This window comes from Nostoc sp. (assembly GCF_036917535.1).
Classification (GTDB): domain Bacteria; phylum Cyanobacteriota; class Cyanobacteriia; order Cyanobacteriales; family Nostocaceae; genus Nostoc.
Window position 1 is genome coordinate 1 of record NZ_JBALDA010000026.1, and the last position, 57,671, is coordinate 57,671.

At 42.2% G+C, this 57,671-nt stretch carries 50 protein-coding genes and 3 pseudogenes (1 of these 53 running past the window's edge); 22 read left to right on the forward strand and 31 right to left on the reverse strand.

The features are described from left to right. Nucleotides 1-125 precede the first annotated feature (125 nt). A pseudogene (locus tag V7K56_RS08505) lies at nt 126-802 on the reverse strand (transposase). A gap of 363 nt (nt 803-1,165) precedes the next feature. Between V7K56_RS08505 and V7K56_RS08510 the strand changes: the two are divergent. The 6 genes from V7K56_RS08510 to V7K56_RS08535 all read left to right on the forward strand — a co-directional run bounded on the left by V7K56_RS08510 (nt 1,166) and on the right by V7K56_RS08535 (nt 6,107). Further along, on the forward strand, nt 1,166-1,492 hold the full coding sequence (locus tag V7K56_RS08510) for a hypothetical protein (RefSeq protein ID WP_334909456.1): 327 nt from the start codon (nt 1,166-1,168) through the stop codon (nt 1,490-1,492). A gap of 67 nt (nt 1,493-1,559) precedes the next feature. Beyond that, nucleotides 1,560-2,108 carry a GIY-YIG nuclease family protein gene (locus V7K56_RS08515; protein ID WP_334909458.1) on the forward strand — a complete coding sequence of 183 codons (549 nt, stop codon included), beginning with the start codon at nt 1,560-1,562 and terminating at the stop codon, nt 2,106-2,108. Nucleotides 2,109-2,156: 48 nt separating this feature from the next. Then, nucleotides 2,157-3,617 (forward strand): protein kinase domain-containing protein, encoded by a 1,461-nt coding sequence (locus tag V7K56_RS08520; RefSeq protein ID WP_334909460.1) that lies wholly within the window; start codon nt 2,157-2,159, stop codon nt 3,615-3,617. A 693-nt stretch (nt 3,618-4,310) separates the two neighbouring features. Continuing rightward, a complete protein-coding gene (locus V7K56_RS08525) occupies nt 4,311-4,670 on the forward strand; it encodes a Mo-dependent nitrogenase C-terminal domain-containing protein (protein ID WP_334909462.1) in 360 nt (119 codons plus the stop codon). Between the two features lie 21 nt (nt 4,671-4,691). After that, on the forward strand, nt 4,692-4,964 hold the full coding sequence (locus V7K56_RS08530) for a cupin domain-containing protein (protein WP_334909464.1): 273 nt from the start codon (nt 4,692-4,694) through the stop codon (nt 4,962-4,964). Between the two features lie 396 nt (nt 4,965-5,360). After that, nucleotides 5,361-6,107 carry a creatininase family protein gene (locus tag V7K56_RS08535; RefSeq protein ID WP_334909466.1) on the forward strand — a complete coding sequence of 249 codons (747 nt, stop codon included), beginning with the start codon at nt 5,361-5,363 and terminating at the stop codon, nt 6,105-6,107. 212 nt (nt 6,108-6,319) lie between these two features. Here the strand turns inward: V7K56_RS08535 and V7K56_RS08540 are convergent, their stop codons facing one another. The 3 genes from V7K56_RS08540 to V7K56_RS37010 are packed head-to-tail and all read right to left on the reverse strand — an operon-like array spanning nt 6,320 to nt 7,228. Beyond that, nucleotides 6,320-6,826 carry a Uma2 family endonuclease gene (locus tag V7K56_RS08540; protein WP_334909468.1) on the reverse strand — a complete coding sequence of 169 codons (507 nt, stop codon included), beginning with the start codon at nt 6,824-6,826 and terminating at the stop codon, nt 6,320-6,322. 23 nt (nt 6,827-6,849) lie between these two features. Beyond that, on the reverse strand, nt 6,850-7,035 hold the full coding sequence (locus V7K56_RS08545) for a hypothetical protein (RefSeq protein WP_334909470.1): 186 nt from the start codon (nt 7,033-7,035) through the stop codon (nt 6,850-6,852). Between the two features lie 31 nt (nt 7,036-7,066). Next, a complete protein-coding gene (locus V7K56_RS37010) occupies nt 7,067-7,228 on the reverse strand; it encodes a DUF6972 family protein (RefSeq protein ID WP_442939955.1) in 162 nt (53 codons plus the stop codon). A gap of 283 nt (nt 7,229-7,511) precedes the next feature. Between V7K56_RS37010 and V7K56_RS08550 the strand changes: the two genes are divergently transcribed. Together V7K56_RS08550 and V7K56_RS08555 are read left to right on the forward strand one after the other, a co-directional pair. Next, complete coding sequence (locus V7K56_RS08550; RefSeq protein ID WP_334909472.1) at nt 7,512-7,706, forward strand: hypothetical protein; 195 nt, start codon at nt 7,512-7,514, stop codon at nt 7,704-7,706. 134 nt (nt 7,707-7,840) lie between these two features. After that, complete coding sequence (locus V7K56_RS08555) at nt 7,841-8,107, forward strand: hypothetical protein (RefSeq protein WP_334909474.1); 267 nt, start codon at nt 7,841-7,843, stop codon at nt 8,105-8,107. A 62-nt stretch (nt 8,108-8,169) separates the two neighbouring features. Here V7K56_RS08555 and V7K56_RS37015 read toward each other — a convergent pair whose 3' ends face one another. From V7K56_RS37015 to rimI, 4 genes are all read right to left on the reverse strand, one after another. Continuing rightward, a complete protein-coding gene (locus tag V7K56_RS37015) occupies nt 8,170-8,316 on the reverse strand; it encodes a peptidoglycan-binding domain-containing protein (RefSeq protein WP_442939956.1) in 147 nt (48 codons plus the stop codon). Nucleotides 8,317-8,319: 3 nt separating this feature from the next. Next, a complete protein-coding gene (locus tag V7K56_RS08560; RefSeq protein ID WP_334909476.1) occupies nt 8,320-8,598 on the reverse strand; it encodes a hypothetical protein in 279 nt (92 codons plus the stop codon). A 267-nt stretch (nt 8,599-8,865) separates the two neighbouring features. Then, nucleotides 8,866-11,334 carry an ATP-dependent Clp protease ATP-binding subunit gene (locus V7K56_RS08565; RefSeq protein ID WP_334909478.1) on the reverse strand — a complete coding sequence of 823 codons (2,469 nt, stop codon included), beginning with the start codon at nt 11,332-11,334 and terminating at the stop codon, nt 8,866-8,868. 482 nt (nt 11,335-11,816) lie between these two features. Beyond that, a complete protein-coding gene (rimI, locus tag V7K56_RS08570; protein WP_334909480.1) occupies nt 11,817-12,368 on the reverse strand; it encodes a ribosomal protein S18-alanine N-acetyltransferase in 552 nt (183 codons plus the stop codon). Between the two features lie 92 nt (nt 12,369-12,460). Here rimI and lysA point away from each other — a divergent pair, with 92 nt between their 5' ends. The 4 genes from lysA to V7K56_RS08590 all read left to right on the forward strand — a co-directional run bounded on the left by lysA (nt 12,461) and on the right by V7K56_RS08590 (nt 15,976). Beyond that, nucleotides 12,461-13,858, forward strand: coding sequence for a diaminopimelate decarboxylase (lysA, locus tag V7K56_RS08575; RefSeq protein ID WP_334909482.1), 1,398 nt, complete (start codon nt 12,461-12,463; stop codon nt 13,856-13,858). A 212-nt stretch (nt 13,859-14,070) separates the two neighbouring features. Further along, nucleotides 14,071-14,994 carry a diadenylate cyclase CdaA gene (gene cdaA, locus V7K56_RS08580; protein WP_334909484.1) on the forward strand — a complete coding sequence of 308 codons (924 nt, stop codon included), beginning with the start codon at nt 14,071-14,073 and terminating at the stop codon, nt 14,992-14,994. Next, nucleotides 14,991-15,740, forward strand: a complete 750-nt coding sequence (locus V7K56_RS08585) for an isoprenyl transferase (protein ID WP_334909486.1) — start codon at nt 14,991-14,993, stop codon at nt 15,738-15,740. The genes cdaA and V7K56_RS08585 overlap by 4 nt, the downstream gene beginning before the upstream one ends. A 110-nt stretch (nt 15,741-15,850) precedes the next feature. After that, entirely contained in the window at nt 15,851-15,976 is a 126-nt protein-coding gene (locus tag V7K56_RS08590; RefSeq protein WP_334909488.1) for a hypothetical protein, read from the forward strand. Between the two features lie 163 nt (nt 15,977-16,139). On the opposite strand, the gene V7K56_RS08595 is transcribed toward V7K56_RS08590, so the two are convergent. From V7K56_RS08595 to V7K56_RS08605, 3 genes are all read right to left on the reverse strand, one after another. Continuing rightward, nucleotides 16,140-16,652: a hypothetical protein gene (locus V7K56_RS08595; RefSeq protein ID WP_334909490.1), complete on the reverse strand. Its 513-nt coding sequence runs from the start codon at nt 16,650-16,652 to the stop codon at nt 16,140-16,142. Then, entirely contained in the window at nt 16,652-18,916 is a 2,265-nt protein-coding gene (locus tag V7K56_RS08600) for an eCIS core domain-containing protein (RefSeq protein WP_334909492.1), read from the reverse strand. Before V7K56_RS08600 ends, V7K56_RS08595 begins: the two co-directional genes overlap by 1 nt. 251 nt (nt 18,917-19,167) lie before the next feature. Beyond that, a complete protein-coding gene (locus V7K56_RS08605) occupies nt 19,168-20,184 on the reverse strand; it encodes a potassium channel family protein (RefSeq protein WP_334909493.1) in 1,017 nt (338 codons plus the stop codon). Between the two features lie 633 nt (nt 20,185-20,817). Here V7K56_RS08605 and V7K56_RS08610 point away from each other — a divergent pair. From V7K56_RS08610 to V7K56_RS08620, 3 genes are all read left to right on the forward strand, one after another. Then, entirely contained in the window at nt 20,818-21,123 is a 306-nt protein-coding gene (locus V7K56_RS08610) for an ABC transporter substrate-binding protein (RefSeq protein ID WP_334909495.1), read from the forward strand. Then, nucleotides 21,056-21,754, forward strand: coding sequence for an ABC transporter substrate-binding protein (locus V7K56_RS08615; RefSeq protein WP_334909497.1), 699 nt, complete (start codon nt 21,056-21,058; stop codon nt 21,752-21,754). The genes V7K56_RS08610 and V7K56_RS08615 overlap by 68 nt, the downstream gene beginning before the upstream one ends. Before the next feature lie 624 nt (nt 21,755-22,378). Next, nucleotides 22,379-23,662, forward strand: coding sequence for an aspartate aminotransferase family protein (locus V7K56_RS08620; protein WP_334909499.1), 1,284 nt, complete (start codon nt 22,379-22,381; stop codon nt 23,660-23,662). Nucleotides 23,663-23,857: 195 nt separating this feature from the next. Here the strand turns inward: V7K56_RS08620 and V7K56_RS08625 are convergent, their stop codons facing one another. The 11 genes and pseudogenes from V7K56_RS08625 to V7K56_RS08675 all read right to left on the reverse strand — a co-directional run bounded on the left by V7K56_RS08625 (nt 23,858) and on the right by V7K56_RS08675 (nt 36,725). Then, nucleotides 23,858-24,844, reverse strand: coding sequence for an alpha/beta fold hydrolase (locus tag V7K56_RS08625; protein ID WP_334909501.1), 987 nt, complete (start codon nt 24,842-24,844; stop codon nt 23,858-23,860). A 399-nt stretch (nt 24,845-25,243) separates the two neighbouring features. Beyond that, the gene (locus V7K56_RS08630; protein WP_334909502.1) at nt 25,244-25,852 is read right to left on the reverse strand and encodes a DUF4129 domain-containing protein; all 609 of its coding nucleotides are present in this window, start codon (nt 25,850-25,852) and stop codon (nt 25,244-25,246) included. A 116-nt stretch (nt 25,853-25,968) separates the two neighbouring features. After that, nucleotides 25,969-26,457 (reverse strand): DUF2243 domain-containing protein, encoded by a 489-nt coding sequence (locus tag V7K56_RS08635; RefSeq protein ID WP_334909630.1) that lies wholly within the window; start codon nt 26,455-26,457, stop codon nt 25,969-25,971. Between the two features lie 94 nt (nt 26,458-26,551). Then, complete coding sequence (locus tag V7K56_RS08640) at nt 26,552-26,947, reverse strand: pentapeptide repeat-containing protein (RefSeq protein ID WP_334909504.1); 396 nt, start codon at nt 26,945-26,947, stop codon at nt 26,552-26,554. A 71-nt stretch (nt 26,948-27,018) separates the two neighbouring features. Further along, complete coding sequence (locus tag V7K56_RS08645; protein ID WP_334909506.1) at nt 27,019-27,456, reverse strand: RrF2 family transcriptional regulator; 438 nt, start codon at nt 27,454-27,456, stop codon at nt 27,019-27,021. Between the two features lie 650 nt (nt 27,457-28,106). Further along, nucleotides 28,107-29,456: a PAS domain-containing sensor histidine kinase gene (locus V7K56_RS08650; RefSeq protein WP_334909508.1), complete on the reverse strand. Its 1,350-nt coding sequence runs from the start codon at nt 29,454-29,456 to the stop codon at nt 28,107-28,109. Between the two features lie 253 nt (nt 29,457-29,709). Next, entirely contained in the window at nt 29,710-32,697 is a 2,988-nt protein-coding gene (gene pgmB / locus V7K56_RS08655) for a beta-phosphoglucomutase (protein ID WP_334909510.1), read from the reverse strand. A gap of 170 nt (nt 32,698-32,867) precedes the next feature. Beyond that, nucleotides 32,868-35,267 carry a sucrose synthase gene (locus V7K56_RS08660; protein ID WP_334909512.1) on the reverse strand — a complete coding sequence of 800 codons (2,400 nt, stop codon included), beginning with the start codon at nt 35,265-35,267 and terminating at the stop codon, nt 32,868-32,870. Between the two features lie 519 nt (nt 35,268-35,786). Next, nucleotides 35,787-35,993 (reverse strand): hypothetical protein, encoded by a 207-nt coding sequence (locus tag V7K56_RS08665; protein WP_334909514.1) that lies wholly within the window; start codon nt 35,991-35,993, stop codon nt 35,787-35,789. Further along, a pseudogene (locus V7K56_RS08670) lies at nt 35,984-36,088 on the reverse strand (hypothetical protein); the annotation flags it as partial. The gene V7K56_RS08665 and the pseudogene V7K56_RS08670, both read right to left, overlap by 10 nt. 415 nt (nt 36,089-36,503) lie before the next feature. Continuing rightward, nucleotides 36,504-36,725: a DUF4327 family protein gene (locus tag V7K56_RS08675; protein WP_104909503.1), complete on the reverse strand. Its 222-nt coding sequence runs from the start codon at nt 36,723-36,725 to the stop codon at nt 36,504-36,506. A gap of 620 nt (nt 36,726-37,345) precedes the next feature. Between V7K56_RS08675 and V7K56_RS08680 the strand changes: the two genes are divergently transcribed. Beyond that, nucleotides 37,346-38,578, forward strand: coding sequence for a cysteine desulfurase-like protein (locus V7K56_RS08680; protein ID WP_334909516.1), 1,233 nt, complete (start codon nt 37,346-37,348; stop codon nt 38,576-38,578). A 116-nt stretch (nt 38,579-38,694) separates the two neighbouring features. On the opposite strand, the gene V7K56_RS08685 is transcribed toward V7K56_RS08680, so the two are convergent. After that, entirely contained in the window at nt 38,695-39,951 is a 1,257-nt protein-coding gene (locus V7K56_RS08685) for a molybdopterin molybdotransferase MoeA (protein ID WP_334909518.1), read from the reverse strand. 215 nt (nt 39,952-40,166) lie between these two features. After that, entirely contained in the window at nt 40,167-40,793 is a 627-nt protein-coding gene (locus V7K56_RS08690; RefSeq protein ID WP_334909520.1) for a PEP-CTERM sorting domain-containing protein, read from the reverse strand. Nucleotides 40,794-41,387: 594 nt separating this feature from the next. Here V7K56_RS08690 and V7K56_RS08695 point away from each other — a divergent pair. The 5 genes from V7K56_RS08695 (at nt 41,388) to V7K56_RS08715 (ending at nt 45,435) form a co-directional block, all read left to right on the forward strand. Further along, complete coding sequence (locus V7K56_RS08695; RefSeq protein ID WP_334909522.1) at nt 41,388-41,945, forward strand: RDD family protein; 558 nt, start codon at nt 41,388-41,390, stop codon at nt 41,943-41,945. 43 nt (nt 41,946-41,988) lie between these two features. Beyond that, entirely contained in the window at nt 41,989-42,183 is a 195-nt protein-coding gene (gene rpmG / locus V7K56_RS08700) for a 50S ribosomal protein L33 (RefSeq protein ID WP_334909524.1), read from the forward strand. Nucleotides 42,184-42,188: 5 nt separating this feature from the next. Continuing rightward, complete coding sequence (gene rpsR, locus V7K56_RS08705) at nt 42,189-42,404, forward strand: 30S ribosomal protein S18 (protein ID WP_012411240.1); 216 nt, start codon at nt 42,189-42,191, stop codon at nt 42,402-42,404. A 231-nt stretch (nt 42,405-42,635) separates the two neighbouring features. Then, nucleotides 42,636-44,696 (forward strand): ribonuclease catalytic domain-containing protein, encoded by a 2,061-nt coding sequence (locus tag V7K56_RS08710; protein WP_334909526.1) that lies wholly within the window; start codon nt 42,636-42,638, stop codon nt 44,694-44,696. Between the two features lie 571 nt (nt 44,697-45,267). Further along, nucleotides 45,268-45,435: a hypothetical protein gene (locus V7K56_RS08715; protein ID WP_334909528.1), complete on the forward strand. Its 168-nt coding sequence runs from the start codon at nt 45,268-45,270 to the stop codon at nt 45,433-45,435. A gap of 261 nt (nt 45,436-45,696) precedes the next feature. On the opposite strand, the gene V7K56_RS08720 is transcribed toward V7K56_RS08715, so the two are convergent. Continuing rightward, complete coding sequence (locus tag V7K56_RS08720; RefSeq protein WP_334909530.1) at nt 45,697-47,223, reverse strand: FAD-dependent oxidoreductase; 1,527 nt, start codon at nt 47,221-47,223, stop codon at nt 45,697-45,699. Between the two features lie 334 nt (nt 47,224-47,557). On the opposite strand from V7K56_RS08720, the pseudogene V7K56_RS08725 reads away from it, so the two are divergent. After that, a pseudogene (locus V7K56_RS08725) lies at nt 47,558-48,468 on the forward strand (IS982 family transposase). A 128-nt stretch (nt 48,469-48,596) separates the two neighbouring features. Here the strand turns inward: V7K56_RS08725 and V7K56_RS08730 are convergent. The 6 genes from V7K56_RS08730 to V7K56_RS08755 all read right to left on the reverse strand — a co-directional run. Then, nucleotides 48,597-51,512 carry an NHLP bacteriocin export ABC transporter permease/ATPase subunit gene (locus V7K56_RS08730; protein ID WP_334909533.1) on the reverse strand — a complete coding sequence of 972 codons (2,916 nt, stop codon included), beginning with the start codon at nt 51,510-51,512 and terminating at the stop codon, nt 48,597-48,599. A gap of 2 nt (nt 51,513-51,514) precedes the next feature. Further along, on the reverse strand, nt 51,515-53,755 hold the full coding sequence (locus tag V7K56_RS08735; RefSeq protein ID WP_334909535.1) for an NHLP family bacteriocin export ABC transporter peptidase/permease/ATPase subunit: 2,241 nt from the start codon (nt 53,753-53,755) through the stop codon (nt 51,515-51,517). Continuing rightward, nucleotides 53,742-55,187, reverse strand: coding sequence for an NHLP bacteriocin system secretion protein (locus V7K56_RS08740; RefSeq protein WP_334909537.1), 1,446 nt, complete (start codon nt 55,185-55,187; stop codon nt 53,742-53,744). Before V7K56_RS08740 ends, V7K56_RS08735 begins: the two co-directional genes overlap by 14 nt. 165 nt (nt 55,188-55,352) lie before the next feature. Next, complete coding sequence (locus tag V7K56_RS08745) at nt 55,353-56,711, reverse strand: radical SAM family RiPP maturation amino acid epimerase (protein ID WP_334909539.1); 1,359 nt, start codon at nt 56,709-56,711, stop codon at nt 55,353-55,355. Between the two features lie 213 nt (nt 56,712-56,924). After that, complete coding sequence (locus V7K56_RS08750; RefSeq protein WP_334909541.1) at nt 56,925-57,227, reverse strand: NHLP leader peptide family RiPP precursor; 303 nt, start codon at nt 57,225-57,227, stop codon at nt 56,925-56,927. A 255-nt stretch (nt 57,228-57,482) separates the two neighbouring features. After that, nucleotides 57,483-57,671 carry the 3' portion of a hypothetical protein gene (locus V7K56_RS08755; protein ID WP_334909543.1) on the reverse strand. Its footprint extends 63 nt past the window's final position, so 189 of the gene's 252 nt are visible here — the last part of the coding sequence; its start codon lies off the right edge, out of view — the gene reads right to left on this strand; it ends in the stop codon at nt 57,483-57,485.

Here is a 57,671-nt window from a genome sequence, read left to right on the forward strand (position 1 = left end):
TAGTTTAGGGGTTGCCCTACGCAAAAATAGCTCGATGCCAGGTTTCATAACTCAAACAATCAGCCCCTTGCTCACTTCACTGCTTCGGGCTTTTTGTTTTGATAATGAATTTAGCTGTTACGCATTTAACTTGCAATAACAGCATTACCCTTATATTTGATTTTTCTCTTCCATTTAATTATTAACTCTTCTTGGTTTAATAATCTGTCTAATAGACTTCTTAGCTGCTCTACTGATTTAAATAGGCGATGAGCTATATATTCTTTCGCTGAATGCCAAACTAGTTCAATAAGATTAAAATCAGGACTGTAAGCTGGTAAAAAATATAATTGTATATTTGGTAAATTCTTTTCTATTTCTGCTAATGTCTCTTTTTTCTTAGCTTATCTTCTAGGCTATATTTTGCCCAAAGGTAAACGTACTTTTTTTCATGTAATATTCTCCTCACTTGGGAGCCACTTAGTTTTATACCTGTTTGTAATTCTAAATACGTTGCTAGTCTTTCTCCTGTCCAACGACGAAATTCATATCCATAATCACCCGGTGATTTTTCTATTACTTCCAGAAGTAACTCAATATATTCTTCTGTTACTTTCCGAAAATTTCCTGATTCTCTTTTATCTTTAAAGCTATCCAAATTATTCGGGTCTCCGTATACTGCCCAGTATGCTACTGTCTGGTAACTACAACCGATAAAATCCGTAATCTCTTGATATGTTTTACCATCATTCATCAGTAGCAATATTAATACTCGCTCTCTAACTATTGAGCACTTACTTTTACGTAACGCTTGAGCATTCACTTTTACGTAACGCTGTTTGTAGCTCTAAAGTTTGTGAGCTTGTTAAGAAACCTCTTACTGGCATAACAATGAATACACCCTATTTTTACCTATTCTCATTTTATGCAAATTAGGTGCGCTACAGCTTATCTTTGAAATCTTCTAAACTTCACGATTCTTAACCATACCAGCTTCTCGCATAGCTGACAGAAGTCTTACAATCCAATAGGCTTTAAAGTGGTGATTTTTCACCAAACACATCTGCACAAAAAGAAAGATAGACTTAGTTGCCTAGCCTTTTTGGATGATCTGATCATCCATGTGTAAATGTTGCCTATTCTCTATCATCAGTTAGTCGTTAATAACTAGCTATTAATACATAAAATGTCCCTTAAAATCATTCAGAAGTTTGATGGTAGTTTCACTCTTGAAGCACAGGCTCAAGAAACTCTATTCAATTTATTGGCAAGCGTTGCTTTCTTGAACCAAATTTGTCAACAGTTGGGATGCAAGCAACTTAAATTTACAGAATTACTTTTCCAACCAGTTCCTTATAGTTTAGCTACTACAAAAGGAATGCCAGCAGAATTTGAAAAATATCATGAATCTGATGAGTATGTCATCATCAATGTACCTCCGAATTTCATGTTCACTGCTAAGATTTTTAAACCGAGTCGCCTTTGTGCAATTTACCAAAAATTGATTGAGTAATGGATTAATTTTCCCTAATTCGTAATTTTCAATTTTGAAGGCAAATAGTAAGTTTGATATTTGATGTATGGCTTCTGAAACAAATCTTTCTTCTTTGGCAACTTTGGAATATATACCTTATATAGACAATCGCGGCCAACTACCCCAACAATTTCAGGGTAAAATCGGTGTATATGCTATATTTGACCAGGAAAAAGCACTTCAATTTGTAGGATACTCCCGTGATGTTTATCTTAGCCTCAAGCAACATTTAGTCCGTCAGCCACAGCAATGCTATTGGGTAAAAGTTCAAACTATTGAACGTCCTAGTCGCACAATTTTAGAAAATACTGAAAATGCTTGGATTGCAGAAAATAACAGTGTGCCTTGGGGTAATGGGGATCAAAAGGAAAAATGGACTCATCCCATTGATGTCAAAGTCTTAATGACAGCTGAAGAACGGGCAAATTATCAAAATCCAGCTAATGATGAATTAGCACAAATAAAAGTTCTTAAAAATGTGGCACGGAGAGTAGAAGCAGAAATTTCAACGCAATTATTAGAAGTGCGCGGTTTGCAAATGCAGATTCGCTTCAATCCTAAATTGAAAGAAGAAGGTTTACTAGATTTGAAATGAAGGTAGTTTTGGGGAAAACTATCTTATGAATATTGCTTGTAATCTCCCATGACAATACAGCTGCTGAACGACCGCTATCAAGTTATCCGCACACTGGGCGCTGGTGGGTTTGGTGAAACCTATCTAGCTGAAGACACCTATATGCCTTCAAAGCGTTGTTGTGTGGTTAAACAGCTAAGACCGATTCACAATAATCCCCAAATTTACCAGTTAGTGCAAGAGAGGTTTCAACGCGAAGCAGCTATTTTAGAAGAACTTGGTGGGGCAAATGACCAAATTCCGGCATTATATGCCTACTTCTCTTCAGGTGGACAATTTTACTTAGTTCAAGAATGGGTTGAAGGTGATACCTTAACCGCAAAAGTCCAGAAGCAGGGGCTATTTAGTGAAGGCGCTGTCCAGGAATTATTCATGAATTTATTACCTGTCCTGGATTACGTTCACTCTAGACATATCGTTCACCGCGATATTAAGCCGGATAACATTATTGTGCGTCATCGGGATGCTAAACCAGTGCTGATTGATTTTGGTGCTGTGCGGGAGTCAATGGGAACAGTAATAAATTCTCAAGGTAATCCTACTAGTTCGATTGTGATTGGTACACCTGGCTATATGCCGAGCGAACAAGCCGCAGGTAGACCGGTTTTTTCTAGTGATTTATACAGTTTAGGAATGACGGTAATTTATTTGCTGACTGGTAAACAAGCGCAACAACTAGAAACTGATTCTCAAACGGGTGAAATTGTCTGGCAGCAATATGCCAGTCATGTTAGCCCAATTATGGCAAGAGTAATCGATCGGGCGATCGCTTATCATCCACGCGATCGCTATCCCACAGCCAGAGCAATGCTGGATTCTTTGCAGAGCATAGCAAATCCAATTCCACCGACGCAACCCCTCTTTACTCAACCAACTGTAGTCTCTGCACCGCCACCTCAGACAGTACCTGTCAAACCACAGCCTAGCTCTCAAAATAGTAATAGTCAGAATAATATTCTCATGGGTAGTTTGATTGCAGGTGGGTTAATTGGTGCATCTGTGATTATTAGTCAAGTGTTACCAAAATCTTCTCAATCGACAGCAGACAAAACGGTATTACCTTCAAAAACACCGTCAAATGTTACAAGTCCAGTGATAGAAACTCCCACATTTACACCAACTAACCCATCTGTTGCAACTCAATCACCTTCCTCGACTACATCAATACCGCCAGTTAATACCACGACTCTCAACAATTATTTCTGGCTTTCTCAAAGACTTGTAACCGATGCAGATTTAAATGGTAAAAGCGGTTTTGAACTAGATATTATGCGAAATTCGATCTTTGCTATTCATGGCCGCCGTTTTGATAATACTGAATTGCAAAATTACTTTAATAACCAACCTTGGTATAGTCCTACATATTCACCAAAAACATTTCCATCTAAATTGCTGTCAAAATTAGAGCAACAGAATGTAGAATATATCAGCAAATATCAAGTTAGTACTGGATTAAGATATTTTAAATAATAAGTTAATAAGTTTTTCATAATCAGGAAGTGAAGACTGGGGAGAATAACCAATACTTTTCTACAAAGGATCGTGCTGACAGCAAAATCTCACAGTGAGTAGTTGGACAAAACTGATTATAAAAACTGTGTATAACTATTCAGTAGAAGTGCCCCTTGCTCTTGTATAAGTTCTTATATTAATTTTGACTTATCAATCGATTTATGGCTACTTATTAGATAATATCTAGGTTAGCTTGTGTAGCATATTAGACAAATTTATAGATATTCAATACCCTAAAATCGAAAGATATTAAGGGCTAATCCTAGCAAAATGTATGTAGGGTCAGAACAAAACTGTGTTTGTGTACCATAAACTACATCTTTAGATACTAGTCAGTTTACGAACCAGGCATTTATATTTAATATATAAGATTGCTATTTTGAAGATTAGAAATCCATAAGTTAAAGAAATGCCATTTTTATATTTTCTTTGTTATTTTGTATTTAACGGGACAGTTCTTCATGATTTGGTGGGCTTAAATAACAATTAGTTAAACCATTTCTCTTCCCAAAGATGCATGTAAATTGTTTGCATTATGCTTACTTTGCTTCTTAATCTCCAAGCACAGTGCAAATTGATTAAACATATTACATGGTGATATTCTCAATCGGCAAATAGTTCATATTTACAAAGAAGACCTTACCTAAAACTATGCTTAAAACACAGAATCAGCGTATTTTTCTGCCTGCTTTTATTAAACCTTTAGAAGAAAAGAATCAAGCAGGTAGTAAAAAGCAATTTGCTCAACCCAAATTAGATTTACTGCAACCATTACGTCAATGGCTCGACAAAATTGAGATTCAGAATCGGAAATTAGCTAGATTTATTGCTAAACTAATTCCCGCCCAGTGTCCATTTGAGCGTGATCTCATGCTTTTTGGTCACAAAATAGGACACATTCCGCCAATGTGCAAGCTGAATCCGCTTTACAACGAACTTGTCTACTTGCGTTTTCGCGCTTTGTGTTATCTAGTAGATCAGTGTGGAGAGGATATTCAATCTTACTGCTGAATATAACTAGAAAAAACCAATATGGAAATTAAAATTGAGCATCAACCCACACAAGAATATCTTAATGAATTAGGTTTATTTAAATGGGAAATTTGGAAAAAGGAAGTTTCAAAATTTCCTTGGACTTATGATTCTCAAGAAACTTGCTATTTTTTAGAAGGTGACGTACTTGTTACTCCTGATGGCGGAGAACCAGGGCAAATGGGTAAGGGCGATTTAGTGATTTTTCTCACTGGGATGTCCTGTACATGGGAAATTACAAGCGACGTAAAGAAGCATTATTACTTTGAGTAGTCAAAAATCAAAATCGATCGACTCTTTTTCTTGATTATCTAGAAAAGCAACATTTCATAAATCAATTTTGATTTATATTCTGGGAAGGTTCGCGGCGAGTATCGTATGATAAAATGGCAGAATCGGAAAATTGTTTATATCTATCTGTGTCAAAACTCGTTGCGACTCCATTCCCTAAACAATATTCATAGAAATAGCTCGTCTAATTCTCTCCAAATTTGGCAGTAAATTAAAGATCCCCGACAACTTTTGCGAAGTCGGGGATCTTGTGCGATCGCCAGCAGAAAAAATCCAGAGAGTTCATAATCGTGTTAGTGGGAGTTTAGTTACAGAAGATGCTGTTTAGCAGCAAAAGGTTTGATCCCACCGCAATTTTATTGAGGAAAATCATTAACAATGTTACTGCATTTAAGTACTTGGCAAGAAGTCGAAGCTTATTTACAGCAGTCAAAGGGGATTATTTTTCCTATTGGTTCCACAGAACAACACGGGCCAACAGGGTTAATTGGTACTGATGCTATTTGTGCAGAAGCGATCGCAGCCGGTGTGGGTAATGCAACCCAAGCGATCGTTGGGCCTACAATCAATGTGGGGATGGCATTACACCATACCGCTTTTCCTGGGTCAATCAGTCTGCGTCCCAGCACTTTAATTCAAATCGTGCGAGATTATGTAACTTGTTTAGCCAAAGTTGGTTTTAACAAATTCTACTTTATTAACGGACACGGCGGTAATATTGCTACTCTCAAAGCTGCTTTCTCAGAAACTTATGCTCATTTAGAAGATTTGCAGATTGCCAATGCTCAACAGGTGCAATGTCAAGTGGCAAACTGGTTTATGTGCGGTTCTGTATATAAGCTAGCTAAAGAATTATATGGGGATCAAGAAGGTTCTCATGCAACGCCAAGCGAAGTAGCCCTCACCCAGTACGTTTATCCAGAAGCGATTAAGCAAGCACCCCTTTCACCAGAAGTTGCAAGCGGACATAGGATTTATAGCGCTGCTGACTTTCGAGTGCGTTATCCAGATGGACGTATGGGATCAAATCCGGCTTTGGCAACGCCAGAACATGGTAAGCAATTTTATGATTTGGCAGTTAAAGAACTTAGCAATGGATATTTGGAATTTGTGAACGCAGAATAAAACTCATGAAAAGACATTGTAGAGATGCGAGTAAAATCGTGTCTCTGCATCAAATATCTTGCGAAAGGTTATTAAATATCTGGTGAAATTAAAAAATAGACGTTATCTAGAACCTTTGTAGAGATGCCTTAACGTGGTGCGGCGAAGCTCAGTCCAATTTCGTGTCTTTACCTTCTTGTAGTTCAAAAGAATAAAAAAAGCTGTAAATTATCTTAGCTGTTAATAATTTGTTCCACTACAATAGAAACATCTGGGAATGCAAGCGGTTGAATTATTCCCCCAGTCAATGTCAGTTTTGTCACATACTCTCCATTTAAGATTTCTCGATACACCGCCAAGTGTAACTTTTTTAGATTAACAACCCAATATTCTAAGATACCTGCTTCTGCATAGATTTTGCTTTTTGTCTCTAAATCCTTTTCTAAACTAGAGTTAGCGTACTCAATCAACCAGAAAATATTTTCTGGATAGGGATGATGCTGTCGATACTCGCGTCCTAAAGGTTGGACAATAGCAATATCTGGTTCGGGTTCCGAGTTGTTGGGTAGAGTAATTGGTTTAGCATGACGAATTTTGGCACGTTCAGCTAATAACTTTGCTAAATAGTCACCAGCTTCACCACTACTATAAGCGTGAGGTTCTCCTTCTGCGAAGATTTCGACAATTTCTCCTTTGAGTAGTTCAACTTTGCGATCGCTCAAAATGCCAGCGTCAATCATGCGGTGATATTCTCTCTAGTAACTTAGGCTAATTCCGCAGCTAAAAGCCTACCTTCAATTGGTTCATACTCATCTTCTAGTAACCATAACTTGGCTGCATTATAGTCATTACTGAAAAATACAATTTTATAACCCTGCGCCAGATCATAAACTTGACAGTTATCTTTACTGTTGCAAAGCAATAAAAGAATATATGGAGGGGATAACATTGGATCTATCTATACTTCTGTAAATTCCCAGTTATTCTTCACTCGGTCTTGTGCGGGGGATGAAGTGGTATTGGTCGTCTGCATTGATTTTTATCTCCTTATAGTAAAGTAGAATACGGCTACCATCTGGATTGATTCTATAACCTATAGGTTCATTAAAAAACATCCCATAACGGTCATATCCTCCAATCATTTCGGTGAATAATATCTGAAATCAGATGCGAAAGGCGATCGCATACTTCATAGTACATTCTAAGTATTTGGGTAGGGTAATTGGTTTAGCTTGACGTAACAGCTAAGTAACCACAAAAAAGTCGAGTATATAATTATTTTAATAATATAGTAATCATACTTAAAATTATTAAAACTTCTTTATTAATACAAAATTAATCAGAAAATAAGTATTTATACGTAAACTGATTATTTTTATCTGTATTAAATTTAGATAAATATTTAAAACTAGGGTTTACCAGAATATGAATAGAGAAGTTGGAAAAGTTAAATGGTATGGCGGATTGAACTCAAAAACAGGTCGCCCCAATGATTATGGTTTTATCTCTCAGATCACAAATTCTGATGATTTGTATTTTAATAAACGTGATATTAAATGTAGTGAAAATTATCTTAAACAAGATGCTAATGTTACAAGTGGAACCTTAGACATTTTTTAGTTGCTAAAAGTATTCAAATTCAATTTCCACGAGTTACTTTAGATGTAGATAAATATATACGAAAAATTAAAGCTTGGGCTAATTTTGTACAAAACAATTCTCAGAGATTAAAATGTAAATTTTGTGGAGAGCTAATGGCATTCAATCCTGAATACAGTAAGTATTCAACTACACAGGAGATAACAGTTTTTTGGTGTCCAAATGCTGATCCAATAGAATGTTCAGGTATTTCTGGATTAGACGGTAGAAATCATAATTACAATGTTTACATAAATCATTGTTGGAACTGCTCTCAAACTGTTGATAGTAGGAATAGTTTACAACATTACGGAATTAATTATAAAAGTGACGGTTGGGTTAAATGTACTAATTGTGGTGCAGGAAAAAAGCCAGGATATTAGAAATACAATATTACTATGGTATTTTTTAGTTTTTCCTAAAACATACACGAATCTACTACTGATTACTCCCTTAATTTTTTCATAGTTTCTTCATTCACAATACCGGTTACTGGAAGTCTATTTGTTCGCTGAAAATCTTTCACTGCCAGTTCTGTATCTTCATCAAAAATTCCACTAGGTAGATAGGGATAAAAATTCTTGTCCAGCAATTTCTATTGGATATTGTGAATATCAGTTCCATTATCACCTTTAGAGTAAGCTGTCAAAGCTTCATATTCCTCGTTTGTTAAAAATCTTCCACCAGAATTTTGAAGTAAATCTTCTACTTCTTTTGAATCTGTTTCAACTGAAATCAGATATTCACTCGTCTGCAAATTTTTAAACGTTGATGAAAATCCCTTTATTTTTTTATGTTGCCACTTCTGCATTAATTGTAATTTCAATTGATTCACTATTTCTTTATTTGTAAATCCAAGATGTAATCTATTCATCTTTACTATCTCATATTTATAGTTATAGCTTTTCAAGCTGAGTCCTAATTATATTGAATATTTCTCTCTGTCACTTCTTTGACAGTAGAAAAAGTAAAAAAGTTTAATATATCTGTTAGAATAAAAAAATTTGACTTCACAAAAAATATCTATATCTTACAATCAATCTGTGGGTAGCAAAATAGCTATAAATAAAAACGGTAGAGCAATAAATACTCTACCGTTTTCTAATTCTTTATTTGAGACTTAAATCCCAAATCCTAAATCTTACTCAACACCTTGGGGTAACAATTCACGACGCTGTTGAGAACTAACTTGCACAACGCCATTTTCATCCACATCAACAAGGGCAGTATCGCCATCCTTAATGCGACCAGACAGAATTTCCTCTGCTAGGCTATCTTCTAACAGGCGCATAATTGCCCGACGTAATGGCCTTGCGCCGTAGCTGGGACTGTAACCTTCTTGGATCAAACGATCCTTGAAGCGATCACTGACTTCTAAGGTGATACCCTTTTCAGTTAGACGACCAAATACTTCCTTGAGCATAATTTCGGCGATTTGTGTCACCTCTGGTTTGCTCAGCTGACGGAAGACAATAATTTCATCGAGTCGGTTGAGGAACTCTGGACGGAAGTACTGCTTCAATTCTTCGTTCACCAAAGAGCGAATCCGGTTGTAAGTTGACTCGCTAGCATCTTCGGAGAATTCAAAGCCGATACCGCTACCGCCTTTTTCAATTACCTTAGAACCAATATTGGAAGTTAAAATCAGCAAGGTGTTTTTGAAGTCCACCGTGCGACCTTTGGCATCAGTTAACCGACCGTCTTCCAAAATTTGCAGCAGCATGTTGAATACATCAGGGTGTGCTTTTTCGATTTCGTCGAACAACACTACGGTGTAAGGACGCCGCCGCACGGCTTCGGTCAGCTGACCACCTTCGTTATAACCAACATAACCTGGAGGTGAACCAATCAGCTTACTGACGGTGTGACGCTCCATGTATTCGGACATATCCAAGCGGATCATCGCTTCTTCGGAACCGAAGAAGTAAGCAGCCAAGGACTTCGCCAACTCGGTTTTACCTACACCAGTAGGCCCAGAGAAGACAAAGCTAGCTATGGGTCGATTGGGGTTTTTCAAACCAACACGAGCGCGACGGATAGCTCGTGAAACTGCTTTCACAGCATCGTCTTGACCAATTAAACGCTGGTGCAAGGTGTCTTCCATGTGCAGCAGCTTTTCAGATTCAGATTCGGTGAGTTTGTTCACCGGTACCCCAGTCCAGGAAGCGACAATGTGGGCAATGTCTTCTTCTGTAACTACGGGTTCTTCATGTTCAGTGCCAGTTGCATTAGTCTTGCTTTGAGCGATCGCCCGAATTTCGGCTTTGATTTCCATTTCGCGATCGCGCAATTCTCCAGCTTTGTCAAAGTCTTGAGAGCGTACCGCGTCATCTTTTTCTTTTAATATCTGACGCAGTTCTTTGTCTAACTCCTTAGCTGCGGGTGGCAGTTGGGAGTTAATCAAGCGCACTCTAGAACCAGCTTCATCAACTAAGTCGATGGCTTTATCTGGAAGGTAGCGATCGCTGATGTAACGGTCTGACAATTTCGCCGCCGCTACCAATGCTTCGTCGGAGATTTTCAGTTTGTGGTGTTGCTCGTAGCGTTCGCGCAAACCATATAAAATTTCAATTGTTTCATCAACTGTAGGTTCACCAACCATTACTGGTTGAAAACGCCGCTCTAGCGCTGCATCTCGTTCGATGTGCTTCCGGTATTCATCTAGGGTTGTAGCGCCGATGCACTGCAACTCACCCCTGGCCAAAGCTGGCTTGAGGATATTCGCTGCGTCAATCGCACCTTCTGCTGCACCCGCACCAATTAAGGTGTGTACCTCATCAATCACGAGAATGACATTACCCGCAGAGCGGATTTCATCCATGATTTTTTTCAAGCGTTCTTCAAATTCACCCCGATACTTGGTTCCTGCTACGAGTAAACCAATATCCAGCGTCACAACGCGTTTATCTTCGAGGATGTCAGGGACATCTTTGCCGGCAATGCGTGAAGCTAAACCTTCAGCGATCGCTGTTTTACCAACCCCTGGTTCCCCAATCAGCACTGGGTTATTTTTGGTTCGGCGACCCAATATCTGGATTACCCGCTCAATTTCTTTGGCGCGTCCTACCACTGGATCGAGCTTATTGTCAATCGCCATCTGGGTAAGGTTGGAGCCAAATTCATCCAAAGTCGGGGTTTTTGTGCGCCCGGATGAACCGCCTGGTGAAACTTCGGCAGTTTCTCCCAACATGCGGATGACTTGGGTTCTTACCTTAGATAGATCCACACCAAGGTTTTCTAGCACCCTGGCTGCGACGCCTTCCCCTTCGCGGATTAGGCCCAACAGCAGATGCTCGGTGCCAATGTAGTTATGCCCCAGTTGGCGTGCTTCTTCCAATGAGAGTTCTAAAACTCGCTTTGCTCGTGGCGTAAACGGAATTTCCACAGCAACAAAGCCCGATCCCCGTCCTATAATTTTTTCAACTTCAATTCGGGCATCTTTGAGATTGACGCCCATTGATTTCAGCACCTTAGCAGCCACTCCAGTGCCTTCGCCAATCAGACCCAAGAGGATCTGTTCGGTTCCGACAAAGTTGTGACCTAAACGGCGGGCCTCTTCTTGGGCCAGCATGATTACCTTAATGGCTTTTTCTGTGAAGCGCTCAAACATGGCTTTATCCCATCATCTGCGGTCGTGCCGGTATGCTGATTTTAGCACAGGCAAAGCTTTTGGATGCCTGTATAACAGATTATAGACATCCTGAACCTATGATTTGGGTTGATGGGCTAATTGTTAACTATTGACTACTCTTATCTGGCTAGTGTACTGAGGAGCTTTAGTTCACCAGCGTTTTTGGGACTTATTATAAATAGCTGACTGTTTAGATTAAGGGTTTCTTTACTCAATCCCAAACATTTATATTTAACATATATATTTATTAATATCAAGCAAAAATCATTAACATATATTTTACTTATGCAATGCATTTTTTTGATAGAATATTTAAATGAAGATTGGCGTAGCAAAGTTGCATTTTTTTGCAGAGGCTGATCCCCAGCCCCAATAAGGGACTGACAAATAAAAAAATATCCCCACAAGATTGGATAATTTATTTGTTAGAAGTTCCTAATTCAAACATTAATAATGCCCAACTACTTAAAAAGCAAGTGCCAAGAGGATTTGTCTAAGCGATCGCTGACAATGGAATACCACTGGTCTAAAGTTGCTTGAAATTTGGGGTGTTGTAAATCTGGTAGCCAAAGGATTAAAGCGTCTTCATGGTTATCTTGGTAGTAACGCCGCCGCCGCCCCGCTGTTTTAAAGCCAAATTTTTGATATAAAGATATAGCCCCCAAGTTGGAAGCTCGCACTTCGAGGGTAGCTCGCTCCATTTTGCGATCGCAAGCTGTCTTAATGAGTGAATATAATAAAGCCTGTCCTAAACCTTGACGATGATATTCGGGATGAACCGCCAAAATTGTAATGTGAGCTTCTTCTAAAATTGACCAAAAGCAACCCATCCCCAGCAGTCTCGAATTATAGACAGGAGAGAATAAACCCAGCAAATCGCTGTTAGGACTGTCCAACTCTCGTTGGTAGCCCTCCATTGTCCATAGACCACCAAAACAGACTCGATCCAGTTCCAATAACGCACTCAGATGTTCTGGGGTGAGTAATTTAATTTCTAAATCTAATGAGATCACATTTATTGAATAACGTTACAAACCCTTTGTAAACTGGGAATCGGGAGATGAACTCAAAGCCTGTAATTTGAACAAGGAAAACTTTTATAGTTATGGTATCGACTCACCCCACTGGGGTTCAACATTCTGGAAGTCAATATTTACCTCAAAGACACGACACCAAGGCAAATCCATCGCCTAATCAAGAACTTTTACCCTTGACTGCCAGAGTTCATGATCATGACCTCTTGGAAATTGGTGGGTGTGATGTCACGACTTTAGTTGAACAGTTTGGTTCACCTTTATATATTTTAGATGAAGAAACCCTACGTTCGGCTTGCCAGCAATACCGAGATGCTTTCAAGCAATACTACAAAGGTGAATCTCAAGTATTGTACGCCTCAAAAGCTTGGAATTGTTTAGCAGTTTGTGCGATCGCCGCCTCTGAGGGTCTGGGAATCGATGTAGTTTCTGGGGGCGAACTTTATACCGCCCTGCAAGCGGGTGTTAGTCAAGAGAAAATCTACCTCCACGGAAATAATAAATCTCGTGAAGAATTAGTTTTAGCGATCAAGTCTGGTGTCACCATTGTGGCGGATAACTGGTATGAATTGCATACCCTTGTCGAAATCGCCCAACCTGCTCAACCAATTCGCATCATGCTACGGCTAACTCCCGGTATCGAGTGTCACACCCACGAATATATTCGCACGGGACACTTAGATAGTAAATTTGGCTTTGATCCCAACGATTTAGATGAAGTCTTTACCTTTGTCAGTCAACAATCTACCTTAAATTGCGTAGGTGTACACGCTCATATTGGTTCCCAAATTTTTGAGCGCCAACCGCATCAAGATTTGGCCGCCGTCATGGTGCAGTGGCTGCGAGATGCTGCGAAGTATGGGTTAAAGATTACAGAGTTAAATGTTGGTGGCGGTTTAGGGATTAAGTATATAGAATCAGACGATCCCCCTAGCATTGAAGAGTGGGTGAAAGCGATTTGTGAAGTAATCCAAGCAGCTTGTGCAGCCGAAAATCTGCCTTTGCCGAAATTACTTAGCGAACCGGGGCGATCGCTAATTGCCACAGCCTGCGTTACTGCTTATACTATTGGTTCATCCAAAGTCATCCCAGAAATTCGTACCTACGTGGCAATTGATGGAGGAATGTCTGACAATCCCCGCCCGATTACTTACCAATCAGTTTATCGGGCAGTCGTTGCCAATAAAATGTCTTCTCCCTTAAGCCAAACAGTCACAATTGCTGGTAAACATTGTGAATCAGGAGATATTCTGATTAAAAATGCTCTACTTCCAAAGACTGAACCAGGGGATATTCTCGTAGTTATGGGAACTGGTGCGTACAATTACAGTATGGCATCTAACTACAACCGCTTGCCCCGACCGGCAGCAGTCGTAGTGGCGAATGGCGAAGCAAATTTAATTTTGCAACGTGAAACTTATGAAGATTTAATTCGACAAGATCGCCTACCAGAAAGACTAAAAATTTAGTCATTTGTCTTTGGTCATTAGTCATTTGCAAATGACAAAGGACAAAGCGCAAAGTCAAGCCAGTCGCACAGTCAGGGTTTCCCGACTTGGGCGAACTGGCGTTGAGCGCCGGCTTCCAGCGATGCCTACAGCAACGCCAAGGGCGAACAGAACTTTGTAAGAGATGACAAACGACCAACCGTAATTAGAGGCAAAAGTTTAATCCAGATGTCATGAGAGATTGGTGGAAGCAATGGCTGACAAACCTGGGGTGGTCACAGTCCTTGCTACTTGGGACTCTGGATATTGTCTTAGTGCTGGTGCTGACGTACATGATACTAGTTATTATTAGTGAGCGCCGGACACTATGGATAATGCGGGGATTCATTATCTTAATGCTAGCCTCAGGACTAAGTGGCAGATTCGGACTACCTCTGCTAAGTTTTGTACTAGAAAAGTTGGTGATTGGTTGTGCTGTAGCGATGGCAGTTGCTTTACAGTCTGAGTTTCGGCGGTTTCTGGAGCAATTGGGGCGTGGCGAATTTCGCCAGCTGTTTCAACCCGACCGTCTGGCAATCCCCAAATCTGATAGTGTAATTGATGAAATTGTTGAGGCTGTTAAAGAATTGTCAAAAAACCGCATTGGAGCTTTACTAATTGTGGAAACCACAGGGCCAATTGATGAGCGAGATTTTTCTGTGCCAGGGGTAAAGCTAAATGCGGAAGTTTCTAAAGAACTAATTCAGACAATTTTTCAGCCGAAAACTTTGTTACACGATGGAGCGACATTGATTCGTGGCTCACGGATCGTGTCATCAGGTATAATTTTACCACTTTCGGGACGCACAGCCTCGCGCCAGTTGGGAACACGCCACCGGGCTGCAATGGGAATTACTGAGCGGGTCGAAAATTGCATTTGTGTGGTTGTCTCTGAAGAAACGGGTTCTATCTCCTTAGCGGAACGGGGAACCCTAAATAGACCGCTGACGATTAGGACGCTCAAAGAGTCATTAGAGGCTGTTTTGTCTCCAACCGTAGATAGGGAAGCAGTTGCTCCTGGTCTGTTGAGTTTTGTTCGTCGGATAGGTGGGAAGACACTAGGACTAGTTTCACGTTTACTCAGATTACCATCGACCGCTTCTCGAGATAAAAAATGACAGCACAACAAACTAAACAGCAAGATTTACCTACTGATTTAAAACGAGAACTATTGCCGCAGCACGTTGCAGTGATTATGGATGGTAATGGTCGATGGGCTAAACGTCAGGGTCTACCCCGAATTTTGGGTCATAAGCAAGGAGTAGATGCTCTAAAGGATCTACTTCGCTGTTGTCAGGATTGGGGAATTCAGGCACTGACAGCTTATGCTTTTTCAACGGAGAATTGGAAAAGACCGCAGGAAGAAGTAGATTTTTTGATGACTCTATTTCAAAGAGTTTTGCGCCAAGAACTGCGGGAAATGGTCGAAGAGAATGTTCAAATTAAGTTTGTGGGAAATTTGCAAGACTTGCCGCGATCGCTCCAACAAGAAATTTCCCGTTCAATGGAAGAAACTAAGGATAATCGCGGTATCCGGTTTTCTGTAGCAACTAATTATGGCGGACGGCAAGAGATTTTACAAGCTTGTCAGGCGATCGCAAAGCAAGTCCAGCAAGGTCTAATACAACCTGATGAAATTGACGAACAGGTGTTTGAAAGCCACTTATACACAGCCGGAATTACTGACCCAGATTTGTTAATCCGCACCAGTGGAGAAATGCGTCTTTCTAATTTCCTGCTCTGGCAAATGGCTTATGGGGAAATTTACATCACTGATACTCTCTGGCCAGATTTTGACCGCGCTGAATTACACCGCGCTTTGTGTGCCTACCAGCAACGGGAACGACGGTTTGGGAAAGTTTAGGAAATGAGAATAGGGTATTGGTCATTCTCCGCATTCCCACCTCCCTGCGTCTTTGCGTGCTTGCGGTCATGCTTCATCTGAAATACCGTAGCGCGATAGCAGGCGTGAAAGTGGCAAGCAATGTCTATCTACAAGCCGCTGTGCGTCTACGCTTTTCGTGGGTGCTTTTGTCAGCTATGCCAAGTTTACAAGATTGGCGACCATATTTAAACTCAAACGTCAGCGATCGCATTTAACAGCCATAGCCCGATCGCTTGTGTTAATTTCATTAATCCACTTTCAAAATCCCAAAACGCGAATCACATTTTCTGGTAGCGATCGCTTGACTTTTAAAACAGTCGTTAGGAAATTGGCGATCGCATTCAACAGCCGAAGTGCGGTAAATCTACGCACCTCAACTCAAACGATCAGTGATCGCATTTGCGGAGGCAAATCCTCCACCGACAACGCCACAATTAGGTCGATCTGTTCTTGGGACAAGGCAAGTAACTCTCGGCACGAGGCAAGGTAGGAACAGAACTCCACCAAGGTCTGTCGGCACTCCGCAGGCAAGTAAGGGCGGATAACTGTCTGCCAGAAGTCCGGCTCACTGAGACAGTGGATAGTATGAGCGCGTGTGAGTATATCGTAAAAGATGCCGCAATCTTCCTGAAACTTCAGTCCATCCAGCAGCGACAAAAGATACGTCCCCAGATACGCAGCAGCAGTAGCAGGTGGCAAATCAAGCAACGGCGTACACGCCAAGAAGCCTGGCGATGAGATATCCACTTCCACGGGTGCGATGCCGACGAAAGCCCGCCAAGCTTCCTCACCCCATCCCCATGCCATGTACTGCAAGTCCTCTACAGGCGGTGGTGGGATGAGGGACCACGCGGTGCGGACAGAGGCGATCATGGTGTCTGTGTTCATCATCAGCATGGGATTTTTCCGCGCAACTCCTTGAGTTTGTCCAATTGCCTGTTAACATTTTCTAATTCGCCAATGTGACGCATTCGGCGATATGACTCAGTAGTGCCTCTCTTAAACCAGTCTATTTTATCACATCCATCATCTATGTAACTTCGCCGCATGTTGAGCAGACGTTCGACCTCAGGAATTAGCTTAGCAAGGAGTGCACACAGCTCTAGTTTTTTCTCGGGTGTGAGTCGATTGTTATTGTAGTCATCTTGAAGGGATTTAATTTGACTGGAGAGTACTGCGTTACTATCCTGTAGGTCTTTATACTTCTCGTGCAGTTCGTAACATTTCTTCCACATTTCTTGGTCGCTTGAGGAAAGACCCTCCTCCATCACAGGTATAGTACGTGGTTTTCCTGATGCGGAGTCGGTTACTGGTTCAGTCTCATCTCTTTTCCAATCCTCATCTCTTTTCCGATCCTCTTCAAGCATTTTATTCTCGTCTTTATCTTTGACGATTGTGGTTGAACTCCATGTTAAAACTGCAAGAATAATTAGTCCTAAAATAGCCAAAAAACCAATACCAACAGCACCAGCACCAGTAGCAGCACCAGTTCCAGCACCAGCACCAGCACCAGCACCAGCACCAGCACCAGTTCCAACTGGGTATACACCGCTGATTGGACCAGGTGTACCACCAGGTCCTGGTAGTGGTGTTAAAGCCGGTTGCATGTTCACTTGTGTAACATCCGGTGCTATATCCATTGGTGTTACACTCTGTGCCGTGTTCGTTCTTGCTTGTTTTGCTAATTCTTCAGCTGCTTGCTGGACTTGTTGAGGAACATCTACCAAGTTGTACAGATCTGCGGGATTTTTGCCACGAATATCCTGTGCAATCTCTGGATCGAGATGGCTAGCCCAAGCTTTCAATATCATCCCAGGTTCGCTATTCCAATCCACTTGAACATTAGACGGATTCGAAATCAAATCTAGAGCTTGTCCGCCAACGTCGGTAGCTAAATCTACAGCTGCGCTACCTTTCTCTTTCGCCCAATCATAGGCATCGCTTCCAGCTTGAGTGACAGAATCTACGGCTCCACTGGCTTTTTCTTTCGCCCAGTCATAGGCATCGCTTCCAGCTTGAGTGACGGTATCTACGGCTGCACCGCTTTTCTCTTTAGCCCAATCATAAGCATCGTTTCCAGCTTGAGTGACGGTATCTACGGCTGCACCACCTTTCTCTTTAGCCCAATCATAGGCATCGCTTCCGGCTTGCGTGACAGTATCTACGGCTCCACCAGCTTTCTCTTTTGCCCAGTCTAAGATACCTCCGCCTGAACTACTTTCTGATTCTTGCTTGTCTTCGTCATCATCAAAAAGTGACCACCTTTGTATCGCAGGTTCAGAAACTGCTGAAAAATAGGGCAACCTCTGTACTTGCGCTTCCTCATTTTCGCAAGCTAAACACTTTAGCTGAACAGTTGTCTGTTCAGAAACTTGCTTGGTTTGAACCGCACCCGTCTGCTGCACCACATGGGTTAATTCATGAGCAGTCAACGCATCTTTTGCAGAAGACTTTCCGGCTCCAAAGTAAATATCTTGCTTGTGCGTGAACGCTTGAGCGCTGAGATCCTGGTTCATCTGCACCGCTTCACTGTCTGTATGCACCCGCACGGAGCTAAAATCGGCACCAAAGCGAGGTTCCATGAAGCTTCGCACCTCATCCGGCAACGGGCTTCCCCCACCTTTACTACTATTGAGCCGACTCTCAATATTATCTCCTGCCTGTAAGCCAGCATCAGTACCAGGTTGTATGGATGGCTTAGTTTGTACTTTCTCTTCTTCCTGTTCACAAGCTGCACATTTGCGCTGCAAGGAATCTTGTACAGGCTGTACGGTAGGAGCGTTAAGTTTGTCTGGCACAACCATCCGCATCACTTGATTTGCAACCCGATCCGCTTCCTGCTCATACTTGTCCCCTGGTTCTCCCACCGTAAGTTTTGCCTGAGGACGATGCAACGATATGCGACTAATATCGTGACCAATATCGTGACCAAAAGACCGTTGCTGAATGGCTTGTGATAACAAGGATTGCTCGCCAGCAGGCTGCACTTCTTGAAGGTTGGTTGATTCTTTTGTTGCTGTTTGGATGACATTATTCGTTGGTAAACCAAAGCCTCGTACTGGGTTTGCCAGCGTCGGAGTCGTTGGTGAGACAAGCGATGGATTTGAAAAAGTTGATGTACTTGCTTTCTTGCGCCCAAACGTGTGATCGCTCATCTCACCCTTCCTTCATTGATGGGTAAAGCCCTGATTTCTACTTCCAGGCATTTTTTATTAGCAAATTTTACAATTTTTGAAAAGGTGATCGCTATCGACTTTCGTCTAAATTTACAATCAAACCCAGCTACCAATTTCTGCTTCAGTGTGTTAACTAAGGGGGAGAATTAGTGAATTAGTTTTAACACCGCGATGCCTGCGGCGGTAAACTACGCACACTGGCGCGAATTTGAGCCATTGCAGCCGAGCCATCAGTTATTTTTCGGTTGTCGCAGTTTCATAGAATTCATTGGGCCGAGAATTTGATTTAGGCTACGTAACTGCTCTGCTGTACCCATAACAATTAGCCGATCTCCCGGCATTAAAATCGTATCGCCAGTGGGGCCACCGATTAAAGTCCCATCAACACGGTGAATTGCCAGAACCAATGCTCCAGATTGCGATCGCAATCTCGCCTTTTGCAAACTTTGACCGACAACAGGACAGAAAGCTGGGTCGAGTAAAAATTCTTCCATATACAACTGGCGGTCTGCACCAGTTAAAATCCCGTCTACAAAATCCAACACCTGCGGTCTGAGTGCCGCAGCAGCCATCCGCTTCCCCCCAGTAATATAGGGGGATATCACTTCATCTGCACCACCGCGTCGTAACTTCTGCAAAGCCTCTTCTGTACTTGCCCGTGCAATCACCCGAATTCCTGAATTCAGTGTTTTTGCTGATAAAACAATATATAAATTTTCGGCATCTGAAGGAAGGGCTGCAACGATACACATCGCCCGTTCAATACCAACTTTTAGGAGTGTGTCATCTAATGTAGCGTCACCTTGGTATGCTGTATAACCTTCAGTCTGCGCCCTTTGTATTGATTCCGTCTCCGAATCAATTACTACAAAAGCTACACCTTCTGTCCGAAATTCCTTGGCAATTTGCCGACCAGTCCGACTAAATCCACAGATAATGTAATGTTCTGATAGAGATTCCATTAATCGCCTCTGCTGCTGTAGCCGAATTCCTTGTTGAAAGTAGCCTTGAATGATCGCTTCTGTAAATCTGTTGACAATGTAACCAATATTGACTACACCCAACAAAATCAGGGCAATTGTAAATAATCGTCCTCGGCTACCTAGTGGATGCGTCTCTCCATATCCCACAGTCGCTAGAGTAATCACTGTCATGTAAGCCGCATCTTCCCATGACCAGCCCTCCACTAGCCAAAACCACAAAGTGCCAATCAAGAAAACACCGCCAAGAGCGATCGCCCCAGCCATTAACTCTTTTTGGATACGTTGATATTTTTGCTCAAGTGTTGAGAATGACGTAACAATAGTACTTTTAGCCTAATTTTTCTAGTTTTCTACTAACTTTATACCATTCGTCCTTTTTAGTACATTTAAACTACAAGTTATCCAAACTAATAGTCCAAACTCAATACTCCTAAGATTTAAAAATATTCATCTTTAACTTTACATGAAGTTCTAATGGCCAGAAGCATTTTTTAGAGAGAGCGTTGGTATTGCTTCTTCCATTAATTTATTAGCTTTACTGATGATACAAGCCTAAAATAATTATCAAAAAACCCGTATTGCTTACAATTTTTTAGGTATAAATCAGCTCTTACAAATCACTCCACCAGAGCGATGGCGCAAAGCGCCCACCGAAGGCGATACCTTCTCTACGAGATGCTGCGCGTAGCTTGCTTCCCCATAGGGGTACGCTAACGCAGAACTTTTTCGTCTACTGGCATAGTTCTAGTACTGCTCAATCACCATACTGTACTGTGTAGATAGTAGCTGTAAGGTAGATAACTAGAGATGATTGCTGCTGTTATTCGACCTCTGAATTTGCTAATTGGTTTGCTGCTATCTTGTTGTTTTTTGCTTACAAGCTGTCACCTGACACAAATGAAAAGCAAAGCATCTCAAGTACCTCAATTAGTTCTAGTTTCGCTAAATGACCCGACTACTTTTAACTTTGCGATTAATGATTCTCCATACAGTGTTTTTTCTTTAATTTATAAGGGATTGCTCGATGAGAATGTTATAACTACCAAGTTGGAGCCGGCACTGGCAGAATCTTGGTCAATATCTGCTGATCAAAAGCGAATTATTTTTACCTTAAAAACAGGGTTGAAATGGTCAGATGGTAAACCTCTCACGGCTTCAAAGTCCCTATTATTTGTCCCCAGCAGCAGGGTTAAAAGTTTATGATTATAATCCCCAGAGAGCTAGGCAGATGTTGTTAGAGGCTGGTTTTAAGTATAACTCCCAAAAAGAACTGTTAGACCAAAATGGAAATAGGGTGCAATTCAATCTCTTAGTGAAATCAGAAGATCAATCAAGAATCGATGCCGCAGTTCAAATCCAACAAGACCTCAGTCAAATTGGTATCAAAGCAGATATGCAGGTATTCAGTTTTAACATAGTATTGCAAAAGCTACTCTCTCGTCGAGATTGGGATTGTTATGTCGGTGCGTTTGGTGTTGACGGTGCAGATGTTGAACCTAATCTTCTATCTTTATTTTGGACTAGTCAAGGCTCATTTCATCCGTTCAACCAATGTGCTTTACCAGGAAAACCCCCACTCCAAGGATGGGTAGTTTCTGAATGGGAGAAAGAAATTGACAGTCTTTTTGGGGCAGGATTTAAAGAACTGGACCAGAGCAAGCGCAAGGCAATTTATGACAGATTTCAGCAAATCGTTGCAGAACAGTTGCCGATATTCTGCCTTGTGAATCCAATCTCGTTTCAGGCGGTGCGTGAACGTGTCAATCCCATCAAATTTTCTGCTTTGGGAGAAACTTTATGGAATATTGATGAACTGAAAATCACAGAAAAATAATTCCAACCACAGATTTAAGGCATCATAACTAATTCATAATTCGTATAGATCACCGTCAATAATTTGCAACTCTCTTATAGCAATTCTGTATGAAGATGCGTAAAAGCGTAGCGTTTTTAATGCATCTCGATACATTGGCATTGTAAAGGGACGCATTAATATCGTATCGGGATGTATTGGCATTGTAAGAGGACGCATTAACATTATATTGGGATTGCAAGGTATTGCTAAATTTAATTCGCTACGAATTAATGAAATGCTGTACTTAGCTTTTTTGCAGTTTTCCCGCACATAGCAAGGTAAATTTCCTCATGTGTCTTAGCGCTGTCAAAACCGCAGGCTGGCATTTGACAAGTCAGGCTTGGACATCAGTGAGAAAACCCCTAGACTCTACCCAAGACTTGCAATGCCTAACTTTGGCTAGGCCTACGCAAATTGCCTGTCACTTATACTATTGCTCAAGTGTTGAGTACAAAGTTTTTTTCACCATCGCCATGCCTTTGAGGTTACATAAGCGTTAGTTTAAGAAAAAGTACGAGTTGTGCTAAATAAAAAGTATTTTTTAGGGATTTCTAGGAAACTAGTAAATAACTATATAATGAAAAACTTTCAGGAGGAGCGGTAGTGAGCCTACAAACTCTCGTTGACCAAGCCACCATCCCCCCAGATTCAGGGTCTGTAGCATCTAGTCCCTTTGATACAGATAGCTTTAGTGAAGCTGTCATGTCTACCTACGCTCGGTTTCCCTTAGCCCTAGAACGGGGTGCTGGATGCCGGGTTTGGGATACGCAGGGACGGGAATATCTGGACTTTGTAGCGGGAATTGCTACTTGTACTTTAGGACATGCCCACCCAGCGATGGTAGAAGCGGTAACACGCCAAATCCAAAAGCTGCACCATGTCTCTAATTTGTATTACATTCCTGAGCAAGGTGAATTGGCAAAATGGCTTGTTGATCATTCCTGTGCCGATCGCGTATTTTTCTGCAACTCTGGAGCTGAAGCTAACGAAGCTGCAATTAAACTGGCGCGGAAATACGCCCACACAGTATTAGACATTGAAAAACCGATTATTCTAACTGCCAATGCCAGTTTCCACGGAAGGACTTTGGCAACGATTACTGCTACAGCACAACCGAAGTATCAAAAGTACTTCGATCCCTTGGTTCCTGGGTTCCACTACGTAAATTACAATGATATTAACGCTGTGGAAGTAGCGATTAGCGAGTTGGATGAAGGCGATTATCGGGTAGCAGCGATTCTGATCGAGCCATTACAGGGAGAAGGCGGTGTGCGTCCAGGAGATATTGCCTATTTCAAAAAGCTGCGGCAAATTTGCGATGAAACTGGCATTTTGTTAATTTTTGACGAAGTGCAAGTTGGCATGGGGCGTAGCGGCAAATTATGGGCTTACGAACATCTTGGCGTTGAACCGGATATTTTCACCAGTGCCAAAGGCTTAGGTGGCGGTATCCCCATCGGTGCAATGATCAGCAAGAAATTCTGCGACGTTTTTCAACCAGGAGAACACGCCAGCACCTTTGGCGGAAATCCTTTTGTGTGTGGTGTGGCACTCAGTGTTTGCCAGACATTGGAACGGGAAAATATTTTGCAGAATGTGGAAGAACGGGGTGAACAGTTGCGATCTGGATTGAGAGCGATCGCAACGAAATATCCTCAGCACATTAGCGAAGTTCGGGGTTGGGGTTTAATCAACGGTTTGGAATTGCGAGCCGATATTCAAATAACCGCAGCAGATATCGTCAATGCTGCCATCAAAGAAGGTGTATTGCTAGTACCAGCCGGGCCAAAAGTAGTCCGATTTGTGCCACCGTTGATTGTCACAGAGGCGGAAGTCAATACTGCCTTGGAAGCTGTGGATCGAGCGATCGCAACTCTCACAGCTTAGGTAATCAAAAAGCGAGGATAAATCTTTATGCCTATTTCTCGCTTTTTCTTACTTTTAGATCAATTGTGACTAAAATTATTAGACCTGTTGCAAAAGTCCTAAATGCGTGGGACAAGTAAGTGAGAGTTAATAGACTTGTTTTGTACCGTTTAGCGAATAGTCAATTTAAACGTATATCTGAGACTAGTTGAACTTTTAGGTAATCGACTTGTGGATTTGGAGGTCTGTTAGAAACTCGATGAGCAATCTATTAACTTCGACTGGGCGTTCTTGCTGAATCCAATGACCAGCCTTCGGTAACAATACCTTCTGCTTCAGGTTGGGCACGTTTTCCTCTAGGGTGTCGAATGCTTCACGGTACATTGTGATCACTGCATCTGCTTCTCCCGCCACAAACAATGTTGGCTGGCGAAGCTTTGCGCCGCTAAGAAACGGTGTTAGTTCCCACATTCTATCCATGTTTCGATACCAGTTCAACCCGCCCCGGAAACCAGTCCGCTCAAACTCAGAGGCGAAAAAGTCGATATCCTGGTCTGTCAACCAAGCCGGAAGTTGCTCCGGTACGTGAGTTGTGTCTATTAACTTCTCCGACTTATTAAATAGGAAGCGCCAGCGTTTTTCTGGTGGTGGATCTCCTGAAGCGGAGTAGAGAATTGCACGTATGTTAGCGCGAACATTAGACTCTAGTTCCGCCTCAGCTTTACCTGGTTCTTGAAAGTACAGCTGATAGAACTCCTGCTCGCCTGCCATCAGCTTCATTGCTTCTGTCGGTCGAATATCTGACCAACTGCGGGGTAGATAGGGCACACTCAGCAGGCAGATAGCGTGGAAGATGTCTGGACGGAGTAGAGCACAATACCAGGCAACCAGCGCGCCCCAATCGTGTCCAACAATGATTGCTTGCTCCTCACCCAGCGCATGAACCAGACCAACAATATCACCAACCAACTGGAAAATATGGTATGCCTCAATTGGTTCCGGTCTTGAGGTCTGTCCATAGCCGCGCTGGTCTGGTGCTACCGCGTGGAACCCAGCTTCCGCTAATGCCGATAACTGATGCCGCCAGGAATACCAACATTCTGGGAAGCCGTGACACAAGATCACCAATGGACCTTGCCCCTGTTCGGCAATATGCATGTTGATACCGTTAGTTTCGATGAAACGGTGAGTTACTAAGGTCATATTTCCTCAATTCCTTTTTTAGGGTTGAAGCAGCTCTTTACATGTTGGCAAATGAACTACAAAAGTTAAAAAGCTTAATGCTGCCCTCACTGAAAACTAATTAATCAGGCTTATCATCAAAAGAGTAAAAATTGCCAACGGTATCTTCTCTACTTCTTTCCAACACGTCACCATTATCTAACACAAGGGGATCAGCGTGGAATACTTTCAGTAGACTGAAAAATTTGGAAAGTTGACGAAATAATAAGGGTTTCAAGCGATGATTTTGGGCTTTTCATTTTGAAAAAAGAATGCGACAGATACATACTCTCAAACCTTTGTTCTGTCTGGCTTTCTTAATTTTGAATTTTGAATTTTGAATTTTGAATTGGTATTAGTATCCCTATCCCTGCATTCTCTTCATTCTTGAGAAATTTCTCGATAAGCTTGCCGACACTGCTCATAATTGTCTGGCAAAATATCAGCATTCCCAAAACATAATTGCTCGTGAATGGTAATTAAAGTTTCATAAGGCTGTATGGGAGTCACAGACGATCGCAGCAATTGCAGATATTCTCCATCTGTGCGGCTGAGTTTGTGGGGTGCAATCGCATTTTTATCCAACTGCTGCAACATTGCTAAATAAACACAACGGCAAGCTTCACGGTAGTTACCTTGACGGTAAAATTCTTGCGATCGCTCCAACAAAAGAGCAATCGATGACTCATTGGAGCGAGTTTTTACGCGAAAATCAGTGATATTGCCACTTCTATTTTGCCAAGAATAAATATAAGGGCTGAATTTTCGCCATAATCGCCAACCCACCCACGCTATAAATAATCCCAGTACCAGCCAAAACAGAAATTTCAGCAATTCAGCTAGCCAGGGGCTAATTGACCATCCAGTAGGTAATTCTGGTAAAGCGTGTTCAAAGCGGTAAAACTGGTATTCCCACCATTCACCCGCTTGTTGTTGGAATTGAGAAAGCTGCCAACTCCAGCTAGTTTTTTCAAAAGTATCTGTAGGCATAAGGGGGGAGTAGCGAGTGGGGAGTGGGGAGGCAGGGGGAGCAGGGGGAGAAAAACTATTGATTATTGACATGTCCTATGCCCAATGCCCAATGCCCCATGCCCAATGCCCCATGACTATTGACTATTGACTGTTGACTCTTTTTTTATCACTATCGAGCCGATAACAATAAGTAGCGCACCGAATGCAAGAAATCCTAGATCCCAAACTAACTGATTTGGGCCTGGTTTCACATAATGGATACCGAGAATTTGGTGGTCAATTAAACCTTCAACGAAGTCAAACAACCCATTCCCAATCATTAGTGACCCAATAAAGGTCTGTGATGACCAAGGAACATCATCACGCCCTCCGGCACGCCATAGCAACACAAGTCCTACCACGGTGAATACCCAATCCAAGGCATGAAATAACCCATCCCATATCATGTTCAAATCTATATTCGCCGTGTTTGTTAGAGGTCGAATGCTACTGAGCATATGATGCCACTGGAGGAGCTGATGCAGTAAAATTCCATCAAGAAATCCTCCAAGACCCACACCAAGAAAAATTCCAGCAGTGATTAATGGTGCGCGTTGGTTGGAGATTTCACTTTTTGCCTCCATTGTCAACCTCATAGATAGGCTTTCTTACCAAAATACAACATTTTTTGGGAAAAAAATCTTCTATCTTGAGACAAGTACAAGCGTTTAACTTCAATCAATAATTTACAAATTTAATCTGCATACCTGCTTTCACCGGGTCGAAATCTTGGGGAAAATGGGTGGTGCGATCGTAGTCTGCTTTTTTCAGGTTCGCTCCTTTAAGGTCAGCTTGGCAAAGATTTGCTGAGATCAATAATGCTCCCCTAAGATCGGCATCCTTGAGATTAGCTTGGCTGAGATCGGCAAAGCTCAGATCAGTTCCCTTCAAATTAGCGCTACTCAAGTTAGCTTCACTTAAGTCAGCATAGCTGAGGTCAGATCCTTTTAAGTTAATGCCTTGCAAATCAGCATTACTCAGTTCTGCTTTACTAAAGTCCCGTTTTCCTGCTGCATAACTTTCCACAAGAGTAGCGGTACTATTTATGGACTGCTGAGAATTAACTTCAGGCATATAACAGCCTCACAGGCGATCTTGTTATTACTTTCATACTGAGGATGAAAATTTTCTGACTTCATCTTTACCTAAATGTAATACATGAGTTCCTTCTGCTGTCGGATTGCTCTGCGTTCACAAAGGTCTTGGAGCGTATATTTTTCTAAAACGGAGTTAGCAGCCTGACGTGCTTCCTGCCAAACTTCCTGAATTAGCTCACCTTCTACCGTGTTGGGAGTCGGTTCACAATCAGAGACAACAATATCTGACCCTTCCATGCAGCTAAAAGCATCCAACACTGTAATCTTTCCAGGATCTCGTGCCAAAACATAGCCACCTTTGGCTCCACGTATACTCTTAATTAAACCTCCACGTCTTAATGTTGCCAGGAGTTGTTCCAAATAGCGGTTCGGTATGTCTTGCAATGCCGCTATCTCTCGAATTTGCAGGGCTTCACCGTTAGGGTAGCAACTTGCCAATTCTAACAGGGCTAAAAGTGCGTATTCTGATTTGTTAGAGATTACCACAGGCGTAATATTTTAAACTTATATTTCAAGATACAAAGTTTTTGAGTTCGTTTCTCTAAGCTACTGCGAAGAAAAACTTTACAATCAACTTATTGTTGACCGGCTAACTCCACTTTAAAGACCTTAAAGCATACAAGCAATTACTTTTTTTTTTAAATTCAATAAATAAAAGTGATTGATTAGAGTCCAGTCTTTTTAAGAGGATGTCTGAAAAGCTATTTTTGTTAGCAAAAGTATCTAATACACCCCCAATCTCCCTTGGAAAGGGTGGGTAAATAGCTTCTTAAAGCCCCCCAATACATCGGGGGTGGGGGATAATGTCAAAGTTGATGTGTTGTGTGACACTTTTCAAACATCCTCTAAGGGAAAACTGACTTAAAAGTTTAGACTGTCTAGTTTTCAACCCAATTGTGTCAGTAATTATTACATAAATCAAAAGCTCTCACCCTAAATCTCTCTTCCAAGCTTGGGAGAGGGACTTTGAAATTTAAATAGATTGTTCCACATTTAAATTGCATTTTGCTGTTTTTCGGGAAAAGCGTCAAACATTCTTTCTCCTTGCCCCCGCTAGAACTGCTATCTGAATGTGCGAACTAGATGTGAAAGGGCGTTATCAAATGGGAGCGTACCAAAATTCTGAGTGCAAGCCGCTATACATGAAAATTTCTCGAAAATGGGAGAATGACTGTAAAGGTAGTTCCTGCACCGATCGCACTTTCGACTGTAATCTCGCCGCCGTGTAAATCTACAGCTTGCTTGACGATGGACATCCCCAATCCCATTCCTGGGATATTGACTGTATTAGTAGCGCGATAGAAGGGTTCAAAGATATGTTCAATGTCAGAAGGGGGAATGCCAATACCAGAGTCTTGAGTCTGAAATATAGCTTGCTCGTTGCTAGTGGTTACAGAAAACCTAACGGTACTACCAAGGGGAGAGTATTTTAGACAATTCGACAATAAATTACTCAAGATTTGCCGTAGTAGTTTGGCGTCTAAATTAGCCCTTGCACATTGGCACTCACTGCTAAAAATGATCGCATGTTGTGAGCGATCGCTCTGTTGTAATTCTTCAAAGATATCGCGGCAAAATTCCACCAAATTTATGGGTGTTGGATTAAACTCTAACTTGCCTGTTTCATCCTGACTCACCATCAATACATCATTTAATAACTGGGTTATATGCATAACTGATGTTTGAATGCGACGCAGGTGGGTATGTTGTCGCTCTTCGCTCCAGAGGTGGCGATAATGTTCTAGTAGTTCCGCAGAAGAGTGGATGGTAGCCAAAGGGGTGCGAAACTCATGGGAGGTGATGGTAAGCAAGCGGGATTTAAGTTCGCTAAACTGCCTTTCTTTAGCAAGCGCTTGTCGCATCGCCTCTTCTGCCCATTGCAGCTTGGCTTGGGTTCGCTTACTTTCGCTAATATCGCGTAATAGCCAGCGCAGACTAACTAACTCACTATATTGATTACGGATAGCAACCACTTTAACCGCAGCTATAGTAGGTGTTTTGTCACGCGGTCGCAGGTTTACTTCCCACTCTTGCATTTTCCAGTCTGGGCATTGGGCGCGATCGCGCAGATGATTTAATTTTAAATGAAAAGCAATTATTTCTTTTTCAAGTACAAAAATCCCTATGGATTTGCCCAATAATAAACTTTTAGAAATGTTGAGTAGAGTGGTGGCGGCTGAGTTAGCTTCCTGAATTATCCCTTTTGTATCAGTCACAAAATAAGCGTCTGGTACTTCCTCAAATAGTTCTTGGTAGCGCTGACTTTGTGCTACCAAGGCCTGTTGAGTATTAGATAATTCTTCATTCTGCTGCTTTAAATCTTCATTTACTAGTTGGAGTTCTTCCAAAGCTAGGTAAACTTCTTTAAATACTGCGTTGACGAGTTCAGTATCTGCTTGTGCTTTTTGCTGTTCACTCTGGCGTTGCAAGAGGGCGACGCGCTTACGCATATTCTCTATCTGCAAAGCTAAATCGTCCAATTTCACGCTTTTGCTCCTAAATTTTAAAGTTGGGTTTTATTTTAGATTCCCTACTTGGACGATCTTAGCTTTTGGAGTTTAGCAGTTATCAGTAATTTCAATGTAATTTTAGGTAATTTTAGTTCTTTGGGTGATTAGGACTGAATACAGCAGAATTCAGAAGTAAAACACTCTTTCTAGCTGGCTTTAAGACGAATCGTTGTGTACTTCACCTCCCTTCAAATCTGCTGTAAGTAATCAAGCGGTTCTCATTTGTTCGCTATTTTTGTCTGGAAATGTTACTCAATTGCTCTCGTAGGTCTGCCCATTTAATACCTGCTAGGCTAGGCAAAACAATATGAGCGGCTCCAACTCGTTCAACGGGGCCGAGTCCTATTGCCCACATACCAGCGGCTAAAGCGGCTTCAACACCTGCTGCGGCATCTTCTACAACCACAGATTGCTCTGGTTCGATTCCTAGCTGCTTGGCTGCGTACAGAAATAGGTTGGGTGCTGGCTTGGGTTCTTGTACGCTGTAACCATCTGCGATCGCATCTACTTTGTCCATAATGCCCAATCGCTCTAGCACTGTGCGGGCATTTTTACTCCCTGAACCAATACCGATCTTAATACCAGCTTGCCGCAGTTCATCCAAAAGGGCGATCGCACCTGGCAACAAATCCTGGGGTGTCATGTTTTGGAGCAATTCGACATAATAGCGATTTTTGCGCTCCATCATCTCCTCGATTTGTGCTTCCGAATACGGTCTATCTCTCAGAATCAGCATCAGGGAAGCACGACGAGATACACCCCGCAAGGCTTCGTTAGCTTCTCGATTAAACGGTATACCCTCTTCATCTGCTAGCTTCTGCCAAGCTAAATAATGGAGTTCTGCTGTATCTGTTAGTACACCATCTAAATCGAAGATGAATCCTTGGATATTGGGGTTATGGGTCGCTTCGCTTAGGGATTGGGGATTGGGTATTGGGGATTGGGGATTAAGTATTTCCCTTGTCCCCTTGTCCCCTTGTCCCCTTGTCTCCCCTGCTCCCTTGTCCCCAGTCCCCAGTCCTCGATGCAGATTGAAGTCGTGCCATTTCCCGCGCCAGTGCAGTTTAAACTTTAGTCGCGTCCAGCTAGGAGGGAGGTGGGGGTTGGCTACAGGACCATTTTCAGTTAATTGGATACCGCCGAATCCAAAAATTACAGCTTGCCAAATACCACCAGCACTAGCACCATGAATTCCATCGTTGGTGTTACCTCGGTTATCTTCAAGATCCACCATTAACGCCTGCATAAACTGTGCGTAAGCTGCGGTTGATTTACCCAAATCGGAAGCTAAAATCGCTTGAACTGCTGGGCCAAGAGACGAACCATAAGTAATATCAGTGCGGGGTGCGTAGTAGTCCCAGTTTGTCTGCAATGCTTTTTCGTTGTAGGGAAAATCTGCTGATTCCCGCATTAAATATAAGAGCATTAATACGTCTGGCTGCTTGAGTACTTGAGATTTATTGGTTTTCTCCATACCCAAGATCGGTTGCATAGAGCGATCGCGTGGTTCATAATCTGCTAAGTTGACATCTTCCAATTGGAAAAATCCCTCAAATTGCTCGATTAGTTCTGTTGATGGGTCATGGAAAAACAATATTTTGGCAATGATATCTTGCCAGTGCGATCGCTCCTCTGGGGTTAGCTTTAGCTTTTGTTCTAGTTCGGTGGCTCGTTCGGGAAATTTATGAACCAACCAATCATAAACTGTGATCGCTTTCTCTAGATGCCATTGCGCCATCCGGTTTGTAAAGGCGTTGTTGTGGACGAATTCATGGTATTCATCCGCTCCGATTACTCCCCGAATTTCATACTGTTCGCGCTCAGAATTAAATTCCACCCGGCTACCCCAAAAAATCGCGGCATCCAAGATCGCCTCTGCACCGTAGCTTTGCATCCAGTCATCATCACCAGTCGCTCGCCAGTAGTTCCAGACTGCGTAAGGGATATCTGCATTGATATGAATTTCGCGATCGCGACACCAAATCCGCACGTCTTCACCATAAAAATCACTACCGATAGCCCAACGTGGTGTCACTTCATCTCCAGAATCAGCACTTTCCCAAGCAAACATTGCTCCTTTATAACCGTAATGGGCTGCCTTGCGTCTAGCTCCTGGTAAGGTGTGCCAACGGTAACTGAGTAAATTACGGGCGATCGCTGGTTGAGTAAACAGAAACAGGGGCTGTATAAAAATTTCTGTATCCCAAAAAATATGACCGCGATAACCAAACCCCGAAAGGGTTTTAGCAGGAATACTCACCTTGTCATCATGGCGTGAGGCAGCAATTAGCAACTGAAACAGATTGTAGCGAACAGCAAAAGTAGCTGTGCTATCCCCCTCAATCAGGATGTCACTTTGCTGCCAAACCTCATCCCATGCCTGTTTCTGAGCTTTTAGTAATGTTGCGTAGTCTGGCAACTGTGTGAGTTTTTCTTGAGCTGCTGGAACTGGTGTTTCTATATCCCGCGAAGTAAAAACTGTCACGAGTTTTTCCACTGTTACGGTCTGCTGCGTTTTAGCCAAAAAGGTCGTACTCAAGGTAGGATAACCAGGTGCGGTATTGAATTGCAAAGGTGCTTCAGTGCCTGATATTGTCATTTTAGCTGCCATACCGAGTTCAATTCGGGAACTGCGGGTGCGGCGTTGCAACCAGATTCCTTGGTTAATCTTGCCCTGGTCTAATTCTTCCCAGTGATTTAAACCCTGATTTTCGGGATAGCCGTTGATGCTAGCTTGAATTTCGATTAACCCCTCAAAATCTACTGGCGTTACATCGCAGCGTAACGCCAACACGTGCGGATCTGCAAGACTAGCAAAGCGTTCAAAGCTAATGTCTACGGTATTCCCACTAGGAGAGCGCCAACGCACAGTACGAATCACTAGTCCTTGGCGTAAATCAAGCTGGCGATCATAGCGCAATATCTCACCTTGATCGAGACGGAAGCGATCGCCATTCACAATCACTACCAAAGGGAGCCAGTCAGGGCAATTTACCAGTTCAGTGTATACCACAGGCACATCATCGTAGACACCGTGGATAAAAGTAGCTGGCAATGCATGAGGATAACCTTCCTCAAAACTGCCTCTTGTTCCCAGGTATCCATTGCCGATTGTAAAAACGGTTTCTTTGGATTGCAATTGCTCAGGGTCAAACTGGGTTTCGATTAATATCCAGTCTGTGTAGATAAAATTACGAGAACGACCTTTTGTTTGCATAAATTGGGGATTAATGATTTTGAGTTTTTGAGCTAAATGAATCTAGTTTTGAGGTGGATGAACGGAGTTCAAAGGTGGATGAAAGGAGTTTAAAGGTGGATGAATCCAGTTCTAACTCTCCCCTGCTCCCTTGCTTTCCCACTGCCTACTCCCCACTCCCTCATCCCCCCTTATCCTTCCAAAATCTTTTCGGCTCTGGGTTTATAAATGAGATGAAATAAGGTTTCCATGTAGCGATCTCTGGCTTCGTTATTTTCGGGAGCAACAAAGTTCCAAAAACTAAACATTTTAGCAAGCAGTAGTAATTGATTGCTATGTAAATGCCAATTATATTTGTGATGAATTCGCTGACTCATCCATTCTGAAACTTCTTGCCAGTATTCAGTATGAGTATCGCATTGTTCAAGGAAGTCTAAAATTTTTGTTGCTGTTCCTTCTAAGTCTGTAGGATTGACATTAAATTGATTTTCTTTGTTCTCGATAATTTCTAAAGAACCGCCAAATTGAGTAGCAAAAGTTGGCAAGCCAGAAATCATCGCTTCCAAAATACTCCGACCAAAAGATTCAAAAAGAGCAAAATGGACATAAATTCCCTGATAATCGGCAATTACTCGGTAGGCTTCGCCGAGTTCACTACTGGGGATACGCATTCCCACCCAGCGAATCTTGCCATAAAGATGATATTGCTCAATAATGTCATGGAGTTTTTGAATTTCTTCTGCTTCTTCTGAGTTTGTAGCTTCATGTTGATGCAATTTACTACTTAAGAGGATTAGGTTACAACGCTCTTGCAACGCCTGACTTTTACCAAAACATTCAACTAAACCAGTGAAGTTTTTGATTGAATTGATGGTATAAACAGCAAAGATTGGTCGCTTATGAGGGTGATCTAACTGACCAAATATTTGAGGGTCTTCGCGACTAAAGAGTAGCTTGGAAACTTGTGTACGAAGGTCAGGATCTCGGTCTTCTTTGTGGCTATAGGGAAAGAAAATATTTTCATTTACTCCCGGTGGCACTAAGTTGAATTTAGGACTAAACAAATCAATGCCATCAACCACATGATACAACTGCGGCATTGTAAACCACTTGTACGACTCGTATTGACCTATGGTGTCGGGTGTACCAACAATTTCTTGATAGGACGATGTAATGATGAAGTCGGCTGCATTCATGCTAATTAAATCGGCAGTGAATTGTGCTGAGAAGTGATATTGATCTTCTAAATCTTGCCAATATAAATTGCTAAATAGATGTTTAGGTTTTTCCAAAGAATGAGCAATATTGCACTGAGTAACTTTCATTCGGCGAGATAAGAGAAAGGCTACTAAGTTCCCGTCACTGTAATTGCCAACAATCAGATTAGGTTTACCTTTGAATTGAGCTAGTAATTCTTTTTCCGCATCAAGCGCAAATTGTTCTAAATAAGGCCAAATTTCAAATTTAGAAATCCAATTATTGGTGATTTCTGGATTGAATTCACCAAAAGGAACGCGCAATATCCAAGCATTCTCAGTATCTTGAACTTTTTCTAAGCGGAGGTTACAAAATGTGCCTTCACAGTTAGGAATTAGTCGAGTGAGAATAATTACATGGGGCTTAATGCCTAGCTGGTCGAGTCCAGCAAGTTTGACTTGTTCGCGCAGTTCGTTTTCTAAGCTGCGAGCTTGTTCGAGGACGTAGATAACTTGACCGAGTGTTTCATCTCTTCCCAAAACATCCTCCTGTCCCACCCAGCCGTGGATGGAGATGAGGACAACGCGAAAGACGGCGGGGACGCGGGCTACAAATGTTTCTAAGATGCCAGGTTCTGGGGAGTAAATGAGTCGGTCGAGAAGTTGTAAAGTTTCGGAGACTCGCGCCGCAGTGTTACCCCAACCTGGCTCAAAGCCGAGTTCTTGGAGGTCAAAGCGGAATTTTTCATAAGGTTCATCAGGCGATCGCTCACTCAGAAATTTTAGCGCTTGTTTAATTTGTTTAGCCAACTGAATACCGGAGGGAATGCGATCGCTCAACAATAGGCGAATACCATTGTATTGCAGCCCATGTAATGCTTGAAATAACATTTCTACCCAATATTGAGGGTCAGTCAACAATTGATTGCATAGGTAACGGTTGAGAAAGGCTAAACCTTGACCAATATTTCTAGCGTCGTCAATTCTTGGAGAACTTTCATAGAAGGGGTGGAGGTCGATTTCCAGGATATGGGGTTGGTAGCGATTGACTAGACGATCTCTCACATCTAACAGCGCTTGAGGCGTCATCTGCTCGAACCTACTAAAATCGGCCGTCAGTTGCCAAACTTCTTGATTCGCAATCTTCGGTCGAATCACGAACCAAGTACTTTCTTCTTCGAGAATTATTTCATGGGTGTATTGTATTAATTTGCCAACAGAAGAAGAGTGGTAAAAATAGGCTGGCTTTTGGGATTGATGACAGTAATCGGCAAAGAAAAGCAAAATCTCATTTCTTAGGAAGTAATGCTTACCTGAAGCCCTCAAGGTATAAATCAACTGATGTAGAGCAGTTTTTTCATCACCGTTGGAGATAGCTTGAATTAGTTCATACATGATGACGAATTCCAGAAATTTAGCTAGGTAATAACCTCATTTTTTTCTATTTTTCGGTTTTATGAGGTATATTTCCTCCACGATGATAAAATACTATCAAATTTTTCGCTTCTAGCTCTGGGATGAAAGGTTGTGATAACTTCAAATCTATAGGATGAGAGAGTGGGTAAACGGACAAGAGTAAATTATAAAACAAGTTTCTTTCTCAATCAGGTATAAAATACTATTTTCGATTCAGCAGTAAAGCAAAATTGGAGCGATCGCTAGTAGAACATTACACTATAATAATTAACAATTTAAAGTTCAAAATTAATTTACAATAAATTAAATTCAGCAAGTTTTAGCAAAATTTAATCAAATGTAAGCAGATTACAAGCTGTTTACTACATTATCATCTAAAATTATGAGTTGATAACTACATAAAAATCCGATTTGGACCTTGGAAAGATCGACCCCAAATCTTCTTATAAGCAGGACTATTGTACAAAGGATAGAATGAATTTGCGCTTCCAATCTAGATCATTGGGTGGGTATTTTCGGAAAAAGTGCGAAATTTCTCTTCACTTTGGCATAGGCGGCTTCGGTAAGTTGGCGGTCATGTAGCGCGGCTTGCTGTTCGGTAATATCTCTGCCTACCTGTTGTATTTCAACAACTTCTCTTTTGTCATTAGGAATTGCGATCGCATTCCATTGAAAGTAGCGGATACCATTAACTGTTATGCACATCGCTCACAATTAGTCAAGGGATAGTCTGAAGCTCCTAAAGCTGTGATACTTTTCATCACTTGAGGCAAGTCATCTGGATGAAGAAACTGGAAAAATGACTGACCACGAAACTCATCTTGTTTCCAGCCAGAGGTTTGACAATAATTATGTCAGTTTGGCTTTCCACGATTTGGAGGACAACTCTAAAAAACTTGTGTGTATACCGTAGCTCGGTGTCAATAATTATTGTTGGGATAAAGAAGGAAGAAAAAGGGTTTGAGCATTGTTTACTTTTCTTCACACAGCTTGTTTTTATTGTGCCAACTCGCTTAACAGAGAACTATTGCCACGCTAGCGAGGGTTCTCTTATCTTTTTTAAACACCTCAGCCATCCATCAAGATTTATTGCTTACTTTAATAATCTTTTGGTTATAGCCCCCAATTAATTCGAGAGTTTTTAATGTTGGAAAATGAATTTTTAATTTTGATTGTATTAGGATGTAGCTAATAGTAGTTTAGCTTTATGCAGCGTCAATCATCTTCCCAAGATTCGTGATTCAGTAAATCGATAATTCTATCTCTGAATAGAAATTCATTCTTTTCTAACTCAAGTTCAAAGTTAACCCAGTCACGATGAGGAATATATTTACAGAGGGTATAAATTGGCTGCTGGCGATTAACAAGTCTCTTTTTAACAAGTTGAAGTGCTTCTTGCTTGATAACGTTGATGTCATATTTAACCGTAGTGTTCATAAGTCGTTCCTTTATTTTCAATCAAGGAATTAAGACTCAAAACAATAGTTGCTTTGACTCTCCCTTAAACTTATCAAAGAAAATTGGCGATAATTGTGAAGAATCAAGACATTAATAGTTGCTAAAAGTTAAATACAGGAGATTTCAACTTCTCTACGAACGCGAACAGCGTCTCAAAGACAGAGGCTACACCAATATGAGATACAGAAATATCCGACCACTTTCCCCTTTATAAGGGTTGCCACTACGTTGGTCGTCTCGACTGACTTGTTCGCTCTTAGCCTTCTTGCTATGAAAGCAAGTGGAGTGAGGTTTGGAAAGGGGTGTAACTTGTATAGTTACAAATAGTAAAATACGCTTTATTATGGGTTTAAGTATACCCTCTTTAGATAGGTTCTTGTAGAAGACATCTCCAGAAATTAAATAATATGCATTATCTAGAACCCTTGTAGAAACATAGCACTGCTACATCTTTCTACATTCTTTCTCACTAGATGTCTAGAACAAGAAGGCTGGCACAACAAGTTGAAAACATCAAAAGAGAATGTAGATGTTCTCTGGGCGACTTGTCAAAAGGTAGGCTAGGGTAAAGAACATTCTTTAGAAAACTTACTTATACTATGATCTTGAATCTTGATAAAGTTCGTCAATATTTTCCTGCTCTAGCTGGTGAATGGACTTTTTTTGATAATGCTGGTGGGTCACAAACTTTGAAAAAAGTAGTAGATAGAATTAGCGAATTTCTCCTAAGTTCTGATGTCCAGTTAGGAGCCTCTTATGCGATTTCTCAACTGGCTGGAGAACGATTGGCTCTAGCAACTAGGGGAATGGCTACTTTCATTAATGCCAATTCTTCTAAAGAAGTGGTTATGGGCCCATCTACTACAATGATGTTGAAAGTTCTCTCAATGTGTCTGGGTCAAACCTTTACACCTGGTGATGAGGTTATTGTTACTAATTGTGACCATGAGGCCAATATTGGTGCTTGGTTAGCTCTTGAAAAACAAGGAATGAAGGTTAAAGTGTGGCAAGTTCGTCCAGAGACTTTGGAACTTCATTTAGCAGATTTAGAACCATTAATGAGTCAGCGCACAAAATTGGTAGCCTTGACTCATGCTTCTAATGTTCTGGGAACCATCAACCCAATTAAAGAAATTGCTGCATTTGTACACGATCGCAACGCCATGATTTGTGTAGATGGTGTAGCTTATGCACCTCACAGATTAGTTGATGTCCAGGATTTAGATGTTGATTTCTATACTTTGAGTTTTTATAAAGTCTATGGGCCGCATCATGCCTTACTTTATGGTAAAGAAGAACATTTATTAAGATTGCCTGGTCTTAACCATTATTTTATTGACCAGACAGACATACCTTATAAATTTCAGTTAGGGAATGTGAATTTTGAATTAAGTTATGGAATGTTAGGTTTATGTGATTATTTAAGTGAATTAGCACAACTGCACTACGGGGATGAAACTGCACCTGATTTGAGAAATCAAATGGTGCAAGCGTTTGATTTAATTAGCATACATGAAGAAAAGATAAGCGATCGCCTCCTCAATTACCTCAACAGTAAGCCGAATGTGCGATTGATTGGTCAATCAAAGGCTGACCGCCAAACTCGTGTACCAACTATATCTTTTGTCGTCGATGGAATAAATAGCTCGACTATTCCGGCAAAAATTGACCAACATTATATTGCGATTCGCTATGGGGACTTTTATGCTAAACGACTGATTGAATACTTGGGGTTAGCCTCCCAAGGTGGAATAGTCCGGGTAAGTATGGTGCATTACAACACCCTTGAGGAAGTTAACAACTTGATTGAGGCTTTTGAGCAGGTATTTTAAGATTGGGCATTGGGCATTGGGCATTGGGGATTGAAAAGAGACAGGGTAGACAAGGAAGAGGGGGAAGAACGGGAAAAGATTTATTCAATAATTCCTCCTTGTCCCCCTTGTCCCTATTACCCATTACTAAGCTGCAAAACTTGCACCTCTTCTTGTGGAGAAATTAATGTTTTACCTACAGGTAGAACAGCTAAGGCGTTGGTTTGAGCTAAATTAATTAAATTCCCAGAACTGTGACTACCTCCAGCTTTGTGAAATTCGTAAACTCCATCTATTAAATGCAATTTACCCCAAAGGTAAGTTTCGCGTTTGCCATTTGATCGCAATTCATCATGCGATCGCACTTTCAAAAATACTGGTTCCCAACCTTCAGTAATTCCCGAAAGTTTCTTGATTGCTGGTAGCACAAACCGCCAATATGTCACCAACACAGCAGCAGGATTCCCTGGTAAGCCAAAATAGAGTGGGGATACGCGATTAATCGCATCTGTACTGGGGAATGTGGCGACAGTAAGGGGTTTTCCTGGACTAATTTCTACAGTCCGAATGGGGATTTTTGCTTTTAGTGACTCTAGAATTTTGTCAACATAGTCATAATCACCCACTGAGACACCACCAGAAGAGAGAACTATATCAGCGATCGCAATAGCGTGGGCAATAACTTTCTCCAGAGCAATTGGATCGTCTTTCACAATTCCTAAAATTAACGGTTCTGCGCCACTTTCCTTTACCAAAGCTGCCAGCGCATACTGATTAGAATCCACAATTTGCCCTGGTTGTAACGGTTTATCGATTGTCACCAACTCATCACCAGTGGAAAAAATTGCCACACGCGGGCGGCGATAAACACTTAATTGTGGACACTGTGCTGCTGCCAATACGGCAATTTCTGAGGCATTTAACTTAATTCCTGCTGGTAGTAGTTGTGTTCCAGCTTGATAAAAAGATGCTTTGTGTCTGACAAATTCTTGCGGTTTTGGTGCAGCTAGAATAAATACGCGGTTTTCCTCGGGGCGTGTCTTCTCTTGCATGACTACAGTATCCGCACCTGCTGGAATCACCGCACCCGTGAAAATTCGTGCGGCTTGCCCTGGTTGAATTGTAGACTTGGGCTGATACCCAGCCGGAATCTCTTCAACAATTTCTAAAACAGCTGGTTGTTCGGCGCTAGAGTGCTGTACATCTTCGTAGCGAACTGCGTAGCCATCCATTGCCGAATTATCCCAATGAGGAAAATCTAGTGGACTGTTAACAGGCACTGCCAAAATCCGATTATCTGCTGTCAAGAAATCTACAACTTCTGTATCTCGTTGATGATCCAACGGCTGCACCAAATTTAAAATAATTGCTTGTGCATCGCTGACTGATAACATAGTGATCGCCTCCAACTTTTCTTTTATCCCTGTAAAGTAACACTGAGAGGATGTTTTAAAAGTCTTCTGCTCGGTAGCAAAACGTTTTAGATTCGCCTAAATCCCCTGATAAATTGGGGGACTTTGATTCTGGTTCCCCTTTTTTTAAAGGGGGTTAGGGGAGATCAACAAGTGCCTAAAATTACAGCCAATCACTTTTCAAACATCCTCTGAGTCTACTCTTGGATAGCTTTGTCTAGATTTCTACGAGCGGTAAATCCCAAACTACACACTGCTAGTAAACCGATAATTATGCTTCCTTCGGGGACTTTGGATACCTGAACCGAATTGTTGCTTAAATCTAGTATTTGCTCTGTGCTTACTGCATCTCTCTTGCTCAAATGAAATTTTTTAGCTAGAACCTGATTGCTAAAACCTTCATCTATGAGTGCGAGATTATTATTAAGCCATGAGTCACTAGGAGACTCATCATCCTTGCCAACATCAAAGGAACCAAAGATTTTCTGGGTAGTGCTATCAAAGTTGAATCTCAAATAGCCGTAGTAAGATACACCACTAAGTATGGGAGTGAAACTATTTATGAGATTACTCAAGGGATCAAAGAAGGAAATTGACAGAGATTGCAAGTTCTTCGTAGCTCCCAAGCCTGTTTCAGAAATGACGCTGGGAGCAGTTGTTGTATCGTAGTTAAATGAACCTTTAGCTGAGTAACCTGTGTCTCCTTTCCAGTTAAAGTTGAACTCAGCAGCATGAGCTAGGTCGTTAGTGGTTATGGCGATCGCTAACGTTAAAGCAGTAGTCGTCACCATACTAATAGCTGTTCTAGTAAATAGATGTGTCATCAATGCAACCCCGGAATTAATTAGAATTAAGTTTCTACAACAATACAATACAGATATACAACCCTACTGTATATTGCATCCATTAGTGTAACGGTTAAGTAAGTCGGGGAGAATAAACCTAACTATATTAATAAACGTAAAGATACCTGAAACCCTTACAAATGACCAATGACAAATGATAAATGACGATTCTTGCTAATTAGCTTTATTTGCATCGCTCTACTTACTCTGTAAGATGCTTACTAAGTATCAGCAAAGTATCAAAACTGCCATAGGAGCTTAATCCTATTTTTGAGTTATGCAGTTGTTAGTTGCACAAATTTTTGTTGACTGGTTTTTGTTCTTTTATAGCGCAGCAACTAGCTGAGTCATCATCTTAATATTAAAAACAGGAGCGATCGCTATTTCCCAACCCCCAATACGGTTCGGTTAAGAGAGTTATTTGTTGAGGTGAGCTCTTGAGGCAGGGGGAGAAGAGGAGCAAGGGGAGAAATGAATTATTGTTTAATAACTCTCTTTCCTCCCCTGCCTCAACCAAGAAATTCCTTGACCAATCACTATTTCCCAACCCCTAAATAAAAATACTTGTTTTGTATGACAATCGAACGAGTTCCCCAAAAACACTATCCCAAGGCTGAGATTGGGCGACGAGGTATGGCACTGGGACTTGATTTCCTTGGTGTCTGGTTAATCAGTTCTCTACTGGGAGGCAGCGATATCGGGATTCAATTTGTTGAAATCTTAGTTTTTGTAATACTTTGGCTGGTTTTACGGGTGCTAGTGGTATACAACAACCAAGGGCAAAGTTTAGGGCGTTGGGCATTTGATTTAAAGGTATTGGAAGTTGAAGATGGGGAAGTAGTGGGCAGAATTCCAGATTTGCCCTCACTGCTGAAGCGAGAGGCGATTATTGGCTTGGGTGCTTTATTAGTGTCAATTGCCCTAAGTAATATTAGAGCCAATCCCACTGCTATACTGCTAGTAATTCCCCTAGCAATTGATTGCGGGACTGCCTTTTCTGATACCCAGATGCGGCAGGCTTTACACGATCGCTATTGTGGAACTTTCATTGTTTCGTCGCGTCGTGGCTACTCGCTCGATATAAAAATTAAAAGATTAGTTGAAAATATGCGGCGAAATGTGAGAAGATAGTCATTTGTGTTAATTCTCTTCAGGCTTCACTGTTTGTAAGATTATGGCTAAGAGTAAAGGTGTCCGCATAATTATCACACTAGAGTGTACTGAGTGCCGGACAAATCCAGATAAGCGTTCTGCTGGTGTTTCACGTTATACCAGTACGAAGAATCGCCGCAACACCACTAACAGGCTAGAGCTGAAAAAGTTCTGCACCCACTGCAACAAACATACCGTTCACAAGGAAATTAAGTAAAAAAGATGAGTTATTTCCGTCGTCGCCTTTCTCCGATCAAGCCAGGAGAACCAATCGATTATAAAGATGTTGATTTATTGCGTAAGTTTGTCACCGAGCGGGGAAAGATACTGCCACGTCGGATTACCGGGCTTACATCTCAGCAACAGCGAGAGTTGACATTAGCAATTAAACGTTCGCGGATTGTGGCTTTGTTGCCATTTATCAATGCCGAAGGCTAAAAAGAGGAGAGACGCATTAAAACAGAGAACAGTAAACAGTCATGAAGGCGTATGGTGAGGGGCAGATAAGCGCCACCAACGCCTACCACTAAGAAAGTGGGGGACTTAAACCCTCCCAACTACTGATAACTGATAACTGATAATCGCGTCTGTACAGGAGTTAAGAATCAAAACTCCTAACTCCTAACTTAAAACTATTGAGACTGTTCACCAAATTAGAGTGCGAGAGTTGTGGAGAAGGGGACGCTAGTTGAATTTAGGGTTCAAGGCGATCGCCGTCTGGGCATCGTAGAACGTCCAGACGGTAAAACCCGCTGGTTTGTGGTAGACGAACGTGGTCAATCCCACAGCCTCGCGCCTAGACAAATAACCTATACAGTTACCGGACAAACTTACAAGCCTTCTGAGATTGCCAGCTTTTTGGAGCAGATCAAGCCTTATTTAGACCCATCTAGTTTAGAAGTGGCTTGGGAATTACTGGTTGAAGATGGGGAAACAGTTACCCCAGACCAAATGGCGAATCTGCTATTTTCAGAATCAGCCGCACCTCCTTGTTACGCCGCCTATTGCTTGTTATCAGACGACAAACTTTATTTCAAGCAAAAAGGAGACGCTTACGAGCCGAGAACTGCTACTCAAGTAGCAGAACGCAAGCACCAACTGGAAGTAGAGGCACTAAAAGCTAAAGGACAGCAGGAATTTTTAACTCGCGTAGAGCAGGCGCTCAAAGGTGAAGCAGTAGAGTGGGGGCGCCATGATCGCCAGCGCTTAGAAGGACTAGAAAAATATGCAGCGCTAATAGCTGACACTGTGCGGACGGGGGTTAATTATGACTCCTTGGCTCGTGCTTATCCGCCCAGTGCTCCAGTATTAGAAACTATGACCATGCTGGGACGACCCACAACACCCCAAGGAGCTTTTCAACTATTGGTGGATTTGGGTTGCTGGAGTCCTTATGAAAACTTGTTCCTGCGTCGTTCTTCAATTCCAATTCAATTTCCTCATAAGGTATTAGAAGTGGCGCAACAGCGTTTGGATTTCCCGCCGATTGACTCAGATACAAACCGCCTTGATCTGACTCACCTGAAGGTTTATACCATTGATGATGAAACTACTACAGAGATCGACGATGGTCTAAGTTGGGAAGTACTACCCGATGGACAAGAACGCTTGTGGGTGCATATCGCCGATCCCACTAGATGGTTAGTACCGGAAGATGAATTAGATTTGGAAGCCAGAAAGCGCGGTAGTACAGTCTATTTACCTACGGGAATGATTCCGATGTTTCCAGAGGTATTGGCAACTGGACCAATGAGTCTGATCCAGGGAAGGGTTTGTTGCGCTCTCAGCTTCGGGATTATTCTAGGTACAACTGGGGCAGTAGAAGATTACAGCATTCATACCAGCTTGATTAAACCGACTTATCGCCTCACCTACGAAGATGTAGATGAAATGCTGCAATTACGGGTACAAGCAGAACCGGAAATTGCGGCGATCGCCACTTGGGCACAGCGGCGCAAAGCTTGGCGTTACGCCCAAGGGGCAATTAGCATCACTATGCCAGAAGCGGCGATCAAAGTTAAAGGTGAGGAAATCCACATTGATATTTTGGACGATTCCCCATCGCGGCAACTGGTAGCAGAAATGATGATTGTTGCCGGTGAAGTTGCGGCTCGTTATGGTAAAACTCATAACATACCTTTGCCCTTTCGCGGTCAACCGCAACCAGAATTACCTCCAGATGAGGAATTGCTTTTACTTCCAGCCGGATTCGTTCGCGCTTGCGCCATGCGTCGTTGTATGCCCAAGAGTGAAATGAGCATTACGCCTTTGCGTCATGCTGGTTTGGGCTTAGATACCTACACCCAAGCAACCTCTCCCATCCGCCGCTACAGTGACTTACTCACCCATTTCCAACTGAAAGCCCATTTGCGGGGTGAAGTTCTGCCATTTTCCGCAGATCAACTTAAAGAAGTGATGATGACTGTCACCAGCATCACCCAAGAGGTGACGATGGTAGAACGACAAACTAATAGATATTATGCACTAGAGTATTTACGCCGTCATCCAGAGGAAACTTGGGATGTGACAGTGTTGATGTGGCTGCGAGAAGACAGCAACTTAGCCCTAATTTTGTTAGAAGATTTGGGCTTGCAGTTGCCAATGGCCTTCAAACGTTCTGTGAACTTAGGCGAACAGATAGTGGTGAAAGTTAGCCACGCCGATCCACAAAAAGATATGATCCAGTTCCAAGAAATAATCTATCAAGAAGCTCAAACAGCGGCAAATTAACTAACTTTGCTCCAACTCCTTTCAGTTACCCTGAATGAGGTAATAATTGTGAACGTATCGTTATATAAACCTCATCTATCTTGAGAACTTCAGGGGGCGACAATCATCACAAAACTAAGCCAGCTAAAGGTTTGGGAGGCACATACCCCTTGAAAAAATGGTAGTTTTATTGAGAATGAACGGTGCTGCTATTAAGCGCTTATCTATGGGGTACAGTTTAATGGTAAAAAAGAACGGTCTCATCCATTAAACAAGACCGTCACTATAATGTTGCCCTCATTCTATCAAGAGTTCCTAGAAAAGTATCTAAAGAAATCGCAGTTAATTACACTGAAGATGTTGGTATGGTTACTACAAAACCAAAAGCAAGTAAAGTTAGAAAGACTAGCGGCAACGTTACCTTTGCCTATACAACAAAACAGTCGTAGACGGCATTTACAAAGATTTTTAACTTTGAACGCATTGAGTGTAGTACTGCTATGAATGGGCTTTTGTAGATACTGCCAAAGAGGTACATGACGCTGTAGCACCAAGTCAACAAATGGTAGGTATATCAGCGCGAGAGTTTATTGTGTCAACGCCTAATGGTAAAGCTCGCTTCTATTGGGATTTGTTAAACAGTGGGAATAATGATAAGGACATTGAAATGCTGTGCGATCGCGCTGGTAAAGGACTAGACGATCCTTTTCAGTACTGGGTAGATAGTAAAGAAGTATGCAAAAGGAAAATTGATCAATAGTTCCAAATGAAATATTAAATAAAATGGCTTTAAAGCATGTCAAATACTGCTACTTAAATTTTTTACAGCTAGCTAGCGAACAAATGTGAAGTTTAAGGCCAAGTGTTAAAGATGCTGCCTTCAGAGGTGCTGAAGCTGGATTGCAGAAACGTTGGGTAATTAGGTTGCTTATAGTCTCATGGCTGCTGTCCACACTATCAGGGTTTTTATCACTCTTAATTGGTGCAATGATCGGGGGCGAACGCACAGTTTGGCTTTCGATCAAGCTAATAATTCTGCAATGATTTGGTCAAAGTTTCGGTTGTATACTTTTTGGTAATATTCCTGCCATACTTGGTTCGATGAGAGAGAAGATTTTGTTAATGTTGCCTCTTGAATGTATTCCATAAATGGGCGACGAAGACGCTCATATTTCTCGAAAGCTGAGGCTATGGCTTGCTTATTATCCCAATTATTTTCTTTAGCAATGTTAGTAATTAATGTTGTTACTACCATTGCATCTTCAAATCCTTGATTAGCTCCTTGACCCATAAAAGGAGGCATACCATGTGCAGCATCACCGATTAATACCACTCGTCCTCCACTCCAAGCTGGTGGAATATTTTCAGAGATAGCGGCACGATGAATGTAATGTGGACGTTGTCGCATATTTTCTGGCGGAGATAATTGTACTAATTCTTTGAGTACATCGGGAAAATCTGCTTTTTCTAACTCTTGCAAAACTAAGTCGAGCAAATCACTGCCAGATTTCCCTTGTATTGAATACAAAGGTACAAGCACACGCATTACATAACCAATACTTCGTCTGTTAGATAACACCATGCTCGGACATTCATTAAAAGCACGCACCGCATTTTGCGGTGGAGCTTCGCTATCGCTTAATAATTCATAGTTTGTTACTGTTATAATTGGTGAGCCTGCAAAAAACGTCTCTTCAATATGCGCTCGCAGTTCATTTGGTATATCGGGTATTTCTCCACAATATATTGCAGTCAGCCCAGAATATTCTGGTTGGGCAAAAGCTTGGTTAGAGCTATCAGCATAAAGTATTCTACGAACTGTAGAGTTAATACCGTCTGCTGCAACAATTATTTTAGCTCGGAATGATTTTGTGATGGATGGTTGAGGGGATCTATCTGAATTTTGGGACTGTGTATCATTATTTTTTTGTCCATCTGCCCAAAATGCATAGGGGTTGGCTTCTACACTAGTATCAGAAATGCAATCGAGCCGGACGCATTCATTTTCTGGTTCGTCCACAACATCAATGCAACGGTGATTGGGTTTAACTTGGTCTTCAGGAAGTAGTTGTCTTAAGGCAGTCTGCAAATCATACCAAGAAATTGGAACTCGACCTTCACCATAATTTTTCAACCAAACATCAGAACTCAGAGAAAATGACTGCACTGTTTGTCCCTGAAAGTTTTTATAAACCCATTCTAAGGAAGCTTTTGGAAGTTTTGGCTCAATTACTTCGGTGGTTTTCTCGTCATCAAACTGCTGAGAATAAACAAAAGTAAGACGCGCTGTTTGGACTGCTTCGTAAGCATTGGGATCTACATTTTTGAGAGCTTTTAACCCGTTAGGTAAAAGCTCCACAATCTGACCAACTTGACGAAAAGCACGAGTTTGGTCTACCACAAGAATATTGTCAATACCACGGTTGCGTAAACCCACAGCAGTTGCTAAACCAATAGGTCCAGCACCAACTATGACAACATCGTAGATTTTGTTGATGGGTGTATCTGTGAACGAATGTGCTAGTGATTGACTTTGTAGGTTATTCATCAGAGGGGTACGGGAACACAAGTGCTGCGAACTCGCATGATAGGAGTAATTACACAATACCTCTCTATGAATCCCTTTTCGCCCCCTGAACTTGAGAACTGAAGTTTTGTCAGAAAAAATATTACTCTGAAGAAGTGGGTGTAGTAGAGAACAAAACGAGGATGCTTAAAGTAACGTGAGTTCGACGGCTAGAAAAAGGCCAAAAGCATACTATGTATGGATTTGCATAACTCGGTATTACAAAGGCGATCGCAAAGATTGATTGAGAATGACTAAAAAAGGCACAAAAAAACGCCGAGACTAAAAATATCTAAGAAAAATGAGAGTCTCGGCTATGTCTACCATTGTATCTCGCCTCGATATCGAACAAATCTTCTGTGACGTAGATGATTTTTGTAACCAGTGGGAGAACTTGTGGCAACAAGTACCACAGTTACCATCCACAAAGGGAGAGCGCCGCAGTTACTCAAGGATGCATTTTCATTCGTGATGACAATCGCGATTGCATTTCATGGTAGTGGTTATAAGACTTTCAAAGAGTTCTACACGTTGCACGTGCTACAAAGTTGGCGTGGAGCGTTTCCAAATTTAGTCAGTTACACAAGATTTGTGGAACTCATGCCCTGGTGCTTAATGTTATTATGTTGTTTTTTACATACACGGACAGGAGAAATTACAGGGATTAGTTTTATCGATTCTACCCCGATAGATGTGTGTCATAACTGTCGCTCTCACGCCCATAAAGTTTTTAAAGGGTTAGTGAAATGGGGGAAAAATTCAGTGGGTTGGCACTTTGGGTTTAAACTTCATTTGATTATCAACGACAAAGGAGAATTACTGGCATTCAAACTAACTCCGGCAAATGTTGATGACCGTAAACCAGTTCCAGATATGACTCGTGACTTCATCGGTAAACTTTTTGGAGATAGAGGATATATCTCACAAAAATTATTTGAAGAGTTATACGAACGAGGTTTAGAGTTAGTTACTAAATCTAAGAAGAAAATGAAAAACCGTTTGATAAAACTGATTGATAAAATTCTTTTACGCAAACGGGCGGTAATTGAGTCAGTCAATGACCATCTCAAAAATATGTGTCAAATAGAACACTCTCGTCATCGTAGTGTATTTAACTTTTTAGTCAATCTGATGGCTGGTTTGGCTGCTTACACCTATTTTCCCAAAAAACCGTCGATTGACATTTACCCAAAAGATTTGCCTGCACTACCTCCTGCCATTTTTTAGTTCTGTCGAACTCACGTTAAAGTAGAGTGCGATCGTTGGAATCAAAGTAGCTCAATATTGAGACAAGAGGTGTTAAAAGCCAATCATGCTCGTACCCGCGAACGTTTGATGGCACTGTATGAGATTGACTATGCCATTTGCCTAGCCATTAACTGGGCAAATATCCCCTCAACAGCAGTTAGTTCCTCAAAAGTTCCTTGTTGTACAATCCGACCAGCTTGGAGTACATAAATACGGTGAGCATTACGGATGGTACTAAGTCGGTGAGCGATCGCTATCCTAGTAACTTGTAACTTATCCAAGCTTTCAGTGACAATCGCCTGGGTTCTATTATCGAGGGCGCTGGTAGCTTCATCGAATAACAAAATGCGGGGTTTTAATGCTAGAGCGCGAGCAATCAGTAACCGTTGTCGTTGTCCTCCAGAGAGATTGCCACCTCCTTCACTAATCACAGTATGCATAGACATGGGCATGGCTGCAACATCGTCAGCAAACCCAGACATCCGCGCTGCTTCCCACGCTTCATCGAGGGTAATCTGAGCGCCGCTAGCAATATTATCGAAAATAGAAGCTGACATAATCCGGCCATTTTGCAGAACGACACCCAACTGTCGGCGCACTGCCTCAACGTCCAACCCAGACAAATCTTGACCATCGTAATAAATAGTACCATCTTTGGAAGCTTCAAAGCCTAGTAGCAATCTGAATATAGTCGATTTACCACTTCCAGAACCGCCTACAAGTGCAATAAACTCTCCCGGCTCCGCATGGAGGCTGACATCTTCCAGGGTTAGAGGTCCATCGTGACGATAGCGAAACGTTACACGCTCAACAGTAATTCTACCTACGAGCTTACCAGGATCGGCTTTGGTGAGATCCACTTCTGGGATAGTTTCTAAAATTGCCTGAGCGCGTTTCCACTGGGGGATGACTTGCAAAGCGCCAGTAATCGTATTGCTTACATCTGTAGCACCTTTGATAAAAGTACCAAAGGCGGTATTAAAAGCCAGAAAAGTGCCAATAGTCAGTCCGATAGTGCCTGTTGTCTGAGCCTCCTGAAGCTGTTGGATAGTAAACCAAAACAAGACACCAGAAGTTAGCATCGGCATGACTGTATTGAAAAGGGCTACACCGTCTTCAACGTTCTGGGTACTAAGTTCCAGTTTTATTTGCCGACTGTAGTTTTTACTCCAAGAAGCAAAACCACGCTCTTGGGCCCCAGCGACACGTAATTTAGAAATGCCATTGATTAGTTGTACTGTCTGCCCAAAAATATTTCCCTTGATTTCTAAGAGTGGACGAACTTTGGAAAGGAGGAGCATCCCCGATAGAGCCGTCACAGTTACAACAACAACTGCTACAGCCACAGCAACTAAAGCTAATTTCCAACTGTAATAAAACAAAAGTCCTAAGTTTAATAATGAGAACAAACCAGTAATCAGAGTAATCAAGGTTGTGCCACTTAATTGACGACGGATTGTACTAATCGATGTCACGCGGGACTGAAGATCCCCTGTGGTGTACTGGCGGAAAAAGGATACTGGCAAGTTTAGCAACCGATCCCAGACAGCAGCTTGAGTGGAGACATCGGAAATTGTTTCTACCCGCAGGAGGGCAAATCCCTGAGCTAGCCGAAACACTGCTGTTCCGAAAGCTGCAACCAGTAACCCCAACCCAACTTGTAGCAACAAAGAGCGATCGCTATCTGGAATCGCATTGTCAATTAAAATGGCAGTGGCGTGAGGCGTGAGCATTCCTAGTAGGGTAGCGGCAATGCCAGTCAAAAAAACGATTAGCAGATCCCTGCCACGATTCTTTAAGGCGAACCGAAATAAATCGCCAGCGTTGAGAACTTTATCGGGCAAAGACCGATAAAACATATAAGCAACAGGCGCTAGTGTCGAGGCAATACGGGCATCTACAACAAGACGAGTGCCATCGCTGGGGTCAAAGATTTCGTAGCCAGTGGCAGAAACAGGCAGCAGTGCCACAGGTCGATTTTCTGACTGGGTGTAAGCAACCAAAGGCCCACAGTCCTTTTCCCACCAGTTGTCCCGTAGCAGAATCCGCCGCATTCGTAACCGCGAAGCCCGAACAATTGCCTCTAATGGCTCCTGCACCCGCTTGAGGTCTTCTGAGCGAGCAGGGGGACGAATTTTTACGCCCAAAGACCTACCCACAGCACCGGCAACAACTAATAGCGGTGTACCTTCCAAGAAAAAGGTTGCTGCTTGAGTTCCCAAGGAAGATGCTAGTTCGCCTAGAGCCTTTGTTGTTACCTGACGATTGAGGCGTTCTCGCTCAGTCAGCCGTTGCAGTTCTGATTGGACTTCCTGCTGTTCTACGAAGTTAATATATTGCAGCAGTTGAGTATGAAGCTGGGACAGCCCTTTAAGCAGAATGTCTGGGTTGAGAATGGCACTTGTGGTTTGAGTAGCAAGCTGAACCTCGCCCGCAGCTTCTAACCACATTCCCTCGCCCAGGGGAAAAATTTCTGCTGAGGCATCTAAAGTCAGTTCCTCAAACCCAATCCAACGGACATTTCCTTGCTGAATTTGCACCCAAACGATCGCACCAGGTTCGGGTTGGAGAGTTTGACCCTCGCTTAGAGAAAATCGCGCTTCTCCTACAGCCCGGACTTGAATTGCTGGGGTAGCGATATGGGAAAGTGTAGCGTCGATTTGTTGGAGCCAACCTTCCACCAAAGCAACTATTCTGGTATCTCCATCGACAACTAACTCCCTAAAGTATTCTCGGTCTAGCTTCAGCAATTCTGTTTCTCCCATCGGCACTGCTAAGAGTTGGCGGTGCCGATTGATAAAGTCAGGAACCGTTGGGAAAAGTGCCTCTTGAGGATTACTAGTGAATAAATAACGGCGAGTTCCTTCGATGATGTCATTTTTCACTGTCACAGCAAACAACGCTATACAGCCGGACTGCACCAGCCAAATTGTCTCTGGGTCGTCTAGTAAGATTGGTTCATTGCCTTTAAGGCTGTATAGTTGCCCCTCAAGGTCTTTGATTCTAACTTGATTGATGACCATAATTAAGCTCCCCCTTCACTGGCGATCAACCGTGAGTACACCCCCTCTACTTGCCACAATTCCTCATGAGTACCTCGTTGCACTACCTTTCCACGTTCAAGAACAATGATTTCATCGCAGTCACGGATTGTACTTAATCGGTGTGCAACAATCAGGCACGTACACCCCCGTCGCCGCAAATTCTGGTCAATAATTTTTTCTGTCTCCGAATCTAAGGCGCTGGTAGCTTCATCCATAATCAGGATTGAGGGATTGTTCGCTAAAGCGCGGGCTATTTCTAGTCGCTGTCGTTGACCACCACTTAAATTAGCGGCTCCTTCAATCAGTTCTGCATCAAATCCGCCAGACATAGAGAAAATTACATCATCAATAACAGCGTCCTTACAGCCCCGCACTAAATTTTTGTCTGATACTGTGGTATCCCATAAAGTCAAATTGTCCCTAACAGTTCCGCCAAACATTGAAATATCCTGCTCCACCAAAGCAACGGAGTTAGTTAGTATCGATTGCGAAATCTGATTTCTAGGTTTACCATCAAAGCAAATTTCTCCTTCCCAAGCTTCATAGAGTCCACTTACTAATTTGGCTATGGTAGACTTGCCACAGCCGCTCCCCCCTACTAAGGCTACTCGCCCTCCAGGCTTGACTGAGAGGCTAAAGTTTTCAATCAGAGGCGGATCTAGGCGGCTATAACCAAATGTGATGTTTTCCAGTTCGATGTACCCCTGTAATCTGGCTAGAGATGAGGGGGATGAAGACCCTGCTCCCCTGCTCCCCTGCTCCCCTGCCCCATCAATTGGATTGTCTAACACATCATCTAAGCGAATCAAATTGCCCTCCATTTCTTGGAGGGTACTACCGAAGTTGACAAGATTGTTAATAGGCAGTATAAAGCTCTGCATTAGTCCCTGAAAGGCTATAAGCATTCCGATGCTGAGATGTCCATCCATGACTCGTAAACCACCTACAACTAACAAAGCCATTGATGAGAGTGAAGACAAAAGTGTAGGTAATACTGAGAAAGTCTGGTTTGTCACCCCCAGTTCTTGCTGAGAATTGATTGCCTTGGTGTAGTACCCTGACCACCGCGAAAAGAAATCTGATTCTAACCCTGATGCTTTGAGGGTTTCTATACTTTGGAGAGCCGCTATCGATGCACCAGCCGCTTTGCCATACTCTTGAATTAATCGCTGATTAGCATCGACGCGCTGACGGGAAATCCACTGCAAGGTTAAGACATTTACAGCAGCAAAACTAGCTACCAGTAAAGTTAGTAGCCAGTCATATTGCAGCATGACTAGAGCATAAAAAATCACCATTACTGCATCAATGACTGTAGTCGCCAATCGCCCGGAAAGCACATCAGCCACTTGGTCATTGAGACTGGCGCGATTACTAATTTCACCCGCAAACCGCTGGGCGTAAAAACCAACGGGTAGGCGGAGGATGTGCCACAGAAAGCGGCTGGACATTCCCACAGACAGCTTGACTTTGAAGCGGCGCAGATAGCGCAACCGCAGCAGTGTCAACACTGCTTGCAGAACTACTGCGATCGCCATTGCCACTAACAACGGACGTAGCCAGTGTTGCCTTCCTTGCACGAGGATTTCGTCTACAAACACCTGACTAAATACTGGTACTGCTAGCCCGACGAGTGTCAACAAAAATCCCGCTAGCAAACAGTAAATTAAGACACCAGTAGCACCCTGTAGCCGCGACCACAGCGATAAAATCAAACTGGGTTTACGACCTCCTTTAGCGAACTCCGGGCCTGGTTCCATAACCAGCACTACTCCGGTATATCCCTCATCAAATTCCTGCCGCGACACCTTTCGCGGCCCGGTGGCTGGGTCATTAAGATAGACCCAACTAGAGCTATATCCCTCTGTTACCAGGAAGTGGTTGAAGTTCCAGAACACAATATAGGGAAGGCTGAGGTCTGAAAGTTGATCCAGTTCTTTTTTAAAGCCTTTGGCTTGGAGTCCATAGCTTCTAGCGGCTTTAAGGACATTGGAAGCTTTGCTACCATCGCGGGAGACTCCGCACTCGCGACGCAGTTCTGGCAGAGGCACAATCCGACCATAGTAACCCAGAATAATTCCCAGAGCGGCGGCACCACATTCTACTGCCTCCATTTGCAAAAGCGTGGGTGTCTTTACCCGCTTGCTTTGACCTTTGAGGAGGTTTTGCACTATCTGCAAAGGATTAATCGGTGCCACTAATGAAAGATTAGTAGATACCACTGACAGACCTCAGAATAGGTAAAACAAATGTAATCGGCGATCGCTCTTCTACCTTGACTCGTACAGATGTAGTCGTTCCAGAAGAGATTTTTAGTTGCGGCCCATTAGAAGAAGACCACTTGTAGCCACTGAAAGTGGTAGAATCTGCCTGCAAGTCAGCAAATACTTGCATGACTCCCTCTTGCTTCTCACCCACCAAACCTGTCACCACTTCTGAATTACCCACCACACTGGCGGCAGCTTCCCTGGTAATTGGAAATGGCGAAACAGTGGTAATAGTACCGACAATACCGCCAAAGCGTTCCCGCTTCACAGTTTGGGGCGTAATTTGAATCGTCATACCCCGTTGAATTTTCTTGCCCTCTCCAACCGGAAAGTAGGTTATACCAACCAGCTTGCTAGATGAAGTTTCCGCGTCTATACTCCCCAAGCGAGTTCCAGCATCAATCACTTGTCCAGGACTAACAGTGATTTCTAGAACACGTCCTGAGTGTTGAGAGATAATCTGGCTGTTATTGCCTAGTTGCTGTTCGAGTTTGGCAATCTCTCGCTTGACTTCTTGAATATCGTTTTTGCGGGTAGTTACAGTTTGCAGGTCTTGTTGAGCTAAAGTAGCTGCTTTACTGTTTTGTTCTTGTAACTGAGCTTGGATGTTTTTGATTTCGTTCAGGTTTGAGAGATATTGCTGTTGTGCATCAGCTTCCTTAAGGTCTAGTTGCTTCAACTGAGATTCAGCTTCATCGATACTTGCACGAGCATCGTCGTATTGTTGTCGCGCCTCTAAGACCACATCATCAGGAATTGCTCCCTCTGTTAACAGCTTCTGGCGGTTTTCTAGTCTCTTCTTATGAGTGGGAAGCAGCCCTTGGAGTGTCTCTAAGCGTCGTTGTAGGTTTAGGCGATCGCGCCCGATTGACACTAGCCCTTTCTCCCTCAATACAGGTGTCAAATCCTGGACAATCTTTAGTCTTTGCTGAAGAGTTAGGCGTTGCTCTTGGATTGCCTTTGTATCGAGTTGCTGACGCTGCCCTTGTAATAAGCTGGCGTTGCGATCCTGCTCCACTAGTTGAGCTAGTTTAGCGCGTGCTAATTGTAATTGCTTACGCAGGTCAATTTGGTCAACCGTTGCCAGTACGTCTCCCTTCTTGACGACATCCCCAACATTCACATTCAAAGCAACTAACTGCCCTGCGCTTTTCGACTGTAGTGGCACAACTGTACGCGGATAAATCAGTACTCCTTGACCCTCCACAGTGATCGGAATGCGTCCATAGATACTCCAGACCACGGCAACAGCTACCAAGGAACCCAAAGCCGTTAAAGGTAGCCAGCTTTTAGGGCTGACCACTTGCATTAACTGGTCTAGCCTTTCAGGTGAAGATAAACGCTCTAATGACTCTTTTCGGAATAAATTTTGCTTGTGTTCGACCATTTTTTAGGATGCCTCGACAATCACTTGTGCGAAAAAATCTCCCTTTTTCTGTAGCTTAAATATTTCAAGTTTTCTAAATAGAGATTTGTACTTAGTAACTTAGAGGGTGCAACATTAGCTATCAATACACAATTTTTAAGAGAAGACTGACAATTTTTCTTATCCTTAAGCTTTGGGTTTCGGCTCATCGTCTAAAACCCCCTTCTCTAACATGAGGTTAAAATTGTGAAATGTATAAGCAGGCAAAATACTACGGGTGTCAAACATAGAAGCAATCTCTTTAGCAGTTTTACTACCCTTGTGTATGATTTCACCTAACTCATTGAGATAGGAATCGTAACGAAATCTAAATTTTTTTAAATTAGTTGACAGTTGGAAACCATCAGGAAGGCTTTCATACTTTAGATCGCTACGGAAACTTATTAGCTCATTTGGTCGAACTGTAAGAGGCATATTGTCTCTTATCATCCTCTCAAGGAGAATCTTTAGCTGATTGGCATCAGAAAAAGTTCCTTCGTCATAAACTATGTAGCCCAGTGGCCAACGATCATTTGCATTGCAAGGACTGATAAGTTTGACACTACGCTCAACCATATTGAATAAAAATCCTGTTACACAAGCAATTGTCCCTTGATAAGGAATTTTGCTATCTTTTTCTACTTTTTTTAGGTTTCGCTTCCGTGTTCTTCCAGCTTCTGCTTTTGTAGTATTAGAACCTTCGTTTTGAAGTGCTAATTTAACAAATGCTAGTTCCTCCGCACTAAATTCTTCATGGACTTGGTTAAACATTTTTAGGGAAAGAATGGAGAAACGATCAAGTGGACATCCCTTTTCACCTGCAAGTTTCAGTAGCGATCTAGTACGAGATGGATCTTTCAAAGGTTGAGCTGTAGTTGTTTGGGGAAACATTCCCAAAACTTCATAAAAATCGCAACAGAATTTTTCGTAGTCTGGATTATCAAGGGGATCTGTTGCCCAATAGCAAAAGCCTGCGCCAGCCGCCTCTCCCAGTAGTTCTTTGATTAATTCAAGGACTTCGCGCCATAATCGGGCATTTTCTGGAGTGTAAAAGAAAATGTCACTGAGGCGAGGTGCAGCCACTCCACAGAACCAGCATCCAACAGAACATCCTTTATTGAGTTCAAAACAAACAGGAGCATGAATAATTGAATCGTGAACTGGCTTGATAAACTGACTTTCGGTGCGAGCAATTTGTCGCGATCGCCAAGCTTTAAAGTGAGAATTAGCGGGACGGTTAGCTATAGACCTGATTCGTTGTGGTCTAATTTTTTCAGCAAGTTCCCAATAACTTCTTAAAAAAGTAGAATCTGAGAATTTATCTTCGTTCTCTTTAGTAAACTCTGTATCACATAACGTTTTTATTTCTTCTGCATCTGCTTTGAGATTGTAATTAATGATAGCTCGATACGGATCTATAGATACTTGCTTTCTAAAATCTGGATCTGCATGATACCTTTCTATAAAACGCTTTGTATGGCTTAAACTTAGTAATTTTGTTTTCATTGTTGTTAAGTCCGTACTGAAATACTTTAATTTTTGGTACTAATATTTGATTTGTAGAGACGCGAAATTGCACTTCGTGCCGCTACGCTAACGCGTCTCTATCAAGGATTTTGGGCTTAACTGAACGATATTGGGCTACAGTAAACCTATCTTGTTTTAGTTTTGATGGTTACAGTTCATCTCCAAAGACATTTTAATGCTTTTGGAATACCGTTAAGTAGTACCTACTATGACTCCAGAAGTTACAAAATGCCATTTTCCTCCTGCTACAGCCTCCAAGGCTTCATCAGATAACTCTTCAGAAACTTGTGGACTTCTAGGAAGTGCTAAATAGATAGTATCTGCTGTTTCCTCCACCACTCGAATTGTGAGATTGTCGGGTAGTTCTTGACCCAACTCTCTGGCATATACTGCCTTGGAATTGCTGATTAGTTCACGTTTGAATGCTTCATCTTTCCAAGCTTTGGCAATCAGTTCAGATTCAAATTCTCTACGTCCTTTCTTTTGTTCAGTCATGTCACTATTTCCTTTGATTTAAATTACTACATGTAACGCTGATCGAGGATTTATAAGGTGTAATTACAAGAACTTGTATTCTTGTAAAGTTAGAGTACGCTTAAAAATCTCAATTCAGGTTCTTGATATCGGTTTATCGATTGCAAAAGTTGACAGCAATACAAAATATTTCGGTTGAACTAATGATTGCCGCCAAAGCAAGTGAAGTCCAAGACTTTAGTCAGTCAAAGAGGTATGACTTTCTAAAGCGTGCTATCACTTACGCGTTATTGCACTGCCCACGCTGTCTATGACACCTCCGACAACATTACCGCCAAGGTAGTTCAAGTTTGACTCCCCACTGTTTTCGCCACGAAGTCCGTCTGCCAAGCCTTGCCCTGCATCCCTAACACCCTCTTTAATATCGTCCCAAACTCCTCCTCCAGAAACTGCTTCTAGTTCTTC

Excerpts from the sequence above, each read along its gene's own strand:
- V7K56_RS08510 (WP_334909456.1), top strand. The coding sequence starts at position 1,166 with ATGTCCCTTAAAATCATTCAGAAGTTTGATGGTAGTTTCACTCTTGAA.
- V7K56_RS08515 (WP_334909458.1), top strand. The coding sequence starts at position 1,560 with ATGGCTTCTGAAACAAATCTTTCTTCTTTGGCAACTTTGGAATATATA.
- V7K56_RS08520 (WP_334909460.1), top strand. The coding sequence starts at position 2,157 with ATGACAATACAGCTGCTGAACGACCGCTATCAAGTTATCCGCACACTG.
- V7K56_RS08525 (WP_334909462.1), top strand. The coding sequence starts at position 4,311 with ATGCTTAAAACACAGAATCAGCGTATTTTTCTGCCTGCTTTTATTAAA.
- V7K56_RS08530 (WP_334909464.1), top strand. The coding sequence starts at position 4,692 with ATGGAAATTAAAATTGAGCATCAACCCACACAAGAATATCTTAATGAA.
- V7K56_RS08535 (WP_334909466.1), top strand. The coding sequence starts at position 5,361 with ATGTTACTGCATTTAAGTACTTGGCAAGAAGTCGAAGCTTATTTACAG.
- V7K56_RS08540 (WP_334909468.1), bottom strand. The coding sequence starts at position 6,826 with ATGATTGACGCTGGCATTTTGAGCGATCGCAAAGTTGAACTACTCAAA.
- V7K56_RS08545 (WP_334909470.1), bottom strand. The coding sequence starts at position 7,035 with ATGTTATCCCCTCCATATATTCTTTTATTGCTTTGCAACAGTAAAGAT.
- V7K56_RS37010 (WP_442939955.1), bottom strand. The coding sequence starts at position 7,228 with ATGATTGGAGGATATGACCGTTATGGGATGTTTTTTAATGAACCTATA.
- V7K56_RS08550 (WP_334909472.1), top strand. The coding sequence starts at position 7,512 with ATGAATAGAGAAGTTGGAAAAGTTAAATGGTATGGCGGATTGAACTCA.
- V7K56_RS08555 (WP_334909474.1), top strand. The coding sequence starts at position 7,841 with ATGGCATTCAATCCTGAATACAGTAAGTATTCAACTACACAGGAGATA.
- V7K56_RS08560 (WP_334909476.1), bottom strand. The coding sequence starts at position 8,598 with ATGAATAGATTACATCTTGGATTTACAAATAAAGAAATAGTGAATCAA.
- V7K56_RS08565 (WP_334909478.1), bottom strand. The coding sequence starts at position 11,334 with ATGTTTGAGCGCTTCACAGAAAAAGCCATTAAGGTAATCATGCTGGCC.
- lysA (WP_334909482.1), top strand. The coding sequence starts at position 12,461 with ATGGTATCGACTCACCCCACTGGGGTTCAACATTCTGGAAGTCAATAT.
- cdaA (WP_334909484.1), top strand. The coding sequence starts at position 14,071 with ATGAGAGATTGGTGGAAGCAATGGCTGACAAACCTGGGGTGGTCACAG.
- V7K56_RS08585 (WP_334909486.1), top strand. The coding sequence starts at position 14,991 with ATGACAGCACAACAAACTAAACAGCAAGATTTACCTACTGATTTAAAA.
- V7K56_RS08595 (WP_334909490.1), bottom strand. The coding sequence starts at position 16,652 with ATGATGAACACAGACACCATGATCGCCTCTGTCCGCACCGCGTGGTCC.
- V7K56_RS08600 (WP_334909492.1), bottom strand. The coding sequence starts at position 18,916 with ATGAGCGATCACACGTTTGGGCGCAAGAAAGCAAGTACATCAACTTTT.
- V7K56_RS08605 (WP_334909493.1), bottom strand. The coding sequence starts at position 20,184 with ATGGCTGGGGCGATCGCTCTTGGCGGTGTTTTCTTGATTGGCACTTTG.
- V7K56_RS08610 (WP_334909495.1), top strand. The coding sequence starts at position 20,818 with ATGAAAAGCAAAGCATCTCAAGTACCTCAATTAGTTCTAGTTTCGCTA.
- V7K56_RS08615 (WP_334909497.1), top strand. The coding sequence starts at position 21,056 with ATGGTAAACCTCTCACGGCTTCAAAGTCCCTATTATTTGTCCCCAGCA.
- V7K56_RS08625 (WP_334909501.1), bottom strand. The coding sequence starts at position 24,844 with ATGACCTTAGTAACTCACCGTTTCATCGAAACTAACGGTATCAACATG.
- V7K56_RS08630 (WP_334909502.1), bottom strand. The coding sequence starts at position 25,852 with ATGCCTACAGATACTTTTGAAAAAACTAGCTGGAGTTGGCAGCTTTCT.
- V7K56_RS08635 (WP_334909630.1), bottom strand. The coding sequence starts at position 26,457 with ATGGAGGCAAAAAGTGAAATCTCCAACCAACGCGCACCATTAATCACT.
- V7K56_RS08640 (WP_334909504.1), bottom strand. The coding sequence starts at position 26,947 with ATGCCTGAAGTTAATTCTCAGCAGTCCATAAATAGTACCGCTACTCTT.
- pgmB (WP_334909510.1), bottom strand. The coding sequence starts at position 32,697 with ATGCAAACAAAAGGTCGTTCTCGTAATTTTATCTACACAGACTGGATA.
- V7K56_RS08660 (WP_334909512.1), bottom strand. The coding sequence starts at position 35,267 with ATGTATGAACTAATTCAAGCTATCTCCAACGGTGATGAAAAAACTGCT.
- V7K56_RS08665 (WP_334909514.1), bottom strand. The coding sequence starts at position 35,993 with ATGTGCATAACAGTTAATGGTATCCGCTACTTTCAATGGAATGCGATC.
- V7K56_RS08675 (WP_104909503.1), bottom strand. The coding sequence starts at position 36,725 with ATGAACACTACGGTTAAATATGACATCAACGTTATCAAGCAAGAAGCA.
- V7K56_RS08680 (WP_334909516.1), top strand. The coding sequence starts at position 37,346 with ATGATCTTGAATCTTGATAAAGTTCGTCAATATTTTCCTGCTCTAGCT.
- V7K56_RS08685 (WP_334909518.1), bottom strand. The coding sequence starts at position 39,951 with ATGTTATCAGTCAGCGATGCACAAGCAATTATTTTAAATTTGGTGCAG.
- V7K56_RS08690 (WP_334909520.1), bottom strand. The coding sequence starts at position 40,793 with ATGACACATCTATTTACTAGAACAGCTATTAGTATGGTGACGACTACT.
- V7K56_RS08695 (WP_334909522.1), top strand. The coding sequence starts at position 41,388 with ATGACAATCGAACGAGTTCCCCAAAAACACTATCCCAAGGCTGAGATT.
- rpmG (WP_334909524.1), top strand. The coding sequence starts at position 41,989 with ATGGCTAAGAGTAAAGGTGTCCGCATAATTATCACACTAGAGTGTACT.
- rpsR (WP_012411240.1), top strand. The coding sequence starts at position 42,189 with ATGAGTTATTTCCGTCGTCGCCTTTCTCCGATCAAGCCAGGAGAACCA.
- V7K56_RS08720 (WP_334909530.1), bottom strand. The coding sequence starts at position 47,223 with ATGAATAACCTACAAAGTCAATCACTAGCACATTCGTTCACAGATACA.
- V7K56_RS08730 (WP_334909533.1), bottom strand. The coding sequence starts at position 51,512 with ATGGTCATCAATCAAGTTAGAATCAAAGACCTTGAGGGGCAACTATAC.
- V7K56_RS08740 (WP_334909537.1), bottom strand. The coding sequence starts at position 55,187 with ATGGTCGAACACAAGCAAAATTTATTCCGAAAAGAGTCATTAGAGCGT.
- V7K56_RS08745 (WP_334909539.1), bottom strand. The coding sequence starts at position 56,711 with ATGAAAACAAAATTACTAAGTTTAAGCCATACAAAGCGTTTTATAGAA.
- V7K56_RS08750 (WP_334909541.1), bottom strand. The coding sequence starts at position 57,227 with ATGACTGAACAAAAGAAAGGACGTAGAGAATTTGAATCTGAACTGATT.